The following is a 57,671-nucleotide window of genomic DNA, read 5'->3' on the forward strand; positions in this document are numbered from 1 at the left end:
CATCAATCACGTTACCGGTCACTTCGGGGCTGTCTTCAACAATGCTGCGCACTTCGTTGGCGTCGGTGAAGTCATCGTTCACTGGGGTGACGGTGATGGTCAGAGTTGCAGTTGAGCCAGTGTTTGTTGTGTAAGTTATAACGGGGACTTGGCCATTCCAGTTTTCATTAGGGGTAAAGCTGTAAGAACCATCGGCATTAAGAATTAAGCTGCCGCCCTCGAGTTCAACTGTGGTGCCTGCGGTAAAGGTATTGCCATTCACGGTGAAGCTGGCAACGGAAAGGTCGCTGTCGATATCGCTGTCATTATCGAGCACGTTACCAGTGGCAACGGTATCTTCTTCCACGGTATTGGTGTCGTTAACCAATACAGACGGAGCATCCACTGGCGTGACATTGATAGTTAACGTGGCCGTTGATCCTGTGTTTGTCGTGTAGGTGACGACAGGGACTTGACCATTCCAATTTTCATTAGGGGTGAAGGTGTAAGAACCATCGGCATTGAGGACTAAAATACCGCCGTCTAAGGTTACTTGAGTGCCTGCGGTAAAGGAGGTGCCATCGATCTCAAAGCTTACAACCGTCAGTAGAGTATCGATATCGCTGTCGTTAGCGAGCACATTACCAGTGGCAATGGTATCTTCCGCAACAGTGTTTGTGTCATTAACTAATAGAGAAGGTGAGTCTGTTGCAATTGTTTGTTCTGGTGTCGGAGTGGCTGCATCTGTCAACGGTTGACCTGCGGTTGAATAACCAGAGGTAGCGAGTGCTTCTGAACCATCACGGGCCAGTGACACGTAACCGGAATTACCATCACTAGCTGGGGCATTACCCGCTGCGGTCTCTGGTAAGTTCTGGGTTGGATCTTCACCAGATGCTATAAGATCTTGTAATGCTTGGATTTCATCTAAGGCTGCTTCACTTGCCGTGTTGGGGACGGCTGCGGCTGTAGCGTTCGGAGCAACCTCATTAGATAGCTTAGTGCCATCATCGAAGGTTATCTCGTATGTCGCGTTTTCCCCTATATGGAGAACTGCACCTTTCGGGAGTAGCTCGCCATCCTTAGCGGGTTGATTTGTACCATTAACTTCGACGCTGATTTGCCCTTTAACAAGCTTGAGCATACCGTTTTTTGATGTAATGACCGATCCCATAATAAGCTCCCAACAGCCCAACTGTGTTAATCCGAAGACGCACAAATTCAACAAATATGTTGAATCGTGATACAAGTGGTGAAATTTTAGCTGGGGAAACGTGTTAAGTCAATTTTTTGACGCGGCTGTATTGCTTGCTATGACTGGATTTTATCGGGTGCGGAACGTAAAACTGACATTTTTTAGGGAGCTAACTAGATGTAGTGCCTTAATTGATAAAATTAACGCTATTTAGTGTATACGATCTCTATATGTAAACATATTTATAACAAAACAATCTTGGCGTGTGGGTGAAAATTTTATTAAGGAGTAAAAATTTGTAGGCAGGGAGTGTCCCGTGATGGGGAAACAGATCACTTTGTAGTGATGTTATTATGGTGAAACGCCGTAATCTGCTTGCACACATCACGGCGTCTATTTATTGAGTTTATAGAGCTACAAATTAACCGCTTGACGATAACTTTGATTGGCGTGACCTTGCTCGCCTAATTGTTCTTGGATCCGGGCTAATGCCAACCAAGAATCCTTAGTAGGTTGAAGTCTGCACACATTTTGCCAACAGCTTTTGGCTTCTTTCATATCCCGCGTTTGCTGATATAGTTTGGCGAGACACATCTGGTAGTCGGCATTACTCTCATGGGTCACTTCATGTTTCAGTAACTGTTTGCGAATTTCAGTATCTTGGGCAGTGGCAATTTCAGGAATTGTCACTAAAAGTGCTGACTCGGGGGACGTTCGTAACTTTTTAGATAACAGTTTCAGCGCTTGATCTTTGCGATTAAAGCGGCACAAACCCATGGCATAAATAGCTAGAAACTCAGATTGATTGCGTTCACTACGAGATAACCACTGCCAGCATTGTTCTAAGGCTTCTTCACCTTTAATCGTTGCGGCCTTGAGTAAGGCACAGTGGGTTGCTAACTCGAGTTCATTTAATTGACTATCCTCTAGGATCTGGCGTTTCCTTAAAATAGGTAGCAATAGCTTGAGTGCCTCCCAATCCTCTTGGGCCCGGTATAACTCAAAGGCGAGTTTAAGCAATGGCGCTTTACTCTTACTGGTCGGGGCTAATTTATCCAGCTCGACGCGGGCTAAGGCCAATTCCCCTTGTTTTAAGAGGTATCGAGTGCGAGTGGTTGCGACGGCATTCGCGGCAAGGGGTTGCGCTGCTGCACGATCAAGATATTGATCTCGCTCGGCTATTTTTTGTTGATACTGAGCCGCACGGGCCGCTGCCAGTAAGTTAAGCGCAGGAAGTTCGCCGTTGTCGGCGCCTTTGATCATGGCGCGTTCGGCCGCTGGCCAATCTTCTTCAGCCAGAGCCAGAGCCCCCATTAAGGTATGCTTCTTGGCAGAGCGGCGGCGCCAGTGGTAAGGAATAAAACGACTGCGTAGCACCAGATTGATGGCGCTAATCACTAGCCACTCGAATACTTGGAATACGGCATAAAATACAATTAAGGCAATGATCCCAAAGATTAAGCTGGTCTCAATCTGGTAGTCACCCGCTGCTATATAGACGTAACCTGTATTACCAACCAACCAAGGGCTGATACAGAGCCCTATTAGCACAATCCCTAAGTAAATTAATATTTTGATCATAGTGACGCATCCTCTGATGAGGTCAGCTCACCATAGCTAGTCAGCTGTAATAACAGAGGTTTAGCTGTAAAGGATTTCAGGGTAATAGGATCAAGTTCTAAGGTCGCTAATTTATCGATTTCGGCGATGGCCTCAGCTGTCTTGTGATCTTGCATATCAAAGTAGGTTTGGATCCATTTTCGCGCCATCATCAATGATTGGTGATAAGCCGCTCTGTCATAGCGATATAACGCAAGTTGCGATTGCAGCAGTTTATGGCGAATATTTTCAACCAGATACCATTGCTGTTCCGGTGCGAGTAAAGCGGGCGCATCGGCGGTTTTGTGGCGTATGGTAATAAAGTCTTGGGTTAATGCTTTCCACGTTTTACCCAGATTGCTCTGCCAATCATTCAAATCCCCAGTAATAGTTGTATCTTCTGGGGTATCGGCTTCTGCATCGGTGCGATTCAGCGGCAGTTTATCGAGTTGTTCAATTAAGGCATCGAGGGCCAATACATTGCCATCAATATCTGTGGTTTTAATGCTGGCCGTGGCGGCGATATCTTTCGCCAGTGCTTTCCGAATCGGCAGTAACGCTGGATTGTTCATGGCGGCGATGGTTTCATCCGCCGACTTTAATAGATCGGTGGCGGTGCGGGGATCTTTTTCTAACCAAAGTTTACGGCCCGCCATATTTACTAAATATTCGGCTTCAGAGGCCATCCAATGCGTTGGGCTGCGCTGGGCAAGTTTATTGACCCTGTCCTGCAGTTGATTTTGATCTTCTGCTAATTTTGTCAATTCTTGGTAAGTCTTAGCATCATTCAGTTGCTGCTGCTCAAGCTGGCCAATACGTTGATTTGGCTGCAATAGCGCTTGCTGTAATTGGTCCTGAAGGGCGATATTTTTTGCATCCTGCGCTAGCAGTTGTTGTTGCATTTGTTGGTACAGCATAAAACCGCCACCAAGGGTACAAGCGGTTAAACCCAGCGCTAATAACACCCCAAAGCGAATCGCCCACGAGCTTCTATTGGAGGCTGGCGTTTGGCTCGGCGTGCTTGAAGCTGTGGCTTTGGCTGTTTGGGATTCAGTGGATGACGCTGATGTTGCGGACATGTCATCGGTCGTTTCCGGTGACACAATAATAGCGGTAGCCTCGGATTCCGGGCTCTTTGCGTCGTGCTTGTTGTTATCCATTTAACAGTCCTTGAAAACATGCTACTGCCGAAATTCGAGTAAAATCGGGCTAAATAGCGCTTAGAGTTTAAGGGCGTTTAGCACGGCTTTGCTGTTGGCGGCATTGGCATTGGTGACTTGGGTTATACCAAAGGCGTGAGCTTGAGCTTCTACTCGGTTACTTGGGACTATGATATGACATGAGCGCAGCCATGCAAATAGCTCTTTTGGCACTAAATTAATCAGATTATCCAGTACTTCACCGCTGGTCACTACAATAGTATCTATCCCGAAGGCTTGCCATTGTAGTGCTAACTGTCGCCCATCGAGTGGCGGGCAGGCCCGTTGATACACTTCCCAATAGTGTACAGTTGCGCCGCGCTCAGTCAGTTGTTCGGCTAAGGCTTCGCGGCCACCTACGCCACGTATAATAGTGATATTTTTCCCTCGGATTTGTTGCAGCCCAGGCAGAGTCAGTAATCCTTCTGTTTGCTGACAATCATCTGGGGCTTCGAGTGCCGAAATGCCGAGCTGATCTAATGCTTCCCAAGTCGCATGTCCTACGGCGAAGTATTGAGCTTGAGGCCAAGCTTTGGTGTGTGGATCCGCAGTAGTTAAGGCGTTATCCGCAAAAGTCACTGCATTGGCGCTGATGCAGATAATCATATCGGCGTGTGCCAAGGGGTGCGGAGTATTTAGTGCAATAGGGGGCGTTGCTTCGACACACAGCAGAGGTGTGACCCAATGGGCAATGCCTAGTTCATTCAAGGCATCGACCATGGACTGATTGCGCCCCTCGGGGCGCGTCAGTAAGACTTTCATTGACTTAGGCTTTAGCGTAAACGGCGTCGAGAATGCTTTTTGCACCTTTGCTCAGTAACTCTTCGGCAAGGGCAACACCTAATTGCGTGGCTTCGGTTTTTGGGCCTGTGATCACGCCTTCGATGATTTCACTGCCATCGGGATTACCGACTAGGCCGCGTAGGGTCATCTCGTCACCATCTATTTCAGCAAATGCGCCAATCGGCACTTGGCATCCACCTTCGAGGCGAGTGTTCATCGCGCGCTCGGCAATAACACGGTAGCGCGTTTCTAAATGTTCTAATGGTGCCAGTAGCGCTTTAACACGCTCATCATTGGTGCGGCATTCGATACCCACGGCGCCTTGGCCATTGGCGGGTAAGGATTCTTCGGCCGAAATAAAGCTGGCAATACGCTCAGATAGTTTCAGGCGAATTAAGCCCGCAGCGGCAAGGATAATGGCATCGTATTCGCCGTTATCTAGCTTAGCTAAACGTGTTCCCACGTTACCGCGTAAATCTTTGATGATGAGGTCGGGACGTGATGCGCGCAGTTGGCATTGGCGGCGTAGGCTCGAGGTGCCCACGGTTGCGCCTAGTGGTAATTCGCTGATCGATTTATATAAATTCGACACGAAGGCATCGCGGGGATCTTCACGCTCGCAAATTACCTCAAGACCGAGTCCTTCAGGAAAATCGACGGGCACGTCTTTCATGGAGTGCACTGCGATATCGGCTTGGTCTTCTAGCATGGCGACTTCGAGTTCTTTGACGAACAAACCTTTACCACCTACTTTTGCTAGCGGCGTATCTAAAATCACGTCGCCCTTAGTGCTCATTGGCAGCAACTCCACCACAATACCGAGGTGAATGCGTTCTAATTCGGCTTTAACAAATTCAGCTTGCCACATGGCCAGCGGACTCTTGCGGGTTGCGATACGTATGCGGTTCTCAGACATGCCTAGCTTCCATCAAAGATCTTAGTTGCGCCAATGCTAACATTGGCTATTAGTTTATGTAAGGAAGTGATATCGATTCTTTGAAGTTGGCTGTATTCTAAATAGCCGTAAAATGTGACGAGCTTCACATTTAGTTAGTTGCTCGGATTTGCAAAAGTGTTAACATGAGCACACTTCTCATAAGTATTTAAGCGTTGTGTTCTAGGATGGATCAGCAAGGCCTATTTCCTGATATTGCAGAAAGACTTAATAAGGTTCGCATCGCGCGGGCTTTGGCTTTATTGTCACCGCTACAAAAGCATTTATTCCAGTTAATTCCTTTTTTTATTCACCAGAACAGCGTTCAGTATCCAGGGTGTCATGCTCCCGATACTCCCTGTGGCATTAAGGAGTATTCAGCGGGTGTGCTCGAGTCGCAGGCCTGTGATGTTGTCAAGCTACCATTTATAGCCCAAGAGCCTGATGTGTGTGCCTTCGAAGGCGTTTATGCCATGGGCAGTACCGCCAGCTTTGGCCAAAATACCAAGAGCGATGTCGATGTTTGGTTGGTATATAGTGCCGATTTGTGCGACAGGGACTTAGCCTTAATTCACACTAAAGCCAATAGATTAACCGCCTGGTTTGCCGAATATCAATTTGAGGTGAATTTTTACTTAGTGCATTCGCAACAGTTTAGTGGTGGTCTGGGGCGTAATGGATGCCAATCTTCCATGGCACACGAGCACAGTGGTAGCGCGCAGCATTGGCTGCTGCTGGAGGAGTTTTACCGTAGTCAAATTCGCTTGGCGGGTAAAACTATTGCATGGTGGCCAGATGCTAAATTAAACCCTGACCTCCTGTATCTTGGAAATGTGCATGAATTACCCGCGAGTGAGTATTTTGGCGCCTCGCTGTGGCAACTCTATAAAGGCCTAAATAAGCCACACAAAGCCTTGATCAAAGTACTGTTACTCGAGGCGTACGCCAGTGAATATCCCCATTCTCAATTGCTCTGCGATCGTCTGTGGCAAAAAACGCTCGCTGGGGATTTTTCAACCGCTAATGATGCTTACTACTCAATCTATCAAGTGATTGAGGCCTACTTGTTGCAGCAAAAGGATACCCGTCGTCTCGAGATTGCGCGCCGCTGTTTTTATTTAAAATGCGGGGTATTTTTAAGCCGGCCAGATCAGGGGAAAGATTGGCGCTACGCCAAATTACAAAAGCTAGTGCAGGATTGGCAATGGCCCGACAGTTTGATCCGCACCTTAGACGACTGTGAACAGTGGCATAGCGGTCAACTCAATTGGTTTAATGATCAATTGAATGAGTTGTTATTGGCGAGCTATCAAACCCTATTGCGATTTGCATCGACCCACGAGCTAAATGAGGGGCTGCGTGTCGAAGAACTGGGTATGCTCACCCGCAAATTGCACACCTATTTTACCCAAGATGAAGATCAAATCTCTAAGCTAAATTTACTCTGGAGTCGTTCCGTTGCCGAATCGGAACTCACTATGGTCTCAAGTAGTCGTGAGAACCGCTATTACCTTTACAGGCAAGGGCCCAAGCCACAGAATTTGTTGGGCGAATCTGCCATATGCAAAGGTAAAACACCCTCGGCGTTAATGATTTGGGCTTGCTTAAATGGGGTTTCTACCCCGGATACGAAATGGTATGAATTAGGCCGGAGCAAGGTGCACTCGAAACGGCTTACCGAGGCCTCTAAGCGACTATTGAATTTTGTCGACCATGATTGGCGAGTGTCCAAACGGGACTTATGCCAGCCTTGGCATTTCAGGAAGCTGATCTTCGTACTGAACCTAGACAGTGATCCCACCACTGAATGGCGCGGGCAGGAGATGGTGGTCGATATGATGAACGCTAACGTATTTTCCCTTGGACGCAAGAAGGAGAATATGCTCGGGGCCTTAGATGCGATATGTCTGAATAGTTGGGGTGAGTGGCAATGCCATCGCTTTGAAGGCGAAACCGCGATATTACAAGCCTTAGCTTTTGTCACGCCAGGGTTAAGGCGTGCTACTTTGCCTGTCGATATGGATGTGATTAGCTGCTCGCAAAAGCTGCGGTCACAACTTAAATTAGCGGTAAAAAACCTGCTCATGCAAACGATGCGTTTATGTCAGCAGGCACAGCAGTCCAGTACCTTAGTGCAGCCGCTGCAGATTAGTCATACTCGTTATGGAATTTTCTTCAACTCTCTAGGGATGGCGTATCAAGATTTAAGCGATGCTAAGTCTTTTTATCAACAGCTATCCCGCAGCCATTTAGTGCAATTACCACGACCAGAACTGGGGAATGATCCTTTTTCGAGTATGCCTAAAGTGGTTCAGAATTATGCCGCTAAGGGAGCTATCCAATATTTTCTACGTCAAAGGGTGGATAACTTAGATGTATTTATTCTCGATGAAGAAAATCAGCTGAGCCATTATGTCCAGGCGGGATCGAACATGGCTGAGTTAGTAAATAAAGTCAGCCATCATTATGTGTTTAGTGAACATTATGCCTCCAGAGCGGGGTTTAACATTCCGCAGTTTTTCCATCTGGTACGGGTGGCGGGTGAGTTAACAGTGACACCCTTCGGTATCAATGTGAGCGACCAAGACACTGAGTTTTAAGCTGGGTTTTGAACATAAATAATGGGAGCCAAGGCTCCCATTATTGTTTTGCACTATTATGACTTTGCGCTACGACTGGCTTAGATTAGAAGCTAAGTTTAATGCCGCCTTGACGTTGGATAGACTCTTGCACAAATGGCATAAACTCACCGCCGTTGCGCCCATCTAGCCATTTCCCATCGACAAAACCGAAGTGATATCCACCAAAACGGGTAGCTACCCAGATCTCATGCAAAGGTTCTTGTTTATTGATCACAATCTTAGAACCATCCACAAATTCTAATTGCAGTACATTGCCGCTGGCATCGATGTCGACGTCGGCATCTTGCTCATCAATCGCGGTTTCAATGGCATTCTCTATGGCTTGGAACATGTCATCGGCGAGCTGGTGAAATTCTGTATCTGTCATGGCCATGCATTTCTGTCCTTTGCTTTCGTCAAGATGGGTGCGATTATAAGGCCATTAGTCACCAGATGCACAGATGTTGAGAAAAATGAGACTGTTTTTATTGTTAATGCTTGGTAGCCTATTCATTACGGCATGCGGCCAAAAAGGGCCCCTGTATAAATCACCTGCCGTTGAGGCGAGTCAAGCGCCAAAAGCTGAAGTGCCTAAGACAGTGCCTGAGGCCGAAAAGATCAACACTGAAATTAACGCCATCGAAGCGGAAAAAACACAATAATCACCGCTCATTAGAATAATCAACACGATAACAAAGCGCAGTAAGGAACCGGACATTGGATCACTTTCTCTACCACAATAATACCCTGCATGCTGAAGGCTGTAGAGTGAACGATTTGGCCCAGACCTATGGTACGCCACTGTATGTCTATTCCCGTGCGACGCTTGAGCGTCATTGGCATGCCTTCGACAATGCCGTTGCTGATCACCCACATTTGATTTGTTATGCGGTTAAAGCCAATTCGAATTTGGCCGTACTGAATGTGTTAGCCCGCTTAGGCAGTGGGTTTGATATCGTTTCCGGTGGTGAATTAGCGCGAGTGATTGAAGCGGGTGGCTCCCCGGATAAAGTGGTGTTCTCTGGCGTAGGTAAAACCGTTGCCGAAATGGAACAGGCGCTCAACCTAGGGATTTACTGCTTTAACGTCGAATCGAGTGCCGAGCTTGAGCTGTTAAACCAGGTTGCTGGCCGTTTAGGTAAAGTGGCGCCCGTGTCACTGCGAGTCAATCCCGATGTGGATGCGGGAACTCACCCCTATATTTCGACCGGCCTTAAAGAGAACAAATTCGGTATTGCTATGGATGAGGCCGAAGCCGTATTCGCCCGCGCCCATGGGTTGCCACATTTACAGGTGAAGGGGGTCGATTGCCATATCGGCTCGCAACTGACTGAAATTCAACCTTTCCTCGATGCTATGGACCGCATGTTAGCCCTGATCGACCGTTTAGCCGAGCAAGGCATAGTGATTGAGCATTTCGATGTCGGTGGTGGTTTGGGGGTGACCTATGATGCTGAAACGCCGCCGCACCCCGATGTGTATGCCGCCGCGCTACTGGAGCGTTTAGGGGACCGTCAACTTAAACTGATCTTCGAACCTGGCCGTGCGATTGCGGCCAACGCGGGGATTTTTGTTACCCAGGTGCTCTATCTTAAAGAGAACAGCGACAAGCGTTTTGCGATTGTCGATGGCGCGATGAATGACTTAATCCGCCCTGCACTCTACAGCGCATGGCAAAATATTATTCCCGTTAATCCAAGGAATGAGCAAACCTATGCCTTTGATATTGTTGGGCCAGTGTGTGAGACTGGTGACTTCCTCGGCAAAGACCGCCAGTTAGCGGTAGCGGCGGGGGATTTGCTGGCGGTGCGTTCGAGTGGCGCCTACGGTTTTGCGATGGCCTCTAACTACAATACCCGTCCACGGGCCGCCGAAGTGATGGTCGATGGCGATAAGGCTTATCTAGTACGTGAGCGAGAAAAACTGTCTCAGCTCTGGCAAGGTGAGCAACTCCTGCCGTAAACTAGAAAATTATATTGATTCAGGTGCTTGGCTACTTATGGCAGCGCCTAGGCTTAAAGGATAAGTATCTTGATCCAATTCACTAAGATGCACGGACTGGGCAACGATTTTATGGTGGTCGATGGGATCACCCAGAATGTGTTCTTTTCGCCTGAGCAGATCCGCCGCTTAGCCGATCGTAACTTTGGTATCGGTTTTGACCAGTTGCTCTTGGTCGAACCGCCCTATGATCCCGATTTAGATTTTCACTATCGCATCTTCAATGCCGATGGCGGGGAAGTGGAAAATTGCGGTAATGGCGCCCGTTGTTTCGCCCGTTTTGTACGTAATAAGGGGCTGACAAATAAGAATAAAATTCGTGTTAGTACCTCATCGGGTAAAATGACGCTGCGTTTGGAACGTGATGGCACTGTAACCGTCAATATGGGCGTGCCTATTCTCGAACCTAGTCAAATTCCTTTTAAGGCCAAGAAAGCCGAGAAAACCTACCTGCTGCAAACGCCCCAACAAACCTTTTTATGTGGCGCGGCTTCCATGGGCAACCCCCACTGTGTACTCGATGTGGAAGATGTTGCCAATGCTAACGTTGCCGAAATTGGCGCTCTGCTGACCAAGCATGAGCGTTTTCCGCGCGGAGTGAACGTCGGGTTTATGCAAGTGGTGAACTCAGGGCATATCAAGCTGAGAGTCTATGAACGTGGCGCGGCCGAAACCTTAGCCTGTGGCACGGGCGCCTGTGCCGCCGTGGTGGTGGGGCAAGTTCAAGGGAAACTGGATCAACAAGTGCGAGTGGATTTACCCGGTGGTACCTTAACCATCAATTGGGAAGGCGAAGGCAAACCCCTGTGGATGACCGGACCCGCGCAACACGTTTACGACGGACAAATTCAGTTATGACAGAGCCCCTCATGCCACAGACAGATGTGCCCTTCGATGAACTCATCATTCGTGAGTATCTGCTCGATAATCCCGACTTTTTTAATCGTTATCCCGAGCTGTTGTTAGCGATGCGTTTGCCCCATATGGAACGTGGCGCTATTTCTTTGGTTGAGAGGCGGCAGGAATTGTTGCGCCAGCGAGTGAGCCAGCTCGAGGAAGAAATCACTAGCCTGTTGGCGATGGCGGCGCGTAACGAGAAAATTTATCTGTTTAACTCTGAGCTGTCGTTTAAGTTGCTCAATTGTGCCGATCTAGTGTCGCTTAAAGAGATGTTAGCCGACAGTTTGAAGGACCAGTTTCATTTTACCCATGTGCGTCTTATTAGTGTGCTCGATGTAGACCTTGATATGAAGGCGATTTGGGAGCAACGCTTGCGTAAAGGTCACTATTTTGGCCGCGTGACGCAACAGGAAGCTAAACGCTTATTTGGCGCAGAAGTGGGATCAGTTGCCTTAGTCAAGTTAGCCGAAGAGATCCCCGTTATCTTTGCCATCGCCAGCCAAGATGCGACCCATTTTCACCCCGATATGGATAACATGCTGCTGGAACAGCTACGACGTTTGCTGGCGTATATGTTAGCTAAGCTTTGATTATTATCGAGATAATGTTTAATCCCCACCGATAAGGAGCCCGATATGAGTGCACCAGCGAGCGATATATCGGATCCCTGTGTGGCGGATCTCTGTGCCAACTACCTGCAATCCTTTGAGCGTTACTTACATTCGGAGCGGCAGTTATCCGATCATACCGTGCGCAATTATCTCTACGAGTTACACCGCGCCAATGGATTACTGCCGGATGGTATTGATCTGCTCAATGTCGCGCGTGAACACTGGCAACAAGTGCTCGCCAAGTTGCACCGCAAGGGGTTAAGCCCGCGTTCTCTCTCATTGTGTTTATCCGCGATTAAGCAATGGGGAGAGTTTCTGCTGCGCGAAGGTGTGATCGAACTTAATCCCGCCAAAGGCTTAAGTGCGCCCAAACAGGCTAAACCGCTGCCGAAGAATATCGATGTCGATTCCCTAACCCATTTACTGGAAATTGAAGGCACAGATCCCTTGAGCCTGCGGGACAAGGCCATAATGGAGCTATTTTATTCCAGTGGCCTGCGTTTGGCTGAGTTAGCTGCACTCGATTTAACCAGTGTGCATTATGAGTTAAGGGAAGTTAGGGTATTAGGGAAAGGTAATAAAGAGCGAATTGTGCCAGTCGGCAGCTATGCCATAAAGGCGTTGGAAGCTTGGCTCACCTGTAGAAGGCAAATCCCCTGTGAAGATAACGCCCTGTTTGTGACCGAAAAAGGCCGGCGTTTATCCCATCGCAGTATTCAGGCGCGGATGACAAAATGGGGCCAAGAGCAGGCACTGTCGGTGCGAGTGCATCCCCATAAACTACGCCATTCCTTCGCCACTCATATGTTAGAAGCAAGCGCCGATTTGCGGGCGGTACAGGAATTATTGGGTCATGCAAACCTTGCGACCACGCAAATTTATACCAGTTTAGATTTCCAACACTTAGCTAAGGTGTATGATAGCGCCCATCCTAGAGCGAAAAAACCACAGGATAAATAATGCGTTGTTACCTTAGACCCCAAAATATTCACGCGATCAGTTTCGATCTCGACGATACCTTGTACAACAACCAGCCCTATATTTTGAATGCAGAAGCCGAGTTAACTCAGTTTTTACATCGGTCCTTTCCACTCACTGCGGCATGGCAACCTCAGGATTGGCGACGGCTAAAACTGCTGCTTTTACAGCAAATGCCCGAATTAGCCCATGATACAACGGCGGCAAGGATAGCGACGTTACGCCAAGGGTTACTGCAACTTGGTTATAGTGCGGCTGAGGCCGAGCGTGGCGCTGCAGAAGGGTTAGCGTGTTTTTATTTTCATCGTAGCCATTTTCAAGTATCAAGCGAAGTGCTCTCGTTACTTAGGCACTTGTCGCAGCGTTTTAGACTGGTCGGTATTACCAACGGCAATGTGGATGCCGAGCGTATTGGTCTCGGTGATGCGTTCGAATTTGTTTTGCACCCTGGAAACGGTGTGCGCATGAAACCTGCTAAGGATATGTTTGATCTCGCCTGTGCTCGCCTAGACATCCGTTCGGAACAACTGTTGCACGTTGGCGATAGTCTAAATGCCGATGTGCGGGGGGCGCGTTTGGCTGGCTGTCAGTCGGTGTGGCTGAATCCCAGTTTTGGTCAACTTGAGTCATTACCAATAGCGGCACTTTTGCCCCATATGGAGATCGCAGCCCTAGGATCGCTTAGCAATATTTTGTGAACTTGAACTATTTTGTGAATTTAAACTAGGGATTTGTTTGCGCGTGTTTTTACTGAGTATCTTAAATCAGTCTTCGACAATCTAAGGGTGATAAAGATCACCGTTTATCGCCCGGATATGCAGTAGAGTCTTATATGGTTCAATTGCTTATCAAGGATCTCGCTATGGTGCGCTTAAGTTTATTTGCTCTACTCACCTTCCTGTTTATCGCGCCGGCTTCGGCCCATGAGATCCATTCAGGCGGTGGCTTTATGTCGGGCTTTAACCACCCAGTGCTAGGGTTTGACCATCTACTCGCTATGCTAAGTGTGGGGATGCTCAGTACCCAACTCGGCGGTCGTGCTATCTGGACGGTTCCCTTAGCATTTGTCGCCTTTATGTTGCTTGGCGGGATTCTAGGTTTATACGCCATTGCCGTTCCTTTCGTAGAAATTGGCATCACCCTCTCTGTGTTGTTGCTCGGGCTTGCCATCGCCTTTGACCGCCAGCTTCCCCTGTTATTTGCCATGGCATTTGTTGGCGTGTTTGCCATATTCCACGGCCATGCCCACGGTGCAGAAATGCCGGAATTAGCGAGCCCTGTATTATACGCGCTGGGATTTTTATGCGGGACAGCGGTCATCCATCTAGGAGGGGTAATGATTGGCCTTGGTATGCAGCGTGTAACGGGGCAACGCAAGCTGATGCGCATCTCAGGTGCGGCAATTGCGGCTATGGGCGGTTATTTATTAGCAGGATTTTAATTCATAAAAATAAAGGGTTAGCGCGTCTTGAGCTGTTTATTGCAGTAACGGGCGCGGCGCAGTAATTGACTCACTTGTCGACGGCTTGCATGCATGTCGGCATCCCCCAATCGAAAATAAGTGCCGGTGTAGGCATTACCCCCAATAAAGATGGGCTTTAGGTGTTCCGGTGCGAGTGGTACACGGATCCTGATCAGCTTTTTATTCATAATTTGAATCAGTTGCACGTCCGAAATGGCGAGAATATTGTGGCTAATCCGGAATGGGTCATCGAGTATCTCCCAAAATTCTTGCAAAACTGGTAGGGGATTTGGAATACCTTCGATGGTGAAACGTCCGCGCATTTCCCGTATACCGAGAATGATCTCGCCGCCTAAGGTATTGGCAAAAGAGCTATAAGTAGCCCAAATATCTTCGGGTAATTGGCCTTGACCATCTCGGCCGCCAGCGAGCTTAAATTCCACCTGGGCCGACTCATGTAAATCGGTAATATCATCGAGTGCAAAGGATTGAAATGTCATGGCTGCATACCCGTCAGTGACACATGACTTTTTTGTAGCATGCAATAGAAACAAAGGCCAGATTTTGCCTTTGTTTCTATGACTAGATAAGCGCTTAACCCTAGGCGAGATTGAGCGCTTTAGGGAAGAGGATGTTGTTCTCTAGATGGATATGCCTATGCAGGTCTGCTTCAAATTCCGCTAGGGTGGCATAACAGACGCGCCATGTGGTGCAGGCATATTCTGGCGGGATAAAATCATTCGTTAATTCATGCAGTTTTTGCAGGATTTGCCCCGCTTCCTCATGTTCATGCTGCATAGCGTTAATGGGATTACCTATATGGCCAAAACAGCCTTCAATCTGCTCACCTTGACTGAGTGCGCGGATCGCCGGGAAGAGAATTTTTTCTTCCTTCATTAGGTGTGGCATTAGCTCTTCGATTAGGGCTCTAACCCAACCTGCAAAGGGAATGATTTCGGCATAGTGCTCACCGTGTGCACGCACCATTTTTTCAGAATATTCAATCAGTAATGGTGCTTTTGCCCGTACATATTGGTGGTGGGTGGTTTCGATATAATCAATCAGTTGTCCCAGAGGCAATTGATTCAACTCATCTTCTCTGCTACCCACCAGTGCGGCCTCTTCTAATGCAGCTATGACCTTAGTAGGATTGACCTCGGCGCGCTCGCAGGCAACGGATAGTGGTTTGCCACCACCACAACAAAAATCAATACCAAATTGGCTAAATATATGGGCACGGCGGAAATCCTCGGCGACGAGTTCTCCTACTTTCCTATCTAACCATAGTGGTAATACCGATGACCCTTCCTGCAAGTTTAGCTCCGATGACAGATTGGCAGACGACATAGCAATACTCCAAAGCAGACAATAAATTTACATTCATATTATTTGCATCTTTAATGTGGGGCAACTAATCCTGACTAAAATAGTCAGGTTTTGCAGGCGAAGTCACAATTCATTGGATGAAATATCCCTTAGGGAGTAGGACGGATAGGAATTATCAACAATGTCAAAAAAGCAGCAGTACAGGGCTTAAGGCGCGGTCATTGTGGTGCGCGATTAAGCATGCCACCCTAACAATAGGGGAAGTCGTTTAGTGTTTCCTTTTTTGGATGTTATGTTGCAAGACGGCCAACATACAAGCGCCTGATAAGCCAATCATTAGTGCACCATTGACGGCTTCTAACGGGCCAAGCATCTTCCATTGCGTACTCATGACCACATCGCCGTAGCCTAATGTGGCGAAGTTAACACCCGAGTGATAAATGGCATCCCTTAGTGTTTCAAATTCACCGAGTAGTAAAAATAAGGCTCCCCAAACAACGATTTGCGCGAAATTGCCCAGCATAACTATCGTGATAATGCCAAATAGGCTCAGTACGCCAGCGGTTATGCTATCGCGATCAGAGAAGTTTTTACTGTAAAAGCGAATACACCAGATGGAGACTAGGGATTGCAGTAACATGTTTATCAAAATGACGGGTAAACCGACCAACATAATTGTCAGCATTTTATGCTCCTATATTGGATTCTGGTGCCGGCCGACCAGCTGGCCACCAATGTTCAAGCATGATCACGCATAGCCAGCCGTAGCCCGCGACCATTAAATAGAGGCCAGTGCGTATCGCACCTGCCAACCAAACATCCTTACCTGTAGCGCTGTCAGCAATTGCTGGGCCAAACAGAATCAGGGCAGTGATCCAAGCATTGCTCCAAAAGGAGGGCGGGAAACGTCCTGGAGCGAGTTGAACTAAGCGCCTCGTTAACCAAAGTGTCATTAGGCAGAGCATCAATACCAACATCAATAATGACGGCCAGATACTCAGCCCCATCCAGAGTGCAAAGGCGAGTAAGGCGCCCATTAAGGTTGATAGCACCAGCTCCTTACCCACATGTTTAGCGTCGAGTGACGTACTTTGTTGCGCCAGCATTACCGTTTTCATAACTGCCGGAATATAAAATGCCGGATTGCTCAGCGCGAGTAACCACACTGGCAACACAATAATCGCTGCGCGTAAGGCCAGTCTTTTGGAGTGCTCGGGTGGCAGAGCCGCTTGTTGAGTCTTGACTGCCACAGTGTTCGGGGGAAATAGAGCGTGGGCTATCCCATTGACTAAGGTTCCAATGAGGATCCCTACGGCCATCATCTGGGCAATCGCAATAGCCAATGCCTGCTCAATAAGGCCCGCGACCGGGATAACAGTGATCGCCATAATGAGCAGCATGGCTATTGCCCCCATGCCAGTGATCGATTTTTGCATCAGCAGATAGAGAAGTAGCATGACTAAGAGCACGGCCGCTAAGGCATAGTGTTCCAGCAAGGGCACTAACAGCACCCCGCCAACCATCATGCCCAGCAGGAGCGTGGCGCCGACCAAGCCTTGCTTGAAACTCAGTGCTGCGCCAGGACGACATAGGACTATCCAAGCCATAATGCAACCAAGGTGGGGCATAGGCAGGGCTAATCCGTAGCAAATCAGCACACTCATCGTGACACCAGCACTAATTCTCATTACCGCACTGTCGGCGTTATGCATATGGCATCTCAATAGAGGAATGAGAAGAGGCTCATCAGACGGATATACAAGGCTCCGAGCAGGTTCATCAGCCCATCCTCATCGGTATAAACCAGCACATCGGCTTGACCACCGACACGCAGCCCCGCTGCGGGAGGAGGATCGGCACTAAAGGCAATTTTAACGGGGAAACGCTGGGCTTGGCGCAACCAATCTCGGTTGTTATCTACCGTCGGTAGTGAACCTGCCTGCTGGTTTTTGCCATCGTCTATACCATAGCCAATGCTGCGAACCTCCCCTTGGAACAGCTGCCCCGGTAGGCTATCGAGCAAGATACTGACCTTGTCACCAATTTGGATATTACCGAGGTTATTCTCAGTCATGTCAGCCGAGATCCAAACATCATGGATGGCGACCAGTGTCATGGCCGGTGCGCCCGCACTCATAAACTGGCCCGCGTCTGTGTTGAGATCGGTAATGAGGCCACGGCTTGGTGCCAGTGCTCGGGTATTGAGTCTGTCCAACTCCGCCTTGTTTACCGCCGAGCGGGCGCTGAGAAGTTGGGAGTTATTCTCACCTGCGATCCCCGCCGACTCTATGGCCCGGCGCACATCGGCTTCGGCCGCCGTGACTTGGCTTTTGGCTGTTTCGCGTGTCGCTTGGGCGATTTCAAGGCGGCGTACTGATATCGCTCCTGGATCTTCACGGTAGAGGCGTTCCTGGCGTTCGGCATCTTTGGCTGCATTATCATAGGCTGCTCGCATCGCTTGTAGCGTTGCTTCGGCGGCCCTGACTCCTTCGCTGCTCGCTTTGACGCCACTGAGTACAGTTTCATAATCAGAGCGCGCCTTAGCCAGCGCTATGTCATAGGGCTCAGGATCGATTTCGAATAGCGGTTCACCTATGTCAACATCTTGATTATCATTGACATATACTTTGAGGATCTGCCCCGACACTTCGGCTGCGATAGGAACAACGAAGGCTTGTACCCGCGCCTGAGAGCTATAAGGTGTTAGCCTATCGGCAATCAGATACCAAATAAGTAACAGAAGGATTAATCCCAACAATCCTAATGTAGCGCGGCGGCTGGTTTGACCGGGAGAAGACGTGCTATCAGTCATTAAGGATCCCCTTCTGAGTATTGGGTTGGAACTGACTATCTGGTTGGGACTGAGTATTGGGTTGTGGCTGAGTCGCATCGAGTAGCGGTGCCCATTCAGAACGCGTTCGCAGTTGAGCTTCGACTTCTGGGGTGACTAAGGCGCGTTGGCGGCCTTGTTCCCAACCTCCACCTAACGCTTTGTAAAGCAAGATAAGATTACGGATTTGGGCGCCACGACTATTGACTAAGCGTTCTTGTTGGTTAAATAGCGCGCGTTGGGAGTCGAGTACCCGCTGAAAATCGGCCATTCCTTCACGGTATTGGGTATTGGCTATTTCGAGGGAGCGGCGTGCCGCTGCGCCCGTTTGAGTCAATAACTGGATTTCGTTCTGATCGTTAGCATAGGCGATGGCGGCATCGTCAACCTCCCGAGCAGCTTTAAATACAGTGTCACGGTAACGCTCGTGTAATTGCTGGAAGCGGGCGTCCTGGATCAGGATTTGATTGGTTAAGGTGCCTCTATCGAGTAAATTCCAACTGATAGAGGGGCCCGCAGCCCAGGAAAATGCTTCGTTACCCATCCCTGTGGCATTAATGCCTAGGGTGCCTAACAGTGTGATTGATGGATAGAGTTCACTTTCGGCAATACCAATAAGACCCGATTGAGCAGCCAGTTGCCGTTCGGCGACTCGTACATCGGGGCGGCGGCGTAATAAATCTGCGGGCATTTCGGCGACCAGTGCGAGCTTACCCTGTGGAATATAGCCTGTATTTGACTCCATTTCCGCTAGCGGCCCCGGCGCCCTTGCCAGTAAAGTGCTTAGGGCGTTCTGGCTTTGGCGCAGGTTGGTTTCGAGTTGTGGAATACCTGAGAGGGTGCCCAGATATTGAGTCTTGGCCTGCTGCACATCTAGCTCGGCACTGTTGCCACTTTGAAATAGTCGCTCAGTAATTTCCAAACTGCGTTTTTGAATGCGCGCATTCTCTTGGGCTATCTGGAGTCTGGCCTCAATGGTGCGGATATTCACATAATATTGAGCGACTTGCGCGATCATCAACACCTGAACATCATCGTATTGAGCGAGGCTGGCAAAGTAGTTAGCGTCAGCGGATTCAATACCGCGTTGGAATTTGCCCCAAAAGTCTAGCTCCCAACCCAGATTAAAGGTGGCGCCATAACTGCTACCCGATGCGCTATGGCCATTTTGTGTTTGGCCTACCCTTAGCCACTCACCAGTTGCCTGCGTGACCTGTGGGCCAAGCAAGCTTTCGGCGATGCCGAGTTGTGCTTGCGCCTCGAGGATGCGCAGACCGGCAATGCGTACATCTGGGTTTTTGACTAAGGATTCTTTGACTAAGACGCTTAATACAGGATCGTCTAAGCGTGCCCACCATTGATGATAATCAGCGGCAGGGGCCTCATTTTTAAAGAGGCTCTGGCTCATATTCTGCCAACTCTGTATTTCTTTGACCTCGGGCCTTTGATAGTCGGGGCCGAGCACGCTACAACTGCTGAGCAGCACACAGGCCCCACCGAGCAGAGTCCGAGTAAAAGGGTTATTGATGGTCATTGGTCTCGCTCGTCTCCGCGAGACCGTCGTCAACCCAGGCCATAAAAATGCGGTAGCCGATAGAAAGTAAGGTTGCCCCAACAAACATACCAAGAATACCGCTAGCCGCCATACCCCCTAAAGCACCGATCAGTACCACAGGCATAGGCGCATCGACACCGCGGCCAAGGAGTAATGGCTTAAGTACGTTATCAGCCATACCCGCCACAATCAGCAAAATAGTGAAGACGATATTAAGGGCTGTGCCGTGATCGCCAATCATCCAAATATAGGCGATGGCGGGGATGGTGACGAGAATCACTGGGATTTGCGCTATGCCTAAAATCAGCGCAATGACAAAGAAAATACCGACCGCAGGAATACCCGCGAAGGTCATGATGATGCCGACTAACAGGGCTTGAATAAAGGCAACCCCTATTACACCTAAGGCCACGGCGCGGATAGTTGCAGTGCACAGGGCGGTGAGCTTTAAACCGCGCTCTGAGCCAATAATGCGGGTAGCGATACGGTCGGCACTATTGGCTCCTGCGCGGCCATAGGCCATGATGATCCCCGCCACGATAAAGGAAAAAATGCTCATCAGTAAGCTACCGCTCATACTGGCCAGCGTACCTATAATTTTTTTAGTCGCTTCGCCTAGCTGTGGTTGCAGGCTCTTGATCAAGGAAGGTAGATCGGTGGACGCTTTTAGCCATACAGTGTTGAGCTTCTCACCTACCAGAGGAATAGTAGCTATATTGGCCGAAGGAGCGGGAATATCCAGCGTATTGTTATTGACGCGTTCAATCAGATTGCTGATGCTGTCCCCCATGGAGCTAACCATAGCTATGGTCGGGACGACCAACAAGAGTAAACCGAGCAGCACCAGCAAGGTCGCTGTTTTGCCCTGTTTATCATTCAGGCGTTTGGCGAAACGTTGATGTAAGGGATAAAGGGTCACCGCTAAGATCAGCGCCCACAACATCAGGTTCATAAAGGGCGCAAACACGGTAAGGCAGAATGAGGCAAGTCCCAAGATCAGACTAAACTTAATAAACATATCCAAAAATCTGGCGACGATTCGTTTTTCAACTGCAATTAATTCATTGTTTTCCATTTTGATGTTGCCTCAATGAGTGATAGCACATTCCTAACAAAAATCCGTGATATGGTTAAATCAGCGGACAGCTAGTCGAACATTAACTAAAACAGAAAATAAATAAGATGTTTAACTGCATCACCTTGTTATTTAGTCAACAAGTCAGATTTTATTAACTTTTGATTTTAAAGTGTAAATTATCAGGGTTTTATTTTTTACTTATACTTCTATAGTGGAGACAGCGATAACCTAAGATATTTGCCTATGCAGTATAGATACGAGTCAAAGGCCATTCAAATAACCCATATTTATTTTTAATCTTAGAAATAGTGGTTTCATCGATAGAAATTAGCTTAGGAATTCTCTCTAGGTAGATATGGGAGGCATATAATGCGAAAAGGGGCTAACCCTTGCAGGTTAACCCCTTTTCTAACAATCACTTAATCGAAATGATTAGTTCATGCCGTATTTTTTCAATTTTTTACGCAGGGTACCACGGTTGATACCTAGCATGTTTGCTGCGCGGGTTTGGTTGCCACGAGTGTGTTGCATGATGATGTCAAGCAGAGGCGCTTCAACTTCGCTTAGCACCATTTCATAAACTTCTTGTGCTTCCTGACCGTCCAACTGTGCGAAGAAGTTAGTTACGGCACGCTTGACGGCGTCACGTAATAACTGGGGCTTGATAGTGCCGTTTGCTGTTTCGATTTTGCCAACGGTAAGCTGGTGAACTTCTGTGTTAGTTGTCTGATCAAACATTCTATTCTGCTCTTTATTAATTCTGTACTAATTCATCAAAATAACATTCCACGAGGGAATACTGTTCTGCAGCGGTTTCCAGCAGATTAAAGTCAGCCCTAAATTGGCGCTGAGCTTCTTGGTCTAGGTACCATCCCATATGTTTTCTGGCGAAGCGGATACCCTTGTATTCACCATATAAGTCATACAGTTTGGTGAGGTGTTCCAGCATCACTTCACGCTGCTGGGCAACCTCAATGGGCGCTAGCTTATTACCCGTGTCCAAGTAGTGCTGGATTTCTCTGAAAATCCAAGGCCGTCCTTGAGCACCCCGTCCTATCATCAAGGCATCGGCACCGGTGTATTCCAGCACAAAGCGGGCTTTCTCCGGACTGTCGATGTCCCCATTGGCGACGACAGGAATCGAGACATTCTGTTTGATTGCTTTGATCGTGTCGTACTCGGCGTTGCCTCTGTACATACATTGTCTCGTGCGGCCGTGAACGGCGAGCGAGGCGATGCCACAATCCTCTGCAATCTGGGCGATTTGAACACCATTCCTGTGTTCTGGCTCCCAGCCGGTGCGAATCTTTAACGTGACAGGCACATTCACTGCGGCGACCACGGCTCGTAAAATCTCTTTTACCAGCGGTGGATTTTGCATCAGCGCTGAGCCAGCCAGCTTTTTATTCACTTTTTTCGCGGGGCAACCCATATTGATATCAATGATGTGAGCGCCTTGTTCGACATTGAACAGGGCGGCTTGCGCCATTAAATCAGGATCGGCTCCTGCAATTTGCACTGAGCGGATGCCTTCCTCGCCAGAATGCGTCATGCGCTGGCGGCTTTTATCTGTATCCCAAACCTCGGGATTGGATGAAAGCATCTCGGAAACCGCTAGGGCTGCGCCATAACGAAGACAAAGATTACGGAAAGCTTGATCGGTGACACCTGCCATTGGTGCCACGATCAGCTGATTGTTCAGTTGATAGGGTCCAATCTGCATTTACTGTTTCACCTTAGCTCTTCAAAGGGGCGCTATAGTAGCCCTTTTTGTTGGCCGTGAAAAGGTCAATAAATGACCTAGAGGTAATTTTTTTTCTTGACTTTTAATCGGCGAGAAGTCAGAGGCTAAATAGTGGGAAGCCAGCGGTGGCGCATGTTGCGCCACCCTTTAGCGCTATTTACGCTTGCCTGTCAAGCGGCTCCAATCTTCTTTGTGAGCCGCTGCGTCCATATCGAACCATTGGCTATAAAAGTCAGAGATTTCTTGGGCTTGTTCTTTGAGGAGACCGGAAAGGGCAAGTTTGCCGCCGGTTTTTACGCGTTCTGCGATCAAAGGTGCTAATTCACGCAGTGGGCCAGCAAGAATGTTGGCGACCAGTACGTCGGCCTTGAGATCGGCGGGTTGGTCTTCTGGTAAGTACAAGGCTAGCTTGTCGGCGACATCATTGCGCTCGGCGTTAGCCCGCGAGGCGTCGATGGCTTGATAGTCGATATCGATACCTGTGACCTTTTTCGCGCCCAGTTTCAGTGCGGCCACGGCTAAGATGCCAGAGCCACAGCCAAAGTCGATCACTTCTGCATCGCTTAAATCTAAGCTGTCTAGCCACTCTAAACACAGTGCAGTTGTAGGGTGAGTGCCTGTGCCGAAGGCAAGACCGGGATCGAGGATCACATTGACTGCGGTTGGATCGGGGATCTCGCGCCAGCTTGGGCAGATCCACAGACGCGTGCCGAATTGGATGGGGTGGAAGTTATCCATCCATTCGCGCACCCAGTCTTTATCTTCAATTTGTTCGACCTTATGGCTGAAGTTCTCGCCGAGGAAGGGCAAGGTTTTCAACATGGCGATGGTCGGTGTCAGATCGGTTTCTGCATCGAATAAGGCAACGACAACGGTATCGCGCCACAGTGGGGTTTCGCCCAGTTTAGGTTCAAAAATAGGGGTGTCTTTACCGTCTTCGAAGGTGATAGAGACTGAGCCTTCTTCCATGAGCAAGTCGCTGATGGTTTCAGCGTCGTCGCTATTGGTGTTGATACGGAGTTGGATCCAAGGCATGGGGGCATCCTGTGGCTGAGTGTGCAAACGCTAAGGGTTCAAAATATCGCGGTATTGTATACCCAAACTATTTCAAAATGCAGGATTTGGCGGGAATTTAACGCGTTTTAGGTAAGGTCGTTTGGTTATCACTAGGGTTTAGGTTCTATGACTGACTATCGTGGTATTGCACTTTTGTCTATACGACAAGGTGTTAGCTGGTGAGTACGGATTGGTGTTAAAAAACGAATTGTCAGTTTTATTGTTTAATATAACACTATGAAAATATTGGCTAATTGGTTTTACCTTTGTTTGGTTTTGACTCGTTTTTTGTGATCGTCTTCTAAGAGTTCCACTCTGCATAGTGAGTTGGCTCACGCTTTAAATCTGTGACACTGAACGATGATTTTTGTTACTGCTATGGTGTAGTTTGCCAAGAGGTGCCAACGATAAACCACAAAGGTAGATGCAAGATGACAAGCGTAACGCGCGTTCACACTAGGGTGAGCACAACCTCGCTAGGCCACCCTTGGTCGGCGAAGGCGGATAGACTGCAGAGTGCAACGGGTATTTTACTCGGTTGTTTCCTGTTGCTGCATATGCATTTTGAGTCGAGTATTTTGCTGGGTAAAGAGGTGTTTTACCATGTCGTTCAGTTGCTCGAAGGCGGTATGTTTAGCAGCACGGGCCACGGCTTTCCCATTGTTACTAAAATGTTCTCCGTATTGATCTTGTTAGTGGTGATAGTGCATGCCGCCGTAGCGCTAAGGCGCTTTCCGGCACAACTCGGGCAATGGCGGGCGCTGCGCTCACACCTTGGGGGCATTAAGCATAAAGATACCCATGCGTGGTTTTGGCAACTGATCACTGGCTTTATTCTATTTTTCCTCGTGCCAGTGCATCTCTTTACCATGATTTTAAATCCCGAAATTGGCCCGCATTTATCGGCCGAGCGGGTTTATCACGATAACGCTTGGTTGTTATACGCGCTATTGCTGCCTGCTGTGGTGATACACGCCATGATTGGTTTGTACCGCGTGGCGGTCAAGTGGGGCCTGATCTTAAACCGCTCTGGTCTACGTAAACTCGCTAAGGTGTTGATCATTTACTTATTGTGCCTAGGTGCTGCTAGCCTTGTTTCTTATATCTTCATTGGTAGCGAGCTGAGCATCCCGGTACAACCCTTTGTACCCCACTAATTAGAAACCCGATACTGCTGCATCTGGAGTGAGTTGTTTCAACTCTCGGCAGCAGTATTTTGTTTCGCTGCTAATATTTAAGCATTCGATTAATTATTCGTCTCCTATTTGATCTAACTCAGGTTTTGGGGTGGATTTGTGAGCGATATTAATTTTGAGTAATGGGACTTATGGGATTGGCTCGATAGAGCTAACGGCGCGAGGCAAGAACGATGGCGATTAAACTAAATATAAAAAAATGGAGTGCGTGGCTGGATCTAAGCCAGAGTTTATCGGGAGTCATTCTCGCGGTGTTTTTATGGACTCACTTAGTGCTTGTGTCATCGATCTTATTGGGAAGCGATGCTATGAGTTGGGTGGCACGCACTATGGAGCTGAGTTTTCTCTCCGCCGATGGTCATGGTTATCCCTGGGTCGTCACTTGTATTGCCGTAGGTATTGCGGCTTTGGCCTTAGTGCATGTGCTGGTAGCACTACAAAAATTGCCGATGAGTCTGCGTCAGCAAAGGGCCCTGCAGCAACAAATGCAAGTGATCAACCATGGCGATACACGTCTGTGGCGCTGGCAGGCCATCACTGGGGTAGTGATTTTACTGCTACTGCCAGTGCATTTATGGCTCATCGGCTCAGCGCCCGAAACCATAGGTCCGCAGGGCAGCGCCGATCGTATTTGGAACCAAGGCGTGTGGATGGTGTATCTACCGCTATTACTCACTGTGGAGTTACATGCGGCCATTGGCATTTACCGTGTGGCGTTAAAGTGGGGGGCTGCGCGGGATCTCAATAGCCGTAGCCGGCTGAGAAAAATTAAGACCATTGTCAGCGTACTATTTATCACTGTGGGGATTGCTTCACTGTTGGCATTTCTACCCCATGCAAGTTAAAAATTAATAAAACCAACTAGTAATGAAGCACTGTGCAGCAAAAATAATATGAGAATAAACCCGACAATAACAGCAGATCCCATTAAGGAGCAGGCGTGAAACTGATTTATACCGATTCATTAGTGGTTGGTGCGGGGCTAGCAGGCTTAAGGGTGGCGATTGCCTCCAAAGAGCGTGGGCTCGATACCTTAGTTTTATCGCTTATCCCTGCCAAACGTTCACATTCGGCAGCCGCACAAGGGGGAATGCAGGCGAGCTTAGGTAATGCAGTTAAGGGAATGGGTGACGATGAAGATGTGCATTTTCAAGACACTGTGAAAGGTTCCGACTGGGGATGCGACCAAGAGGTCGCGCGTATGTTTGCCCACTGCGCACCTAAGGCGGTGCGTGAGCTAGCCAACTGGGGGGTGCCTTGGTCGAGGGTGACGGCTGGCCCAAGGGACGTGATAGTCAACGCGCAAAAGGTGACGCTGCATGAGGCACAGGAGGCGCACGGACTAATCAATGCCCGTGACTTTGGTGGCACAAAAAAATGGCGCACTTGTTATACCGCCGACGGCACGGGTCACTCGCTATTATATGCTATGGATAACAAAGCGATTTCCATGGACATCCCTGTGCATGAGCGTATCGAAGCCCTGGCACTTATTCACGATGGTAAACGCTGCCATGGGGTGATTGCCCGTTGCCTTATCAGCGGTGAGTTACGCGCCTATGTGGCTAAGTCAACCACGATTGCGACTGGCGGCTATGGTCGTATTTATGAAGTGTCGACCAATGCGATTATCTGTGAAGGGATAGGCCAAGCCTTAGCGCTAGAAACGGGTGTCGCCACCCTAGGCAATATGGAAGCGGTGCAATTCCATCCTACCGCCATCGTGCCCGTGGGGATTTTAACCACTGAAGGTTGCCGGGGTGATGGCGGATTATTGCGTGATAAAGACGGTTATCGCTTTATGCCGGATTATGAACCGGATAAGAAAGAGTTGGCGTCCCGAGATGTGGTATCGCGCCGTATGACGGAACATATACGTAAAGGTAAGGGGGTCGATAGCCCCTATGGGCCGCATCTATGGCTGGATATTACCCTGCTGGGCCGTAAACACATTGAAACTAACCTGCGTGAAGTGCAGGAAATTTGTGAAAACTTCCTCGGTATCGATCCCGCTAAAGACTGGATCCCGGTGCGCCCAACCCAGCATTACTCCATGGGCGGTATTCGCACTAATGCCACGGGTGAAAGTCCACAGCTTAAAGGTTTGTTCAGTGTCGGTGAGGCGGCCTGCTGGGATATGCATGGCTTTAACCGTTTAGGGGGGAATTCGCTGGCCGAAACTGTGGTCGGTGGTATGATTATTGGTAAGTATGTGGCTGATTTTTGTGAGAATAATAGCCTTGAAATCAACACCAAACTTGCCGAACAGTTTATGCATCAGGTTCAAGGTGAAATCGACACCTTAGTCGAGGGCGATGGTCACGAAAACCCCTTCGAGCTTAAGCGCGAAATGCAGCGCATTATGATGAATTATGTGGGGATCTTCCGTAATGGCCTCGAGCTTGATAAAGCCGTTGCTGAACTTAAAGTGTTGCTGGAGCGTTCGCGCAAGCTCGGGCTCAAGTGTAAAAAACGTCACGCCAATCCCGAATTAGTCGAAGCCCTGCGGGTTAAGCGTATGCTCAAAGTCGCGCTGACCGTGGCCTGTGGCGCTGCCGCGCGTACCGAGAGCCGCGGCGCCCATGCCCGTGAGGATTTTCCGCAGCGCAATGACCGCGATTGGTTAAATCGCACCCTAGCGAGTTGGCCCGATACCGATGCCCTCGAACCCGTGCTGAATTACGAAGCGCTCGATGTGATGAAGATGGAGCTACCGCCGGGTTATCGTGGCTATGGTATCAACAACGCCATAGTGCATCCCGATACCGAAAAGCGCGAGCAGCAAATTGTCGAAATTCTGGCAGAGCTAGGTGAGGATGTGGACCGTTATCAGCGGCAACGGGCCCTAATGCCCTTTGAGTTACCACCGAGTCTGCAACCTAAGAACGAACGATTAAGTGATACTTTAAAAAGTCCATCTGCCAATGCGTTAGGAGAAAAATCATAATGAGCCAAGGTCGAACGCTCACCTTTAATATCTTTCGTTATGATCCGCAGGAGTCAAACGATAAACCTAAAATGGTGCGTTATCAGTTAACTGAAACCCCTGGAATGACGGTATTTATCGCCCTGAATAAACTCAGGGAAGAGCAAGACACTTCACTGCAATTTGATTTTGTCTGCCGCGCCGGTATTTGCGGTAGCTGCGCTATGGTGATCAACGGTTTCCCGACGCTAGCTTGCCGCACTTTAACTGCCAAATATCCTAAGGGTGAAATTACCCTTATGCCGCTACCAGGCTTTGAGTTGATTGGCGATTTATCGGTTAACACGGGTAAATTTATGCGTGAACTCGCCGAACGCTTAAAGCTGTGGTTGCATCCAAAATCTAACGATATCAATGTGCATCGCCTCGAAGATCCTATGGATCCTGATGAAGCCGCACGTTTATATGAATTAGAGCGCTGCGTCGAATGTGGGGTGTGCGTTTCAGCCTGTGCGACTAAGCAAATGCGTGAAACCTTTGTTGGCGCCGTAGGCATGATGAAAATCGCCCGTTTTGAGATGGACAGCCGCGATGCTCGCACCGCGGAGGATTTTTACCATGTGATCGGTAATCAGGATGGGGTATTTGGTTGTATGACCTTACTCGGCTGCCAAGATAACTGCCCTAAGGATTTACCGCATATGCAACAAATCGCCTATCTGCGCCGTAAAATGGCGATGACATTGGTGTAAAAACAGCCCATAGGAACTAGAACGCTTCGCTGAAAGCTAAGAAGGATGCTTCGCTGTAGGATGTCGCTCGATAACTGCTCCAGCGTTATTCTACCTCCTGCATCTGACCACCATGGAGGGTGGAAATGTCATATTTTGTATGGAACAAAATTGACCATGCAGTCGTACGCTCCTTCTAGATTCTAGAGCCTTCGTTTATCTACTGGGCACAAAAAAGCCGCAATATTCACTGCGGCTTTTTGGTGAGATCGACGTTGAGACTAAGACTAAGACTAAGACTGAGACTAGGACTTAGCGCGTTTCATCGCAGTAAAGAACTCTTCATTGGTTTTGGTCATCGCCAATTTATCAATTAAGAATTCCATTGCGCTGACTTCATCCATAGGATTTAAGATCTTACGCAGGATCCACATTTTTTGTAGCTCATCTGGATTAGTGAGCTTTTCTTCACGACGTGTACCGCTGCGGTTGAAGTCAATGGCTGGGAACACACGCTTTTCTGCCGCTTTACGTGACAGATGCAGTTCTTGGTTACCTGTGCCTTTGAATTCTTCGTAGATCACTTCGTCCATCTTAGAACCTGTATCGACCAATGCGGTGGCGATAATGGTTAAGCTGCCGCCGTGTTCGATGTTACGTGCTGCGCCGAAGAAGCGTTTTGGACGGTGCAGGGCGTTAGCATCCACACCACCGGTTAACACTTTGCCCGATGAAGGAATCACAGTGTTATAGGCGCGGGCTAGACGAGTGATAGAGTCGAGCAGGATCACCACATCTTTCTTGTGTTCTACGAGGCGTTTAGCCTTTTCAATCACCATTTCGGCCACTTGTACGTGACGGCTCGCTGGCTCATCGAAGGTTGATGCGATAACTTCACCTTTCACAAGGCGTTGCATCTCGGTCACTTCTTCAGGGCGTTCATCGATCAGCAATACCATCAACACCACTTCAGGGTTGTTATAGGTAATGGATTGAGCAATGTTTTGCAGTAATAAGGTTTTACCCGCTTTAGGTGGTGCAACGATCAAACCACGTTGACCCTTACCGATTGGCGAGCATAAATCCAGAATACGGGCAGTGATGTCTTCAGTTGAGCCGTTGCCGCGCTCCATCCGCATACGTTCTTCTGCGTGGAGTGGGGTTAAGTTTTCAAAGAGGATTTTATTGCGAGAGTTTTCTGGTTTATCGAAGTTAACTTCATTGACTTTCAATAGGGCAAAATAACGTTCACCTTCTTTGGGTGGACGGATTTTACCAAAAATGGTGTCACCCGTTCGCATGTTGAAGCGGCGAATTTGGCTTGGTGAGACGTAAATGTCGTCTGGTCCGGCCAAATAAGAACCGTCTGAGCTGCGCAAGAAGCCGAAACCGTCTTGGAGTATTTCTAATACGCCACCACCGAAAATGTCTTCTCCACTTTTGGCGTGGGCTTTAAGGATTGAGAAAATAATGTCCTGCTTACGAGCGCGGGCCATATTTTCGAGTTTCATATTTTCGGCTAGCGAGACTAGGTCGGATATCGGCGTGTCTTTTAATTCAGTTAAGTTCATTTTGGGGGTCTTGTGTTACGCGACAAAGCTTACCGCGATCAATCAGTAAAGTTTGTGATTCAGGATAGTGATTGACGAGCGAGAAGTGGTTTAGTTAGAAAGAATCTGGTTATTAAAGTAGCACTAACAAAGCAGGGCGTCCAGAAATTTAGGGGGATTCCGGCACAATTAATTTATAGCCTGTGCCGGAGGTCACTCAATACGACAACAAATTAGATTTGTGCGTCGATAAACTCTTTTAATTGAGTTTTAGATAATGCGCCAACTTTAGTGGCCGCCAATTCACCGTTCTTGAATAACAGTAAAGTTGGGATACCACGAACACCGTATTTCGCAGGAGAAACATTGTTTTGATCAACGTTTAATTTAGCGATAGTGACACGACCTGCGTACTCTTCAGCTACGTCATCTAGGATTGGCGCGATCATTTTACAAGGACCACACCACTCTGCCCAGAAGTCTACCAATACTGGTAAATCAGACTTTAATACGTCGTTTTCGAAGCTGTCGTCACTCAGGTATATAATTTTATCGCTCATGATGTTCTCCAGTTTGGTTGCCATTGCTGGTTTGTTAATGGCTTACCATGTATATTGGGGTTGAAAAATAGCTTTTCAAGTTACCTTTTTACAATGTGGCTATTTCAAACGATCGAGTATCTTATTGCAACCCCAAATGGTATGCTTGCGCTATGAGCGAAACACATTTATCTACCCAAAAATTTGCCGACCTTCCTCTACATCCAGAGGTAAAACAGGCTCTTGCAGAAAACGGCTTTGAATTTTGTACGCCAATCCAGGCGTTATCATTACCCGTATTACTTCAATCAAAAGATATCGCTGGTCAGGCCCAAACGGGTACTGGCAAGACAATGGCGTTTTTGGTTGCCACATTTAACCATTTATTATCGACGCCTATTCCTGAAGGCCGTCAGCTAAATCAACCCCGTGCCATTATCATGGCACCGACCCGTGAGCTGGCTATTCAAATCGCCAAAGACGCGATTTTACTGGCTAAGCATACCCATTTGAAGGTGGGTATTGTTTACGGTGGTGAGAGTTATGACGTGCAGCGTAAGGTGCTCGATCAAGGCGTGGATATCCTGATTGGTACCACTGGCCGTATTATTGACTACGTTCGCCAAGGGATTATCGGTCTCAATTCGATTCAGGCTGTGGTATTAGATGAAGCGGATCGGATGTTCGATTTAGGCTTTATCAAAGATATACGTTTTCTCTTTAGGCGTATGCCCGAGTCGAATAAGCGCCTGAATATGTTGTTCTCGGCGACCTTATCGATGAAGGTGCAGGAACTGGCCTACGATCATATGAATGATCCGGTTAAGGTTGAGATTGCCCCCGAAGAAAAAACCTCCAAGAACATCAAAGAAGAAATCTTCTATCCTTCCCAAGAAGAGAAGATGCGTTTGCTATTGACCTTGATTGAAGAGGATTGGCCCGAAAAAGCCATCGTTTTTTCAAACACTAAGCACAGCTGTGAAAATTTATGGTCTTGGCTTGAGGGCGATGGTCACCGCGTAGGATTGTTAACGGGTGATGTGCCGCAGAAGAAACGCATTCGTATTCTTGAGCAATTTACCAGTGGCCAATTAGATATCTTAGTGGCGACCGATGTTGCAGCCCGCGGCTTGCATATTTCTGATGTGTCCCATGTTTATAACTATGATTTACCTGATGATTGTGAGGATTATGTACACCGTATCGGTCGTACTGGCCGCGCGGGTAACAAAGGGGTATCCATCAGTTTTGCCTGTGAAGAATATGCACTGAACTTGCCAGCGATTGAAAGCTATATTAATCATTCTATTCCTGTGAGTAATTACGATAGCGCAGCGCTGCTCGACGATATTCCACAACCCGTCAAGATCCATCGTAAGCACCCGAGTGGTACCCGTAATTTACGTGAGCGTTCTGGCACGGGTCGTCCTCAAGGGGCCCATCGTAGTGGTGGACGTCCACCTCGCCATGACAGGACGCGTAGACATTCGTAAATGCCAACACCCGCTTATGCCGCCATTACACTAGGCTCTAATAGCTTTAATATGCTGATCGCCAAAACAAAAGGTGGTCAGCCGCATATTATTGCTAAGTATAAGCGTAAGGTGAGATTAGCCGAAGGTATTGACGAGGACGGCACGCTAAATCAAGAGGTTATGCAACGTGGCCTCGATTGTCTTAGCATGTTTGCGCAGATGTTAGCCCAACATAAAATTCATCAAGATCACGTCGCTGTGATTGCCACTGCGACCCTTCGCTGCATCAATAATGCCGATGAGTTTAATCGGCGAGCATTGCCTCTGCTGGGTCATTCTATCGATATCATTTCGGGTATGCGTGAAGCCGAGCTTATCTATCAAGGTATGGTGGCAACCACTTGTGGGCAAGGGCGTCGCTTAGTGATTGATATTGGCGGTGCGAGTACTGAGTTTATTATTGGTGACGGCCATCAAGTCCTGTTCAAAACCAGTTTGCCTATGGGAAGCGTTACCTATAATCGGCAATTTTTCAGCAATATGCCGCTGCAACAATTGGACTTTGATGACGCTAAACAGCAGGTTCTAGCCACATTGGCCGAGCATAGAAAGACACTGCGTGACCTTGGTTGGCATTGTGTTGTCGGCGCCTCTGGTGCGGTGCAATCTGTGGTCGAAGTGCTAATGCATCGTAAACTGTCAGAAACTATCACGCTCAATGTGCTGAACCAACTTAAGGCTGAAATACTGGCTCAAGAAGATGAGCTGCTTTCCGGGCTCCTCGGATTAAGTCTCGAGCGCGCCCCGACCTTCGCGGCGGGTGTTGCTATCCTATTAGCTCTGTTTGAATTACTAAGCATAGAACAGTTGAGTTTATCGGGTGGTGCACTGCGTGAGGGTGTATTGGTGATGCTAGCCCAGCGGATAATTGAAAGCAGAATCTAGGACGTTGCTGCGCAACTGCTAGGACTCTCGCAAGCTCGCTCTAGAATCTAGACACTATCCGCTGCACTTTTTACTGCACTATCATGGTTGTCATTCCCGCGTCGATAACTGCTCCTGCACTCTTTCTAATTAAAGAGTTCTATCTCCTGCATCTGACCACCATGGAGGGTGGAAATGTCATATTTTGTATGGAACAAAATTGACCATGCAGTCGTACGTGAGGATGACGGCTTAAAAGCTAAAAGCTAAAAGCTAAAAGCTAAAAGCTAAGCGTTCTAGCATGGCTATGCCCGCCCTGCTTTATTTTAAGATATCTGCTAAATCTTGTTCGAGTGATACCGTTGGGCGTTCAACAATGCGGCCAATTTCTTTACCCTGTTGCTGAATAATAAAAGTTGGGATCCGAGTAAACGCATATTTTGCCGCCAGACCTTCGGGATCTTGCTTGCTGCGATCGACGCCGATATAGGTAACGTTAATATTGAGGTTGGCCACTTGTTCCATAATACGGATAAAGCGCGGGGTTTCACGGTGGCAATCTGGGCACCAAGTGCCGATGATTACTATAATTTCCGTTGGTTCTGTGATGTTTTTGAGGGGCGTTATCGCCGCAGTGTCTACCTGATAGCTTTTATAACCTTCAGCAAATTCATTGAGTTCTGTGACTAAATGCTGCGCTTCAACTATGCCTGTTAAAATCACTTCTTGTTTCTCCTCACTGCAGGTGGCAATCAAGCCCTGTTGTTGTTCTTCAAATCCACAGCCACCGTTGGCAAATAGCTGACAACTAAAAAATAAGGCTGTAGTGGCGAGTAATGCTCTAACATTATTGTGCATGATATGCCCTCGAAATCGAAGAAAAAGAATGGTGAGCCCGCATTCAAGCATCAATCTCGATTTTCTAAAAGACCATTGTTAATTTGCTGCAAGCGGGATCACGTAAGTGCTAGAAGCTAGGACGCTGCGCTTTGCTAAGGGTTATATACTCTTTCTCGTCATTCCCGCGTGCGCGAGGAAGACGACTTAAAAGATAGGGCGAAGCCCGTCCTGCTTTTAATTTAAGCCAGTTCGGCTTTTTCTAAAATTTTGTCTAATATCGGTTTATTCGCATCGGGGAAATCGTAGCCGGTAAGATCGTGTTGGTTTACCCACGCAATTTGTTGCCCCTCCAATCCCTGCGCTTCCCCCGAAAAATCGCTGACAGTGTGGATATCGAGCAATACTTGTTTATCGGGATAGTCATAGCTTAATGCCATAAAGGGCTCGCTTGAGGTGACATCGAGTGCCACTTCTTCTTTTAACTCGCGAATTAGGGCCTGAGTGACCGTTTCTCCTGACTCGACTTTACCTCCGGGAAACTCCCACTTTCCCCCTTGATGCAGGTGGTCTGGCCGTTTGGCCAGTAAAATCTGCTGGGCTGAATTGAGGATAATGCCGACGGCAACATGGATACGCTTAGTCATAATAAACTTCTACTGTTAGAGGGGCTTAACCTTGGTTATTCTTTAAAAAAGGTATCGTCATCGAAGCCAAATTCGTCCAAGGCCTCGGGATCGAATTCCGCCTTAACGGGGATGGCATGCTTTTCAGATGCCCAATCTCCGAGGTCGATAAGTTTACAGCGTTCACTACAGAAAGGTTTAAATTCGGATTCTGGCTTCCATTCGACAGGCGTTTTGCAAATCGGGCAGTTTACGGTTAAAGGCATAATGTGGATCTCGTGACTTACTACTGGATAACGGATCAATGCGGTTAGTGTAAAGGCTTCAGGCGCAGGTCGCTAGTAAGAAATCGATGGATCTATCGGAGTGGCGTTGCTGATCGAATTGGACAAAGTGAATCGCATAGCGGTTTTTATGTCCGCTAATGGTAGGGTAGCAACCTTGGGTGGCGTCAATTTTAACCCGAACTAGGGATAAAGCTTGAGCGCTATCACCTTGGTAAAAACCGGCATGGGCGACGGCGTTATCGTAATGTGCGGTACTGCGGGTCAGTTGCAGTAGTAAGGTAATAGGAGTGAGTAGTGGCTCAAAGTGGGCAATCCAAGTGAGATAATCCTGCTGCCTTTCTTCCCATGGTTTAGACAGCCAATAATGCAATTGGGGGAGATCGAAGTTACAACAGGCGCCGGGCATGCCAAATCGCTGCCTGAGCGCGGATAAAAATCTGTCTTGTTTGAGTTGGCTACCACAGCGCTCGGGTCTTTGCAGTGGCTCACGAGCTTGCATGAGGGCATTGATATAAAAGGCTATCTGTTCATTGTCTACATGGTCGAGCTCTTGCCATTTGTAGAGTTGCAGTAGATTTCGTTCAATATCTTTTAAGACTTCATTGCGATAATCGCAGCGTTCCGATAACTCGCACAGGGAAAACAGAGGGTAAAAACATCTATGCTGGTGGTCGTGACTTAGATTGTTACGCAGCTGCTTATCGAGGTATTCGAGCCGCAAATAGCTGCGAATTTTCTCGTTTAGTGGCTGTTCGTAAACTAAGTCAGTCATGGGCGTTATCTGTACCGGATAAGTGTAAATAGCGTTGGTGCAATGCTAGCACCTCTCGTTTTAAGGTTGATATCTCTCCCTGATTATCAATAATGTCGTCGGCTCTTGCGAGTTTTTCGCTGCGACTACATTGGCTATTAATGATGTTATTTACTTGAGTTGCATCTACATTGTCCCGTTTTACGGTACGGCTAATTTGCAAATCCGCTGAAATATCCACCACTAAAGTCCGATTGACTAACCTATCTAACCCATTCTCAAATAGCAAGGGTACGACCATAATTACGTATGGTGAGGTCGCATTTTCTACCTGTTTTTGCATTTCTTGGCGGATCATAGGATGTAAGAGTTGATTCAGCCATTCCCGTTCTTCATCATGGCTAAATATTCGTTGCCGCAGTTTGGCACGATCGAGACTGCCCTCTGGAGTTAAAATATCCGCCCCAAAATGCGCCACAATAGCCTTAAGCCCATCCGAACCTGGGGCAACGACTTCCCTGGCAACCACATCGGCGTCGACCAGGGTAATACCTTCGGCGGCAAATAAATTGGCAACGGTGGTTTTTCCACTACCAATACCCCCCGTCAGGCCAACAACAAATTTAGACATAACTCTCTCTTAAAAGTTAAGAAGGACGCTTTGCTTACAGAACGGCCTATGGCCTAACCGTGTACGGAACGGGCTTCGCCCTTACGGTGAGCGAAGCGTTCAGTGAGTGAGCTTGTGAACGTTCCGTAATCTGCAAGTTCAACCTGTTTTATAGCGTACTTAAATACCAATCTACTATCGGTTGCCCCCATATCACAGCTATCCAGCCGGCGGCGGCGATATAGGGGCCGAAGGGGATCGGGTTGCCCAGTTGATTGCGTTTAGTGACTATCATAGTGATCCCCACAACGGCGCCAACCAAGGATGAAAGCAGGATCACAAGGGGGAGCATTTGCCAGCCAAGCCAAGCACCAAATACCGCCAGCAGTTTAAAGTCCCCATAACCCATGCCTTCCTTGCCTGTGAGTAACTTAAATAGCCAGAAAATAGACCATAAACTTAAATAGCCCGCCACCGCGCCGATGATTGCATCGGTTGGGCTGGCGAAGGTGTGGTTTATATTGATGATCAAGCCGAGCCAAAGTAATGGTAACGTCATTTGGTCTGGCAGTAACATTTCATCCAAATCGATACCCGTGAGGGCGATAAGCACAAAGGTTAATACTGTAGCAAACACAAATTGCCAACTCGGGCCAAAATGCCAGGCTAAGGTGGCCACCAAAAGACCCGTGATTAATTCAACAATAGGGTAACGGCTTGAGATGGGGGCATTGCAAGCGGCGCATTTACCCTTAAGCATTAACCAGCCGAATATGGGCAAATTATGCCAAGGTTTTATCGCGGTTTTACACTTAGGGCAGGCAGAGCCCGGCACAATCAGGTTATATTTTTCGGGGTAGTTATCTATGGGTTTGTTGAGCTTCTCGATACCGATTTGTGTAACTATATCGGCATGGTATTCCTGTAAATATTGATTACATTCCTGCTGCCATTCGCGCTTCATCATCACCGGCAGTCGATGGATAACCACATTTAAAAAGCTGCCAATAGTCGCCGCAAAAATAAAGCTTAAGGTGATGAAAAGCCAAGGGCTCTGGCCAAAAGATTGGCCTAATAAAGTGATAAATTCAGTCATACTCTTACTTATAAGAAGTTATTTATGAGAAGTTACAAAAAATACGAAAAAAGAAAATGCTATGCGTACGGAACACTGAGTTCACGGATAACGGAACGCTGCGCTTACCGTAAGGGCGAAGCCCGTTCCGTCAACGGTGAGCCACGCAGTGGCATTCTAAAATCGCGAAGCTCTAGCCTACGATATTTCCCATTTGGAAGATAGGCAGATACATACCCACAATCAGGCCACCTACGAGTGTGCCAATCACCACCATCATAATGGGCTCAATTAGGCTCGATAGGCCATCGACCGCATCATCCACCTGCATCTCATAAATATTGGCGACCTTATTGAGCATATTATCTAGGGAGCCCGATTCTTCGCCTATCATCACCATTTGGATCAACATATCGGGGAAGAGCCCCGTAGTGCGCATGGCAACGTTCATTTGCATCCCCGCCATCACTTCTTGGCGCACCTTAAGCAGAGCCTTACGGTAGACCGCATTGCCGGATGCACCTGCGGCGGATTCCATGCCATCGATAAGCGGCACCCCAGCCGCAAAAGTAGTGGCTAAGGTACGGGAAAATCGTGCCATAGCCGCTTTATGCAATATCTCGCCGATAACGGGGATTTTAAGCACTAGCTCATCGACGCGATCGCGAACGGCCTGAGAGTTACGGTGGGCGCGCACAAATAACCAGATACTTATGGCAATAATAGCGAAGAAGATATACCAAGAGCTCTGTAAAAAACGCGAGATACCAATAATTAGTTGGGTAAAGGCGGGTAATTCGGCGCCAAAACCGTTAAAAATTTCTTCAAATTGCGGTACTACAAAGAGTAATAGTAAGGTCGTGACTAAGACGGCAACTACGACAACGGCGGCTGGGTAGAACATGGCTTTTTTAATTTTCGATTTTAACTGCTCGGCCTTTTCCCTATAGGTGGCAATACGATCGAATACCGCATCGAGTGAGCCCGAGTGCTCACCCGCTGCGACTAAGTCGACGTATAAATCATCGAAATAACGCCTATGGGGGCGCAGCGAATCCGATAGGGGAATACCCGATTGGATTTCCGACAGGATAGTGCCTAGGAGTTCACGCATCTTTAGTTTTTCATGGCCGCGGCCTAACATTTCTATGGTGGTCACTAGGGGAACGCCCGCCGCCAACATAGTGGCAATTTGGCGAGTCACCATGGCAATATCCATAGGTTTAATATCGGGATTACGGGCAAATAATGGTGAGGCTTTTTTACGCACTACCTTAGGGTTGACGCCCTGGGATTTAAGCTGGCTTTTTATTTCGGCAACTGTGGCACCCTTGAGTTCACCTCCGGTTTTTGCACCATCGCGATTTACCCCTTTCCATTCAAAGGTATAAATTTTCGGTTGGCCTTTTTGCTCCGTCTTTTTGGCGCGGGGCTTTTTTAATGTCGTTGCCGTAGCCATAAATAATCCTGTTAGGTTGAAAAACGAAGAAGAGCGCTGCGCTGAAAGCTAAGAAGGACGCTTCGCTGTTAGGGCGACGCTTCGCTCCTTCTAGAGTCTAGGATGCTACGCTTAAAGCTAAGAAGGACGCTGCGCTGCTAGGGCGTCGCTTCGCTCCTTCTAGAGTCTAGGACGCTTCGCTGCTAGAGTCTAGAATCACTGCCGTCATTCCCGCGAACGCGGGAATCCATAGTGACTTCTTTCATTTTTAAAAATACAAAAAATAAGTGCGTTAAAAGCTGGATCCCCGCATCGATAACTGCTCCTGCACTATTTCTAATTAAAGAGTACTACCTCCTGCATCTGACCACCATGGAAGGTGGAAATGTCATATTTTGTATGGAACAAAATTGACCATGCAGTCGTACGCGAGGATGACAGCCTAAAATCTAGGATGCTTCGCTGCTAGAGTCTAGAATCTATCCGCTGCGTTCTTTGCAGCGTCTAGAAGGGCGAAGTCCGCTCTGCTTTTTCTAGCAGCTGCGCTTTTTGCTGTGTTCTAGCAGGGCGAAGCCCGTCCAGCTGTTAAAAACTCGTCACCCGATTGACTTCGGCAATACTGGTTACACCCTGTATCACTTTTAATAAGCCAGATTGGCGCAGATCGCGCATGCCTTGGGCCTTAGCTTGGGTGGCAATTTGCAGCGAGTTGCCGCCCTCCATAATAGTGCGGGCAATTTCATCGGACATTTTCATCACCTCATAAATCCCCACTCGGCCCTTATATCCACCGGAGCAATGCTCGCAGCCAACGGGTTTAAAGCTGGTAAAGCCTTGGGTAATTTGCGCCTCGCTAAAGCCTAAGCGTTGCAATTCATGTTCGGGAACAGTTTCGGGTTGTTTACACTCGGGGCAGAGTCTACGGGCTAAGCGCTGGGCGATAATCAGGTTGACTGAGCTGGCGATATTATAGCCCGGCACGCCCATATTGATTAAACGGGTTAAGGTTTCCGCGGCGGAGTTAGTATGTAGGGTCGATAACACTAAGTGCCCCGTTTGCGCCGCTTTAATGGCAATCTCGGCGGTTTCTAAGTCGCGAATTTCCCCCACCATAACTACATCAGGGTCTTGGCGTAAAAATGAGCGCAGGGCCGAGGCAAAGGTCAGCCCCGCCTTTAGGTTAATATGTACTTGGTTAACGCCTTCGAGGTTAATTTCCACCGGATCTTCGGCGGTGGAAATATTACGCTCTTCGGTATTAAGGATATTTAATCCAGTATAGAGGGAGACGGTTTTACCCGAACCCGTGGGGCCAGTGACTAAAATCATCCCCTGGGGTTTAGCCAGCATTTCTAGATAGAGTTTCTCTTGATCCGGCTCATAACCAAGCTTCTCAATCCCCAATTGAGCGGAGGAGGAGTCCAAGATCCGCATTACAATTTTTTCACCCCAGAGGGTGGGCAGGGTGCTCACCCGAAAGTCGATAGACTTAGTGCGGGAGAGTTTCATCTTAATCCGGCCATCTTGGGGCACCCGGCGCTCGGCAATATCGAGTTTTGACATCACCTTTAACCGCGCCGACAATCTGCCCGCTAGGCTAATGGGCGGCTCTGAGACCTCATGCAAAATCCCATCGATACGAAAACGAATGCGGTAGCGCTTTTCATAGGGCTCAAAGTGCAAGTCAGATGCCCCCTTACGAATGGCATCGGTGAGGATTTTATTAATATAAATAACGATAGGGGCATCGTCACTGCTATCCCCCGTGGGTTCGTCATTGCGCCTATCGGTATCGGTGATTTCAATCCCCGCCAGGGCCGCCTCATCCATACCACCTAAATCGAGGCCGGTAATATCTTCTTCGAGGATTTTTTCCAGCGCCTTGGCGAGTTTATCTTCCTCCACCAAAATGGCTTCGGCATGTAGGCCTGCGCTAAATTGAAAATCCTCCAGCGCGGCAATATTGGTGGGGTCTGAGGTGCCGATATACAGTCGATTACCCCGTTTAAACAGCGGCAGGCAGCGGTGCTTTTCAATCAGTTTTTTATTGATAAATTCTTCGGGGATGGCACTAATATCAAATTCAGCTAAATCCAGTAGCGGTGTGCCATATTCCTCATAGCACAATTCGGCAATGGCACGGGCCGAGACCAGTTGGCCTTGCACTAAGGTGCTGACTAGGGCTTGTTTGGTTTGGCGGGATTTGGTGATGGCATTGGCCATCTGCTCTTCATTTAGCAGGCCCTTACGGATAAAGAGGGTTGATAAACCTAAATGAAGACCGGATGTTGGCATCTGTAACTCAATTTAATGTTTAAGGGGAGCGTTTATAACGTTCCCCCTTGAGAATTTTAGCAAAACTCTGTAGATGAGTTACCACATGTTGCAACCCAATTAACCTTTCCGTTGGCGAAGCTACCTGTTAACACATAGGTGTCAGCTGCCGCTAGTTTACTATCAGTAGGAGGAGTTACTGTTATTTTTCCAGCTGCGGTTGCAATGCCTACAATTCCAGCTCCTGCAGTTACATCGTCAGGTATACCGTTAGAACCACCAGTACAAGCGGTTACAGCTCCGAGTGTTTGCCCGCAGATTTCTACAGCAGTTTTGACTGCTGCGCTAGCATTTGTTATTTCAGTAAAACGAGCTTTTAACGTATAGTTTTGATACGCAGGTAGTGCGATTGCGGCCAAAATACCGATAATGGCGACTACAATCATTAATTCGATTAAGGTAAAACCTTGAGCTTGCTTATTTAGCCCTTTATTTAAACGAAGACCTTTCATTTTATCTCTCCAGCTTACGCAGTAAGTTACTAATTTGTTTGATATATAACATCGCACTGCTGATGCTTTGCGCTTTGTCATCTATCTGTCTTGTAGCTATCTTATATCGCCACGTTTTTATGGTTTAACCTAAGCTTTTTTACATTTATTTTACAAGTCAACTCTAGGCGACCGCTAGTTAATGTAAGTTTAAGCGCTTAGGGCTAATTAGCATGGTTAAAAGATACACCTTTCGGCAACCGTACCTTAAGTTGATCTATCGTTAGGGAAAGCTTACTGCTTTAGCTTAGCTTCACCTACGATGAACCTTTACCTCCCCCTAAAGCCATTGCTGGACACGTTATCAGTCAATACCTTTAGGGTGACGCATCAAGCATATTTGAGGTCTCATTGCTATGCCTACTTTAGGTTGACACATTTTTGACACCCTCTTTACTCCATCCTTTGTATCATCCCCTAGAACAGCAGGCTTATACAAACTTGCAGATGGCATATGCTTGCCTTTAGTGAGGTTGGCCTATGGCCATCTCGCCTCTGTAAAAGTTAGTACAAAGTTAAATAAAATGAAACAACAATTTTATCGAAAACATTAATAAAATGATTATTTTGTCTAAAAAACTGGCAGCATACCGCATTCTGTTCTAACAAAAATTTGACATAGTCAATATAAGTGCTGCAAGTATGACTAATGCCAATATTTAGTCATTAATTTGTATGAGGAGAAGGATGTTAACGATAACGGATAACGGAACGTTCGCAGGCTCACTCACGGAACGCTGCGCTTACGGAATAAGGTTTACGGATGACGGAACACTGCGCTTACCGTAAGGGCGAAGCCCGTTCCGTTATCGGTGAGTCGCATAGCGACGTTCTGTAGCCGCAAAGCGGCGTTCCGAATTCCGTAATCGCAGCGTCCTTTTTAGCTTTTTAGCCGCATTGATAGATCGAGTGCGCGCACATGCTTAGTGAGTGCGCCTACTGAGATATAATCGACGCCCGTTTTGGCAAACTCGGCTAAGGTGTCTAGGGTGACATTGCCCGAGACTTCGAGCTTAGCTCCCGCACCTTTGGCCTTGTATTGGTTATTGAGTTCGACAGCCTCGACCATCATAGTGATATCAAAGTTATCTAACATGATGATATCTGTGCCAGAATCCAGCGCTAATGCCAGTTCGCTTAAGGATTCAACCTCAACCTCGACGGGCTTATTCGGGTGCAGACTGCGGGCGGCATCGACGGCTTGGCGGATCCCGCAGCAGGCCATGATATGGTTTTCTTTAATCAAAAAGGCATCATAGAGGCCAATGCGATGGTTTTTGCCGCCGCCACAGGTCACGGCATATTTTTGTGCCGTGCGTAGGCCGGGAATGGTTTTGCGGGTGTCGAGTAGGCGGGTATGGGTGCCTGCCAGTTTATCGACATAGTGCTTGGTTAATGTGGCCACGCCCGAAAGGGTTTGGATAAAGTTCATGGCGGTGCGCTCGCCGGTGAGTATGGTGCGGGCGGGGCCCGATAATTCACACAATACTTGGTTGGGTAGCACGAGATCGCCATCATCGACATGCCAATGCAGCGCGACGTCACCGCCAAGTTGATTAAAGACCTGTTCCGCCCAGGCTTTGCCGCAGAAAACGCCTTCTTCACGGGTGATAAGGGTGGCCTCGGCATATTTATCGGCGGGGATCAGCATGGCGGTGATATCGCCATAGGCTATGGCTTTGGTATGCTCGTTAATCTCGGTACCACCTAGGTCTTCGGCGAGGGCGGTTTTTACGGCGTGGCGAATATCGTTTTCTAACATGATTGGGATCCTTGCGCTTGTACGTCGGGCGAGTGGGCATGGCTGAGACTGCCTGCTTGCGTATGAAGTAAGGTTATCAAAAAGCTAAGAAGGACGCTACGTTGCAAGCCAAGAAGGACGCTACGCTGCTAGGACGGACTTCGTCCTGCTAGGGCGTCACTTCGTTCCTTCTAGAGTCTAGAGCTTAGAGTCTAGAAGGGCGAAGCCCGCTCTGCTTTTCCTAGCAGTCGCGTAGCGACGTTCTGTTTTTAAGGAGTAAACATGAGTTTTGATTTTGGCTGGTACAGTGGTGCCAGGCGTAGTGAGTCGCCACACTTTAATCAGCGTCCTTTGGGTGAAGTGAGTTTGTTGGTGATCCACAATATCAGCCTACCAGCGGGATGTTTTGGTTTACCTTATATTGATCAATTGTTTAAAGGGTGTTTAGATATCCAAGCCGATGACAGTTTTGTCGATTTAGTGGGGTTGCAGGTGTCGGCGCACTTTTTGATCCGCCGTGATGGGGAATGTGTGCAATATGTGAGTTGTGGTGATAGGGCTTGGCATGCTGGGGTTTCCCGCTATGGTGAACGGGAAAATTGCAACGATTTCTCTATTGGCATTGAGCTGGAAGGCACAGATACTGACGCCTACACTGATGCTCAATATCAGAAACTGACGGAGCTAACCCAAGCCTTAATGGCACAATATCCATCATTAAGTGCAGAGCGGATTGTAGGGCATTGTGATATCGCACCAATGCGTAAGACGGATCCAGGACAAAGCTTTGATTGGGAACGGTATTTAGAAACGCTGCGCGGCTTTTAGAATCTAGGACGTTGCTGCGCAACTGCTAGGACGCTCGCAAGCTCGCTCTAGGATCTAGAGCGTAAGTACATAAAGCTGGATCCCCGCGTTCGCGAGGATGACGTTAAGGTGTACGTTTCTGCCGATGGAGTTAACGCTGGATCCCCGCGTTCGCGAGGATGACGTTAAGGTGTACGTTTCTGCCGATGGAGTTAACGCTGGATCCCCGCGTCGATAACTGCTCCTGCACTCTTGCTAATTAAAGAGTTCTACCTCCTGCATCTGACTACCATGGAGGGTGGAAATGTCATATTTTGTATGGAACAAAATTGACCATGCAGTCGTTCGCGAGGATGACGGCTTAATAACGAAGGACGCTAGCGCTAGGGCAGAATCTAGAAGGGCGAAGCCCGCTCTGCTTTTTCTAGCAGCTGCGCTCTTTGCAGCGTCCTAGCAGGGCGAAGCCCGTCCTGTTTTTTTTACAAGGAGTACGAACGATGGCATTGTTTTCATTGTTAATTGCTATTTTAGTGGAGCGACTTAAGCTGCTGCCGGCATCGTGGCAATGTGACCGATTATTGCAGTCCTATCAGTCGACCTTTTTCGGTGATAAGGCCTCTTTAACCGCGCCTATGACGGCTCTCGCCTTAATCTTGCCCGCCTTGGTGGTGTATGTTTTATGTTGGTTAGCCTCGGGCATGTTATGGGGATTGCTGAGTTTAGCCCTGTGGCTGTTAGTCGCTATCATTTGTTTTAATCACCAAAATCAGCGGGATATTTTTAAAAAATATATGCAGGCGGCGTGTCGCTCCGATGTGCAAGCCTGCTATCACTTTGCGGCGGAACTCGATTGCAGTGAGTGTTTAGATGCGGTATCGGAGCGGGATTTAGGCGCTAAGGTGGGCCAGAGTGTGGCTTGGATTAACTACCGCTACTACGGCGCCGTGGCGCTGTTTTTGATTTTCTTAGGCCCTGTGGGGGCTATGCTCTATTGCACAGCACGTTTTTATGCCGAAGAGAATGCGCGCAAGTCTTTGAATTTACCGTTGGTGAGTGATGTTGTTGCCGTTTTAGATTGGTTGCCTAGCCGAGTATTCGCCTTTGGTTATGCCCTAAGTGGGCAGTTTAGTGAAGGACTGACTGCCTGGTGCAGTAGTGCGTTAAGTTTCAATACCAGCGCCAGAACTATTGTGGTTGAAACGGCATTGGCGGCGCAGCCTTTACCCGAGGAATCAACTGCGCCTATTTGTGTACAATCGACTTTGGCATTATTAGTGTTAAGTAAACGCAACTTTACATTGATGGTGGCGATACTTTCACTACTGACTATCTTTGGGTTGGTGAGTTAAAAGAAGGACGCTGCGCTGCTAGGGCGTCGCTTCGCTCCTGCTAGAATCTAGGGTCTAGAACCTAGAGCGTAAGTACATAAAGCTGGATCCCCGCGTTCGCGAGGATGACGGCTTAAGTGCTCCTTCTAAAACCTAGAACCTAGAACCTAGAGCGTAAGTACATAAAGCTGGATCCCCGCGTTCGCGAGGATGACGGCTTAAGTGCTCCTTCTAAAACCTAGAACCTAGAGCGTAAGTACATAAAACTGGATCCCCGCGTTCGCGAGGATGACAGCCTAGAATCTATCCGCTGCGCTTTTTGCAGCGCCTAGTAGGGCGAAGCCCGCTCTGCTTCTCCTAGCAGCTGCGTTGTTTGCAACGTTCTAGCAGGGCTAAGCCCGTGCTTTTGTTAAATGGTCTGACCCCGCGGGCATTTTTTTCGGCTATGCTCTCTCAGCGTGGGCGCGGTTGGAAAAGATTGCTGCTTTTGAGACGGATCACCTTTTTAGGTTGATTTTCAATCTGGACATCAAAAGTCTGATTTGATAAAGTGCGCTCACTCATAAAAATTGGTAAGACCAATTTACAACGGAGCTGAGTGCCTAATGGCCTATAGTAAAATTAATCAGCCAAAAATTTCTGATGTGATCATGGCGCAATTAGAGCGGATGATCCTAGAGGGCAGTTTACAGCCCGGGCAGAAGTTGCCGCCTGAACGCGAGCTGGCTATCCAGTTTGAAGTGTCTCGTCCTTCTTTGCGCGAAGCGATTCAAAAGCTTGAGGCGAAAGGGTTATTAATGCGCCGCCAGGGCGGTGGCACCTATGTCAAAGAGCAACTCTGGCAAACCCTTGCCGATCCTATCGTTGAGTTAATGAATGCCGATCCGGAGAGTCAATATGACTTGCTGGAGTTTCGTCATGCCACCGAAGGTATGATGGCCTATTTTGCCGCGCTACGTGGCACAGACGCCGATATGCAAAATATCAAGCGGATGATCCTCGAGGTGGAAGCTGCCACCAGTATCGAACAGAAAGCCGCCGCCATTGTGCGTTTTTACCGTGCCGTTGCCGAGGCGTCACATAACGTGGCTATGTTGCACCTCGTACTCAGTTTAACCCCTGTGCTGCATCAAAATGTGGCGCAAAACCTGGAGCTTTTAAGCCGCCGCGAAGAAGCCTCCACTATGGCGAACGATCACAGACGCGCCTTGCTCGCTGCTATCGTTCGCCGTGATCCCGACGCCGCCAGAGAAGCCTCGAATGAACATTTAAGTTACATCGAAGAGGTGATGTTATCTGTGCGGGAAGAAGATAGCCGGTTGCAGCGAAGCTTGCGCCGATTAAAGAGTGGCGCTTAAGTTTCCGTATTTAGCCTTAGCTAAGCCGAGATTTGCCGCAAACACCATTCATTATCATGTATATAGAGAAGGACAGTGTCATGTCTGAAGATATGCTACAAGACGTAGATCCGTTAGAGACTCAGGAATGGGTTGATGCCCTGCAAGCTGTGTTGGAACAGGAAGGCCCAGAACGCGCTCATTTTTTATTAGAGAAGCTGATCGATAAAGCGCGTCGCAATGGCACACACTTGCCTTACACTGCGACTACCGCTTATTTGAACACTATTCCTGCGGGTCAAGAGCCGCACATGCCTGGCAATCAAGAGATGGAACGTCGCATTCGCGCCATCATCCGTTGGAACGCCTTAGCTATGGTGCTGCGCGGTTCTAAGAAAGACTTAGAACTTGGCGGCCATATCTCCAGTTTCGCCTCAAGCGCGACTATCTATGACGTGTGTTTTAACCATTTCTTCCGCGCACCGAATGAAAAAGACGGTGGCGATCTCGTGTATTTCCAAGGCCATATCGCCCCAGGTATTTATGCGCGCTCATTCCTAGAAGGTCGTTTAAGCGAAGAGCAACTGGCTAACTTCCGTCAAGAAGTGGATGGCAAGGGGCTGTCTTCATACCCGCATCCAAAACTGATGCCGGATTACTGGCAATTCCCAACGGTTTCTATGGGCTTAGGTCCAATTCAAGCCATCTATCAGGCGCGTTTCCTTAAGTATCTGACTGATCGTGGTCTGAAGGATTGTTCGGCGCAAACTGTTTACTGTTTCTTAGGTGACGGTGAGTGTGATGAGCCAGAAGCCTTAGGTGCCATTGGTTTAGCGGCCCGTGAAGAATTAGATAACTTAGTCTTTATTGTTAACTGTAACCTACAGCGCCTCGATGGCCCGGTACGTGGTAACGGTAAGATCATCCAAGAACTTGAAGGCGAATTCCGCGGCGCAGGCTGGGAAGTTGTGAAAGTGATTTGGGGTCGTTACTGGGATCCATTATTGGCCCGTGACACTAGCGGTAAACTGCTGCAGTTAATGGAAGAAACCGTTGACGGTGAATACCAAAACTGTAAAGCCAAGGGTGGCGCTTATACTCGCGAGCACTTCTTCGGTAAGTACCCTGAAACCGCCGAAATGGTGGTGAATATGTCAGACGATGACATTTGGCGCTTAAACCGTGGCGGCCATGACCCTGTTAAAGTGTACGCAGCCTTAGATCACGCCCAAAAAACCAAGGGTCGCCCAACGGTAATTCTAGCTAAAACCGTAAAAGGTTACGGCTTAGGTGATGCCGGTGAAGGTAAAAACATCGCCCACAACGTGAAGAAAATGGGTATCGAGTCTATCCGTTACTTCCGCGACCGCTTCAATATCCCAATTCCTGATGACCAGTTAGAAGATTTACCTTTCTATCATCCAGGCCCAGATTCGGAAGAAGTGAAGTACATGATGAGCCGTCGTGAGGCGCTGCATGGTAGCGTGCCACAACGTCGTCAAAAGTTCAGCGAAGAGCTGGAAATCCCGTCACTGAAGATTTTCGATTCGATTCTTGCTGGCTCTAATGGCCGTGAAATTTCATCGACCATGGCGTTTGTTCGCGTGCTGACTGCGCTGCTAAAAGACAAGAAAATTGGCAAAAATATTGTGCCAATTATTCCCGACGAAGCTCGTACTTTCGGTATGGAAGGTCTGTTCCGTCAAGTGGGTATTTATGCCCATGAAGGCCAAAAATACGTACCGCAGGATTCTGACCAAGTCGCTTACTACCGTGAAGATAAAACCGGCCAGGTATTGCAGGAAGGGATTAACGAACTCGGTGCTATGTCATCATGGGTTTCGGCAGCGACCAGTTATTCAGTTAACAACGTGCCAATGATCCCCTTCTACATCTACTACTCAATGTTCGGTTTCCAACGTATTGGTGACATGGCTTGGGCAGCGGGTGATATGCGTGCGCGCGGCTTCTTAGTTGGTGGTACTTCGGGCCGTACAACGCTTAACGGCGAAGGTCTGCAGCATCAGGATGGTCACAGTCATGTATTGGCGAACACGATTCCTAACTGTATTACCTATGATCCTACTTTCGGTTATGAAATCGCCGTTGTGGTACAAGATGGTATTCGTCGCATGTACGGTGAGAATCAAGAAGATATCTTCTACTACTTGACCACGATGAACGAAAACTATGAGCAGCCAGCGATGCCAGAAGGTGCCGAGGAAGGCATTGTTAAAGGTATCTACAAGTTAGAAACCGTTGCAGGCTCAGGTAAAGGTAAGGTTCAGTTAATGAGCTGTGGCACTATTCTTGAGCAAACCCGTAAAGCGGCGCAGGCACTGGCGAAGGACTTCGGTATTACTGCCGACGTATTTAGCGTCACTAGCTTCAACGAACTGACCCGCGATGGTCAAGCTGCCGAGCGTTGGAACATGCTGCACCCAACCGAAACGCCAAAACAAGCCTATATCAGCCAAGTGATCTCAAGTGATGCACCCGCAATTGCGGCCACTGACTATATGAAGATTTACGGCGAACAGTTACGTGCTTATATGCCAACCGATTACAAAGTGTTAGGTACTGACGGTTTCGGTCGCTCAGACAGCCGCGATAATCTACGTCACCACTTCGAAGTGGACGCTAAGTTTATCGTGATCGCGGCACTGAAATCTCTGGTTGATCGCAAAGAGCTGCCTGTCGATGTGTTAGCAAAAGCCATTAAAGAGTATGGTATCGACGCTGACAAGATCAATCCACAGTACGCGTAAGAGGCAATAAAAATGGCTGAATTAAAAGAAGTTTTTGTTCCTGATATCGGCGGCGATGAAGTGCAAGTGATCGAAATTTGTGCCGCTGTGGGCGATACCCTCGCGGCCGATGACTCGATTATTACCGTCGAAAGCGACAAGGCGACTATGGATATTCCAGCGCCTTTTGCCGGTGTGTTAGCCGAATTGAAAGTGGCTGTGGGCGATAAAGTCTCCGAAGGGACTTTGATTGCTATGATGCAGGCAGCGGGCGCGGCAGCCGCGGTTGCCGCTCCTGCGGTTGCACCTGCCAAAGCGGCTGAACCAGCGCCAGTTCAGGCGGCTCCAGTTGCGCCAGCTTCTGCTCCAGTAGCGGCGGCATCGTCTGTTATTGAAGTGACTGTACCCGATATCGGTGGTGATACCGATGTATCGGTTATCGAAGTCTTAGTTGCCGTTGGCGATAAGATTGAGGTTGATAGCGGTTTAATTACCCTAGAAACCGATAAAGCGACCATGGACGTACCATCGCCATTCGCCGGTGTGGTAAAAGAAGTGAAAGTGGCTGTGGGTGACAAGGTTTCCCAAGGCTCATTAGTGGTTATGCTCGAAGTGGGCGGCGCAGCACCTGCTGTGGCAGCTCCACAAGCAAGCACACCAGCTCCTGTGGCTCAAGCCGCTCCAGCAGCGCCAGTTGCACCAGTAGCAACTGCGGCTCCTGTTGTTGCCGTAAAAGAAATCCAAGTGCCGGATATTGGCGATGCCAGCAATGTCGATGTGATCGAAGTTCTAGTGTCAGTCGGTGATATGATCACCGCCGATCAAGGTTTGATCACCCTTGAAACCGACAAAGCGACTATGGAAGTGCCAGCGCCATTCGCCGGTAAACTGCTGTCTTTGACTGTTAAAGTGGGTGACAAGGTTTCTCAAGGTAGTGTGATTGCCACCGTTGAAACGACGTCTACAGCAACAGCAAGTGCGCCAGCACCAGTTGCTCAAGCGGCGGCTCCTGCTCCAGTGAGCGCGGCGCCCGTTGCGGCCTCAACACCTGCAAGCCGTCCTCCTGTGCCACATCACCCAAGCGCAGGTACGCCTGTGTCTACCGGTGCGGTACATGCATCCCCTGCGGTACGTCGCTTAGCCCGTGAATTTGGGGTCGATTTGACCCAAGTGACAGGTTCAGGCCGTAAGGGTCGCATCATGAAGGAAGATGTGCAGGCGTATGTGAAATACGAACTGTCGCGTCCGAAAGCGACTGCGGCAACCTCAGTTGCAGCGGGTAATGGCGGCGGTCTGCAAGTTATTGCTGCGCCTAAAGTGGACTTCAGCAAGTTTGGTGAAGTGGAAGAAATTCCATTAAGCCGCATCCAGAAGATCTCTGGTCCTAACCTGCACCGTAACTGGGTAACCATTCCCCATGTGACTCAGTTCGATGAAGCTGATATCACTGAGATGGAAGAGTTCCGTAAGCAGCAAAACGATGCGGCGGCGAAGAAGAAGGCCGATTATAAGATCACGCCTCTCGTCTTTATGATGAAAGCGGTCGCTAAGACGCTGCAACAGTTCCCGGTGTTTAACTCGAGCTTAAGCTCTGATGGCGAATCACTGATCCAGAAGAAGTATTTCCATATCGGTGTAGCGGTTGATACGCCAAACGGTTTGGTTGTGCCAGTGGTGCGTGATGTGGATAAGAAGGGCATTATCGAGTTATCCCGTGAACTGGCCGATATCTCTATCCGTGCCCGTGACGGTAAGCTGAAATCCGCCGATATGCAGGGTAGCTGTTTCACTATTTCAAGTTTAGGTGGCATCGGCGGTACGGCGTTTACGCCTATCGTGAACTACCCAGACGTGGCGATTTTAGGTGTGTCTAAATCTGAAATTAAGCCTAAGTGGAATGGTAAAGAGTTCGAACCTAAATTGATGTTGCCACTGTCGCTGTCATACGATCACCGGGTGATCGATGGTGCTATGGCTGCACGCTTTAGTGTGACGCTGTCAGGAATTCTGTCCGATATTCGTACTTTGATTCTGTAAACAATTAAGGCTGCTCAATTTGAGTGGCCTTTTGTTTATTGTGATCGGTATCAAACACAGGTTAAAATGCGCCCACCTTACGCGCTGGCGCATTTTCGGTTGGCAGGATTGGTCTCCTCCAACGGATTGAATGAGAATTAGAGGAAAACATGAGTAACGAAATCAAAACTCAGGTAGTGGTTTTAGGTGCAGGTCCTGCTGGATATTCTGCGGCCTTCCGTGCGGCAGACTTAGGTCTACAAACCGTTATCGTTGAACGTTTTAGCACTTTAGGTGGTGTGTGTCTGAATGTGGGTTGTATCCCATCTAAAGCACTGTTACACGTCGCTAAAGTGATCGAAGAAGCCAAAGCCGTTGCCGCCCATGGTGTGGTGTTCGGTGAGCCAACTATCGATTTAGATAAGTTACGTGGCTTTAAAGAAAAAGTGATCAGCCAATTGACTGGCGGCTTGGGCGGCATGTCCAAGATGCGTAAAGTGAATGTGGTTAACGGTTTCGGTAAATTCACTGGCCCTAACACACTGGAAGTGACCGCTGAAGATGGCACTGTGACTGTTGTTCAGTTCGAGCAAGCGATCATCGCTGCGGGTTCTCGCCCAATCAAACTGCCATTTATTCCCCATGAAGACCCACGTATTTGGGATTCGACCGACGCATTAGAACTGAAAGAAGTTCCTGGCAAACTGCTGGTGATGGGCGGCGGTATTATCGGTCTAGAAATGGGTACTGTGTATTCATCTTTAGGCAGTGAAATCGACGTGGTTGAAATGTTCGACCAAGTGATCCCAGCGGCCGACAAAGACGTGGTTCGCGTATTCACTAAGCAAATCAAGAAGAAATTCAACCTGATCCTCGAAACTAAAGTGACAGCGGTCGAAGCCCGTGAAGACGGTATCTACGTTTCTATGGAAGGTAAGAGCGCACCAGCAGAGCCAGTACGTTACGATGCAGTGTTAGTCGCTATCGGCCGTACGCCAAATGGCAAGCTGATCGACGCTGATAAAGCTGGCGTTAAGATTGACGAGCGTGGTTTCATCAACGTAGACAAGCAATTACGTACAAACGTACCGCATATCTACGCCATCGGTGACATCGTTGGTCAACCCATGCTCGCTCACAAAGGTGTGCATGAAGGCCACGTAGCGGCCGAAGTGATCGCTGGCATGAAGCACTACTTCGATCCAAAAGTGATCCCATCAATTGCATACACTGACCCTGAAGTGGCCTGGGTTGGTCTGACTGAGAAAGAAGCTAAAGAGCAAGGTATTGCTTACGAAACAGCGACTTTCCCATGGGCTGCAAGTGGTCGTGCTATTGCGTCAGATTGCTCTGAAGGTATGACTAAGCTGATTTTCGATAAAGACACTCACCGCGTGATCGGTGGGGCTATCGTTGGTGTTAACGGTGGCGAGCTGTTAGGCGAAATCGGCTTAGCGATTGAAATGGGTTGTGATGCCGAAGATTTAGCATTAACCATTCACGCGCACCCAACACTGCATGAATCAGTGGGCTTAGCCGCTGAAATGTACGAAGGTTCTATTACTGATTTGCCAAACCCAAAGGCAAAGAAAAAGTAATTTAGCTGTCGATTAAAAAAGCGCTCATTTGAGCGCTTTTTTATTGCCTGTATTTTTTTGTAACTTTTATGTAAACAAGCGGATGAATTGATAGAGTTGAACTGCTAGAGTAAGAATACGGTACGAAGTAAGTCGTCAAATGAAAATAATAATAACTAGAACACTTCTGACATGTTTCATCCTTTTGTTTACTAGCCTAAATACAGTTTGGGCCAGTGGCTTAGTGCAGCGTGTCTTTACTGATAGGGACGGGCTCGAGGCGACCAGCATTCGGGCGTTAGCCCTCGATGATTATGGATTTGTTTGGGCGGCAACTGAACAAGGTTTGTATCGGGTCAGTAATTCGAAGGTGCGACGCATCGATAAAATTGGTACCGAATTACGTCTTACGGATGATTTTATTACCTCTGTGGTTAATATCGATCGCGATCAATTATTGGTTAGTACCAATGCAGCGGTTTACCTTTACGATATCGTTGACAACCAATTTATGGCCTTTGGCTCGTCTAATTTGTTTCCACATTTTCCGGGGGGAGCACTGGTATCTGCGGCCAGAAAGGATGGCCAAACATGGCGGTTGTTGATTGATAACGGTCAGCTTTATGAGTTTTCTCCTTCGGATTCAACACTGCAACTTATCACCCAGTTGCCCGTTAATCGCGACCTTCCTTGGCGTAAATTACTGGTGATGCCCAATGGGCAAATGCTGGTCGCTGGGCAGTTGCAACTCGTACTCCTCGGTAACAAGGGGGAGCGGTTGTTCCAATATCCTTGGACCGAATCTATGGGCAGCATTTTCGATATGCTAGCGGATTCAAAACAGCGCATTTGGGTTGCGACTGGACGTGGTGTCTATCAACTTGACCCCCTAGCCCGGCAAATTACCTCCGTTGCTGAATTACCCGATTGGGGTACTGCCATCATTGAAGATCCGCAGGGAGATCTTTGGGTTACCAGTCGGGTAGGCCTATTAAAGTGGTCACCCAAGACGCGACAGATTGAAAATTATCAATCTGAGATAAAGGCTGAGGCCAATATGGAAATCCTTAAGGCCATGTTGTTTGATGACTCTGGCCTAATGTGGGTTGGAGGCTCGGGTGATGGATTGGCACTCTTAGCCTCAAAGCCGGAATTTATTCTCGATACTTTTACTGAGGATCAGCCCTATGCATTGAGCGATGCGATGACCTGGTCTGTGCATGCGGCCGATGAAGGTCTTTGGCTCGGTTCCTCAAACTTAACATTGATTGCTAAGGGAAGTGATAAAGCGATCGAGGTCCCGATTGAAGGCTTAAGTTCCCATGAAAGTATTTATAGTATCAATGAGTTAGGTGATAGATATTTGCTTGTGTCGACCACGAATGGGCTCTTTGTGGTCGATAAACAAACCCTGTCAGGGGACAGTTTTGCCGAGTGGGCTGGTGGCAAGGATGAACTCAAAAATAAAGTTATTTATAAAACCTATAACGATCCTCTACTTAAGGGGCGTGTTTGGATTGCAACATCGACGGGGCTCTATTTTTGGGAATTAGGCTTAAGGGAGCCACAACCTTTTAATATTGATAAATCTGTCAGTGATGGCCCCAAACGGCCAACCATTCGCACCCTTTACCGTGCATCTGATGGCAAATTATGGGTCGGCGGTAAAAAAGTCTTTGGCTATATCGATGGTCAAAATGAGTTCCATAATCAAATGGGCTTATTTAGTGCCTTAGCTTCAGCGCCGACTGTGAGTCATTTGGAGGAAATGTCACCCGGGGTGATGTGGTTTGGTACCTATGAAAAAGGCTTATTTGAATACCAGCAACTGACGGGGAAGCTAACTTCGTTAACCTCCCTGTGGCAAGTTAATTGTAGTTCAGTGTTTTTTATCCAAAAAACACCTAAGTCTAACCTCGTAGGCTGTGCCGATGCTTTGGTGCGACAGGATATCCAAACTGGCGACATTGCCATGTTTAATCAGCTCGACGGTTTGATTTCCGACGAGTTAAATGAAGGAACTTATTTCTACTCACCAAAAACAGGCTTTTATGTAGGTACGCCCGAAGGGGTTATGCACTTGGATGTGGATAAGCTGGCTAACCGTATTACCGACGACCATATGATGCTCGAGTCTGTTTCCGTTTATTACGATAACGCCACCGAAGTGTCATTACTGCCAAAGCCTATGATGACCATCAAGCCCGATGCCAATATGGTGAGCTTGCAGATCACCAATTTAGATTATCTTGATGATTCTCCAATTAAATTTAAGTATCGTTTACGCTATCAAGGTGAAGAGAGCAATTATGTTTTGCTGCAAGGCGAGTCGCAGATCAACCTCGCGGGTTTGGCCGCAGGGAAATATGTTTTAGACATATTGAGCCAAACCAATGGAGTGTGGTCCGATAAACCCTTTTCCTATCCTTTCTCTGTCGAGCAGCATTGGTGGTTAACGAAAGAATTTAAAGGTGTGTTGCTGCTACTCTTTTCTATTATTGTGCTGAGCTTAGCTTGGTACCGGCAACGGCAAGTCCGCACTTTTATGAATATGAACCAAGCGCTCACCGAGAGCGATGACCGCCTTAGGCAGTCTTTGCGCGGCAGTGATTCCGATCTGTGGGAGTGGCATAAAGATACTCAGTGTTTTTATCTGGATAATCGGGGAGCGGTGCTGGGCAGCCATGCCAATGAAATTGTGGTTCCGCTCGAGGAGCTACCCATGCATCCACAGGATAAAGAGCAGACCCTCGCGCAGTGGAATAGCATGTTAGCGGGGGAACAGGACCGTTTCGAGGCCGAATATCGTTACCAGCGTAAAGATGGGGGTTGGGGTTGGTTAAGGGTCAGGGGACGTCCTGTGGCTCGTAATAAGCAAACCAATGAGATTGAACGAGTTGCCGGTATTTATAGTGATATCACAGTGCAGCGTCAGCTTGAAGATGAAGTGAATTTACTTGCTCAAGCCTTTGAAAATACGTCGGAAGGCGTGTTGATTTTAGATGCCGATGAAAATATTCGAGTTGCGAACCATGCTGCGCAGCATATTATCGGCACTGAACAAACGGATTTAGTCGGACAGTCATTTTCCCAATTTGTGCAAATGAAGGATGGTCTCTCTACCGAAGTGGCTCAACTCCTTGGGCAAGATACCTCTTGGACGGGAGAGCGGGAGTTAATGGGGCAGAATGGATTGCTGTACCCCGTATGGCTCAATGTGTCGGTGATGCGCTCGGCCCATGAAAATGTAGTTCACTATGTGGTGGTATTTTCTGATATTACAGAGCGAAAACGCACCGAAGCCGATTTGCGACGATTGGCAAATTATGATGTGCTGACGGGATTATCCAATCGATCTTTGTTTTCGAGCCGTTTGTTACAGTCGATACAGGTGGCACAGGAAACGGGCGATAAGCTCGCATTATTATTCCTCGACCTCGATAGATTTAAGCATGTTAATGATTCCTATGGGCATAGCATGGGGGATGCCTTGTTGGTGGAGGCCTCTAATCGTCTTCAATCATGCATAGGGAGTGAGCATTTACTTTGTCGGTTTGGCGGCGATGAGTTTGTTATCCTATTGAAAAACGCTGATAGTTTAGATGAGATCAATCATTTAGCCGAACGGCTGTTAGACCAAATAAAGGCTCCCTTTAAACTGTTTGGCCGTGAGTTTTATATTTCGACTAGTATAGGGATCAGTATATGGCCCGACGATGCGGTGCAGCCCGAGGCCTTTATCAAGAACGCCGACCTTGCCATGTACCACGCCAAGGAGGAAGGACGGGGTAATTTTAAATACTATTCATCGGAGCGTAATACCCAGGCGCTATATCATTTACGCCTAGAGGCCGATCTACGCAAGGCCATAGAGCGGGAAGAGTTTGAACTCTATTATCAACCGCAAATTGATATTCTACGCGGTGATAGGTTTATCGGAATGGAGGCCTTGATCCGTTGGCGGCATCCGAAGGAAGGATTTATTCGCCCTGATATTTTTATTAAGGTGGCGGAAGCCTGTGGTTTGATTGTGGAGATCGATCGTTGGGTGTTACGCCAAGCCTGTGTGCATGGGGCTAAATGGGCGAAAACTTATGCTGAACCATTTAAATTATCGGTCAATATATCGGCGATTCATTTCCGTCAACCCGATTTTATCGAGGGTGTAAAACAGATACTTACAGAAACTCAGATGCCAACCTCATACCTAGGGCTTGAAATTACCGAAGGGGTATTGATGAAAGAGTTGCAGGTGGCAAAGAGCCATTTAACGCAATTAAAATCCCTCGGTATCGAAGTCGCTATCGATGATTTTGGCACTGGTTATTCTTCTCTGGCCTATTTGCGCCATTTTGACGTGAATACCTTAAAAATTGACCGTTCATTTTTGATTGATATTGCGACTAACTCCGCCGATCAGGCCATTGTCAGCAGTATTATTGAATTAGCACGTAACCTAAAACTGAATGTGGTTGCC

Annotated in this window: 49 protein-coding genes (1 of these 49 running past the window's edge); 21 read left to right on the forward strand and 28 right to left on the reverse strand. The window is 48.2% G+C overall.

Going from position 1 to position 57,671, the window contains the following annotated elements:
- From COW15_RS04185 to hemC, 5 genes are all read right to left on the reverse strand, one after another.
- A partial coding sequence (locus COW15_RS04185) for a retention module-containing protein (RefSeq protein ID WP_293630267.1) occupies nt 1–1,153 on the reverse strand: 1,153 nt, incomplete at its 3' end.
- A 435-nt stretch (nt 1,154–1,588) separates the two neighbouring features.
- Complete coding sequence (locus COW15_RS04190; protein ID WP_293630268.1) at nt 1,589–2,755, reverse strand: heme biosynthesis HemY N-terminal domain-containing protein; 1,167 nt, start codon at nt 2,753–2,755, stop codon at nt 1,589–1,591.
- Nucleotides 2,752–3,933: a uroporphyrinogen-III C-methyltransferase gene (locus COW15_RS04195; RefSeq protein ID WP_293630269.1), complete on the reverse strand. Its 1,182-nt coding sequence runs from the start codon at nt 3,931–3,933 to the stop codon at nt 2,752–2,754. The genes COW15_RS04190 and COW15_RS04195 overlap by 4 nt, the downstream gene beginning before the upstream one ends.
- A 60-nt stretch (nt 3,934–3,993) precedes the next feature.
- On the reverse strand, nt 3,994–4,734 hold the full coding sequence (locus COW15_RS04200) for a uroporphyrinogen-III synthase (RefSeq protein ID WP_293630271.1): 741 nt from the start codon (nt 4,732–4,734) through the stop codon (nt 3,994–3,996).
- A 4-nt stretch (nt 4,735–4,738) separates the two neighbouring features.
- Nucleotides 4,739–5,671, reverse strand: coding sequence for a hydroxymethylbilane synthase (gene hemC, locus COW15_RS04205; protein ID WP_293630273.1), 933 nt, complete (start codon nt 5,669–5,671; stop codon nt 4,739–4,741).
- 206 nt (nt 5,672–5,877) lie between these two features.
- Between hemC and COW15_RS04210 the strand changes: the two genes are divergently transcribed.
- Nucleotides 5,878–8,289, forward strand: a complete 2,412-nt coding sequence (locus COW15_RS04210) for a class I adenylate cyclase (protein WP_293630275.1) — start codon at nt 5,878–5,880, stop codon at nt 8,287–8,289.
- Nucleotides 8,290–8,374: 85 nt separating this feature from the next.
- Here COW15_RS04210 and cyaY read toward each other — a convergent pair whose 3' ends face one another.
- Complete coding sequence (gene cyaY / locus COW15_RS04215) at nt 8,375–8,704, reverse strand: iron donor protein CyaY (protein ID WP_007644520.1); 330 nt, start codon at nt 8,702–8,704, stop codon at nt 8,375–8,377.
- 79 nt (nt 8,705–8,783) lie between these two features.
- Here cyaY and COW15_RS04220 point away from each other — a divergent pair, with 79 nt between their 5' ends.
- The 7 genes from COW15_RS04220 to COW15_RS04250 all read left to right on the forward strand — a co-directional run bounded on the left by COW15_RS04220 (nt 8,784) and on the right by COW15_RS04250 (nt 14,241).
- Complete coding sequence (locus tag COW15_RS04220) at nt 8,784–8,972, forward strand: lipoprotein (protein WP_293630280.1); 189 nt, start codon at nt 8,784–8,786, stop codon at nt 8,970–8,972.
- Between the two features lie 55 nt (nt 8,973–9,027).
- On the forward strand, nt 9,028–10,272 hold the full coding sequence (lysA, locus tag COW15_RS04225) for a diaminopimelate decarboxylase (protein ID WP_293630282.1): 1,245 nt from the start codon (nt 9,028–9,030) through the stop codon (nt 10,270–10,272).
- Nucleotides 10,273–10,341: 69 nt separating this feature from the next.
- Nucleotides 10,342–11,169, forward strand: coding sequence for a diaminopimelate epimerase (dapF, locus tag COW15_RS04230; protein ID WP_293630283.1), 828 nt, complete (start codon nt 10,342–10,344; stop codon nt 11,167–11,169).
- Nucleotides 11,166–11,801 (forward strand): DUF484 family protein, encoded by a 636-nt coding sequence (locus tag COW15_RS04235; protein WP_293630284.1) that lies wholly within the window; start codon nt 11,166–11,168, stop codon nt 11,799–11,801. The genes dapF and COW15_RS04235 overlap by 4 nt, the downstream gene beginning before the upstream one ends.
- Nucleotides 11,802–11,846: 45 nt before the next feature.
- Nucleotides 11,847–12,782 carry a tyrosine recombinase XerC gene (gene xerC, locus COW15_RS04240; protein ID WP_293630285.1) on the forward strand — a complete coding sequence of 312 codons (936 nt, stop codon included), beginning with the start codon at nt 11,847–11,849 and terminating at the stop codon, nt 12,780–12,782.
- Nucleotides 12,782–13,498 (forward strand): HAD-IA family hydrolase, encoded by a 717-nt coding sequence (locus COW15_RS04245; protein ID WP_293630286.1) that lies wholly within the window; start codon nt 12,782–12,784, stop codon nt 13,496–13,498. Before xerC ends, COW15_RS04245 begins: the two co-directional genes overlap by 1 nt.
- A 164-nt stretch (nt 13,499–13,662) precedes the next feature.
- Nucleotides 13,663–14,241 carry a HupE/UreJ family protein gene (locus tag COW15_RS04250; protein WP_293630460.1) on the forward strand — a complete coding sequence of 193 codons (579 nt, stop codon included), beginning with the start codon at nt 13,663–13,665 and terminating at the stop codon, nt 14,239–14,241.
- A gap of 17 nt (nt 14,242–14,258) precedes the next feature.
- Here COW15_RS04250 and COW15_RS04255 read toward each other — a convergent pair whose 3' ends face one another.
- The 10 genes from COW15_RS04255 to prmA all read right to left on the reverse strand — a co-directional run bounded on the left by COW15_RS04255 (nt 14,259) and on the right by prmA (nt 23,830).
- On the reverse strand, nt 14,259–14,762 hold the full coding sequence (locus tag COW15_RS04255; RefSeq protein WP_293630287.1) for an ATP-binding protein: 504 nt from the start codon (nt 14,760–14,762) through the stop codon (nt 14,259–14,261).
- Between the two features lie 100 nt (nt 14,763–14,862).
- The gene (gene ric / locus COW15_RS04260) at nt 14,863–15,609 is read right to left on the reverse strand and encodes an iron-sulfur cluster repair di-iron protein (protein ID WP_293630288.1); all 747 of its coding nucleotides are present in this window, start codon (nt 15,607–15,609) and stop codon (nt 14,863–14,865) included.
- Nucleotides 15,610–15,856: 247 nt separating this feature from the next.
- Nucleotides 15,857–16,273, reverse strand: a complete 417-nt coding sequence (locus COW15_RS04265) for an ion channel (RefSeq protein ID WP_293630290.1) — start codon at nt 16,271–16,273, stop codon at nt 15,857–15,859.
- Between the two features lies 1 nt (nt 16,274).
- Nucleotides 16,275–17,300 (reverse strand): hypothetical protein, encoded by a 1,026-nt coding sequence (locus tag COW15_RS04270; RefSeq protein WP_293630292.1) that lies wholly within the window; start codon nt 17,298–17,300, stop codon nt 16,275–16,277.
- Nucleotides 17,301–17,308: 8 nt separating this feature from the next.
- Nucleotides 17,309–18,400: an HlyD family secretion protein gene (locus tag COW15_RS04275; RefSeq protein WP_293630294.1), complete on the reverse strand. Its 1,092-nt coding sequence runs from the start codon at nt 18,398–18,400 to the stop codon at nt 17,309–17,311.
- Nucleotides 18,393–19,952, reverse strand: a complete 1,560-nt coding sequence (locus COW15_RS04280) for an efflux transporter outer membrane subunit (protein ID WP_293630295.1) — start codon at nt 19,950–19,952, stop codon at nt 18,393–18,395. The genes COW15_RS04275 and COW15_RS04280 overlap by 8 nt, the downstream gene beginning before the upstream one ends.
- Entirely contained in the window at nt 19,939–21,048 is a 1,110-nt protein-coding gene (locus COW15_RS04285; protein ID WP_293630297.1) for an AI-2E family transporter, read from the reverse strand. Before COW15_RS04285 ends, COW15_RS04280 begins: the two co-directional genes overlap by 14 nt.
- A gap of 435 nt (nt 21,049–21,483) precedes the next feature.
- A complete protein-coding gene (fis, locus tag COW15_RS04290; protein WP_006083371.1) occupies nt 21,484–21,789 on the reverse strand; it encodes a DNA-binding transcriptional regulator Fis in 306 nt (101 codons plus the stop codon).
- 16 nt (nt 21,790–21,805) lie between these two features.
- Nucleotides 21,806–22,774 carry a tRNA dihydrouridine synthase DusB gene (dusB, locus tag COW15_RS04295; RefSeq protein ID WP_293630376.1) on the reverse strand — a complete coding sequence of 323 codons (969 nt, stop codon included), beginning with the start codon at nt 22,772–22,774 and terminating at the stop codon, nt 21,806–21,808.
- Between the two features lie 174 nt (nt 22,775–22,948).
- A complete protein-coding gene (gene prmA, locus COW15_RS04300; RefSeq protein WP_293630377.1) occupies nt 22,949–23,830 on the reverse strand; it encodes a 50S ribosomal protein L11 methyltransferase in 882 nt (293 codons plus the stop codon).
- Nucleotides 23,831–24,282: 452 nt separating this feature from the next.
- On the opposite strand from prmA, the gene COW15_RS04305 reads away from it, so the two are divergent.
- The 4 genes from COW15_RS04305 to COW15_RS04320 all read left to right on the forward strand — a co-directional run bounded on the left by COW15_RS04305 (nt 24,283) and on the right by COW15_RS04320 (nt 28,725).
- A complete protein-coding gene (locus COW15_RS04305) occupies nt 24,283–25,008 on the forward strand; it encodes a fumarate reductase cytochrome b subunit (protein WP_293630378.1) in 726 nt (241 codons plus the stop codon).
- A 212-nt stretch (nt 25,009–25,220) separates the two neighbouring features.
- Nucleotides 25,221–25,892, forward strand: a complete 672-nt coding sequence (locus COW15_RS04310; protein ID WP_293630379.1) for a fumarate reductase cytochrome b subunit — start codon at nt 25,221–25,223, stop codon at nt 25,890–25,892.
- 95 nt (nt 25,893–25,987) lie between these two features.
- Nucleotides 25,988–27,994, forward strand: a complete 2,007-nt coding sequence (locus COW15_RS04315; protein WP_293630380.1) for a fumarate reductase flavoprotein subunit — start codon at nt 25,988–25,990, stop codon at nt 27,992–27,994.
- The gene (locus COW15_RS04320; RefSeq protein WP_293630381.1) at nt 27,994–28,725 is read left to right on the forward strand and encodes a fumarate reductase iron-sulfur subunit; all 732 of its coding nucleotides are present in this window, start codon (nt 27,994–27,996) and stop codon (nt 28,723–28,725) included. Before COW15_RS04315 ends, COW15_RS04320 begins: the two co-directional genes overlap by 1 nt.
- A 284-nt stretch (nt 28,726–29,009) precedes the next feature.
- Here the strand turns inward: COW15_RS04320 and rho are convergent, their stop codons facing one another.
- Nucleotides 29,010–30,275 carry a transcription termination factor Rho gene (gene rho / locus COW15_RS04325; protein ID WP_293630382.1) on the reverse strand — a complete coding sequence of 422 codons (1,266 nt, stop codon included), beginning with the start codon at nt 30,273–30,275 and terminating at the stop codon, nt 29,010–29,012.
- A 212-nt stretch (nt 30,276–30,487) separates the two neighbouring features.
- Nucleotides 30,488–30,814 (reverse strand): thioredoxin TrxA, encoded by a 327-nt coding sequence (gene trxA / locus COW15_RS04330; RefSeq protein ID WP_037459347.1) that lies wholly within the window; start codon nt 30,812–30,814, stop codon nt 30,488–30,490.
- 152 nt (nt 30,815–30,966) lie between these two features.
- Between trxA and rhlB the strand changes: the two genes are divergently transcribed.
- Both rhlB and COW15_RS04340 read left to right on the forward strand, forming a co-directional pair.
- A complete protein-coding gene (gene rhlB / locus COW15_RS04335) occupies nt 30,967–32,286 on the forward strand; it encodes an ATP-dependent RNA helicase RhlB (protein ID WP_293630383.1) in 1,320 nt (439 codons plus the stop codon).
- A complete protein-coding gene (locus tag COW15_RS04340; protein ID WP_293630384.1) occupies nt 32,287–33,213 on the forward strand; it encodes an exopolyphosphatase in 927 nt (308 codons plus the stop codon).
- A 300-nt stretch (nt 33,214–33,513) separates the two neighbouring features.
- Here COW15_RS04340 and COW15_RS04345 read toward each other — a convergent pair whose 3' ends face one another.
- The 10 genes from COW15_RS04345 to nadC all read right to left on the reverse strand — a co-directional run bounded on the left by COW15_RS04345 (nt 33,514) and on the right by nadC (nt 43,403).
- The gene (locus tag COW15_RS04345; RefSeq protein ID WP_293630385.1) at nt 33,514–34,050 is read right to left on the reverse strand and encodes a thioredoxin family protein; all 537 of its coding nucleotides are present in this window, start codon (nt 34,048–34,050) and stop codon (nt 33,514–33,516) included.
- Between the two features lie 221 nt (nt 34,051–34,271).
- A complete protein-coding gene (gene mutT, locus COW15_RS04350) occupies nt 34,272–34,676 on the reverse strand; it encodes an 8-oxo-dGTP diphosphatase MutT (RefSeq protein ID WP_293630386.1) in 405 nt (134 codons plus the stop codon).
- A 35-nt stretch (nt 34,677–34,711) separates the two neighbouring features.
- Nucleotides 34,712–34,921 (reverse strand): DNA gyrase inhibitor YacG, encoded by a 210-nt coding sequence (gene yacG, locus COW15_RS04355; RefSeq protein ID WP_293630387.1) that lies wholly within the window; start codon nt 34,919–34,921, stop codon nt 34,712–34,714.
- Nucleotides 34,922–34,979: 58 nt separating this feature from the next.
- Complete coding sequence (gene zapD / locus COW15_RS04360; protein WP_293630388.1) at nt 34,980–35,714, reverse strand: cell division protein ZapD; 735 nt, start codon at nt 35,712–35,714, stop codon at nt 34,980–34,982.
- Nucleotides 35,707–36,324, reverse strand: coding sequence for a dephospho-CoA kinase (gene coaE, locus COW15_RS04365; RefSeq protein ID WP_293630389.1), 618 nt, complete (start codon nt 36,322–36,324; stop codon nt 35,707–35,709). The genes zapD and coaE overlap by 8 nt, the downstream gene beginning before the upstream one ends.
- Before the next feature lie 148 nt (nt 36,325–36,472).
- Nucleotides 36,473–37,399: an A24 family peptidase gene (locus COW15_RS04370; RefSeq protein ID WP_293630390.1), complete on the reverse strand. Its 927-nt coding sequence runs from the start codon at nt 37,397–37,399 to the stop codon at nt 36,473–36,475.
- Between the two features lie 172 nt (nt 37,400–37,571).
- Complete coding sequence (locus tag COW15_RS04375) at nt 37,572–38,837, reverse strand: type II secretion system F family protein (RefSeq protein ID WP_293630391.1); 1,266 nt, start codon at nt 38,835–38,837, stop codon at nt 37,572–37,574.
- A 564-nt stretch (nt 38,838–39,401) separates the two neighbouring features.
- A complete protein-coding gene (gene pilB / locus COW15_RS04380) occupies nt 39,402–41,111 on the reverse strand; it encodes a type IV-A pilus assembly ATPase PilB (protein ID WP_293630392.1) in 1,710 nt (569 codons plus the stop codon).
- A gap of 56 nt (nt 41,112–41,167) precedes the next feature.
- A complete protein-coding gene (locus COW15_RS04385; protein WP_293630393.1) occupies nt 41,168–41,602 on the reverse strand; it encodes a prepilin-type N-terminal cleavage/methylation domain-containing protein in 435 nt (144 codons plus the stop codon).
- A 919-nt stretch (nt 41,603–42,521) separates the two neighbouring features.
- Nucleotides 42,522–43,403: a carboxylating nicotinate-nucleotide diphosphorylase gene (gene nadC, locus COW15_RS04390; RefSeq protein WP_293630394.1), complete on the reverse strand. Its 882-nt coding sequence runs from the start codon at nt 43,401–43,403 to the stop codon at nt 42,522–42,524.
- 261 nt (nt 43,404–43,664) lie between these two features.
- Between nadC and ampD the strand changes: the two genes are divergently transcribed.
- From ampD to COW15_RS04425, 7 genes are all read left to right on the forward strand, one after another.
- Nucleotides 43,665–44,210 (forward strand): 1,6-anhydro-N-acetylmuramyl-L-alanine amidase AmpD, encoded by a 546-nt coding sequence (gene ampD, locus COW15_RS04395; protein ID WP_293630395.1) that lies wholly within the window; start codon nt 43,665–43,667, stop codon nt 44,208–44,210.
- A gap of 476 nt (nt 44,211–44,686) precedes the next feature.
- Nucleotides 44,687–45,538 carry a beta-lactamase regulator AmpE gene (ampE, locus tag COW15_RS04400; RefSeq protein WP_293630396.1) on the forward strand — a complete coding sequence of 284 codons (852 nt, stop codon included), beginning with the start codon at nt 44,687–44,689 and terminating at the stop codon, nt 45,536–45,538.
- A gap of 584 nt (nt 45,539–46,122) precedes the next feature.
- A complete protein-coding gene (gene pdhR, locus COW15_RS04405) occupies nt 46,123–46,875 on the forward strand; it encodes a pyruvate dehydrogenase complex transcriptional repressor PdhR (protein ID WP_253990021.1) in 753 nt (250 codons plus the stop codon).
- 80 nt (nt 46,876–46,955) lie between these two features.
- Complete coding sequence (aceE, locus tag COW15_RS04410) at nt 46,956–49,622, forward strand: pyruvate dehydrogenase (acetyl-transferring), homodimeric type (RefSeq protein ID WP_293630397.1); 2,667 nt, start codon at nt 46,956–46,958, stop codon at nt 49,620–49,622.
- Between the two features lie 12 nt (nt 49,623–49,634).
- A complete protein-coding gene (gene aceF, locus COW15_RS04415) occupies nt 49,635–51,638 on the forward strand; it encodes a dihydrolipoyllysine-residue acetyltransferase (protein ID WP_293630398.1) in 2,004 nt (667 codons plus the stop codon).
- Between the two features lie 149 nt (nt 51,639–51,787).
- The gene (lpdA, locus tag COW15_RS04420) at nt 51,788–53,215 is read left to right on the forward strand and encodes a dihydrolipoyl dehydrogenase (protein WP_198781247.1); all 1,428 of its coding nucleotides are present in this window, start codon (nt 51,788–51,790) and stop codon (nt 53,213–53,215) included.
- A 139-nt stretch (nt 53,216–53,354) separates the two neighbouring features.
- On the forward strand, nt 53,355–57,671 hold the 5' portion of the coding sequence (locus COW15_RS04425; protein WP_293630399.1) for an EAL domain-containing protein. The gene runs 144 nt beyond the window's last position; only the first 4,317 of its 4,461 coding nucleotides appear in the window; it begins with the start codon at nt 53,355–53,357; its stop codon lies beyond the right edge, outside the window.

Origin of the sequence: Shewanella sp. CG12_big_fil_rev_8_21_14_0_65_47_15, assembly GCF_002783505.1 — a bacterium.
In the GTDB taxonomy this organism is placed as follows: domain Bacteria; phylum Pseudomonadota; class Gammaproteobacteria; order Enterobacterales; family Shewanellaceae; genus Shewanella.

Excerpts from the sequence above, each read along its gene's own strand:
- nadC (WP_293630394.1), bottom strand. The coding sequence starts at position 43,403 with ATGTTAGAAAACGATATTCGCCACGCCGTAAAAACCGCCCTCGCCGAA.
- COW15_RS04235 (WP_293630284.1), top strand. The coding sequence starts at position 11,166 with ATGACAGAGCCCCTCATGCCACAGACAGATGTGCCCTTCGATGAACTC.
- fis (WP_006083371.1), bottom strand. The coding sequence starts at position 21,789 with ATGTTTGATCAGACAACTAACACAGAAGTTCACCAGCTTACCGTTGGC.
- COW15_RS04255 (WP_293630287.1), bottom strand. The coding sequence starts at position 14,762 with ATGACATTTCAATCCTTTGCACTCGATGATATTACCGATTTACATGAG.
- aceF (WP_293630398.1), top strand. The coding sequence starts at position 49,635 with ATGGCTGAATTAAAAGAAGTTTTTGTTCCTGATATCGGCGGCGATGAA.
- COW15_RS04340 (WP_293630384.1), top strand. The coding sequence starts at position 32,287 with ATGCCAACACCCGCTTATGCCGCCATTACACTAGGCTCTAATAGCTTT.
- ampD (WP_293630395.1), top strand. The coding sequence starts at position 43,665 with ATGAGTTTTGATTTTGGCTGGTACAGTGGTGCCAGGCGTAGTGAGTCG.
- COW15_RS04190 (WP_293630268.1), bottom strand. The coding sequence starts at position 2,755 with ATGATCAAAATATTAATTTACTTAGGGATTGTGCTAATAGGGCTCTGT.
- COW15_RS04220 (WP_293630280.1), top strand. The coding sequence starts at position 8,784 with ATGAGACTGTTTTTATTGTTAATGCTTGGTAGCCTATTCATTACGGCA.
- pilB (WP_293630392.1), bottom strand. The coding sequence starts at position 41,111 with ATGCCAACATCCGGTCTTCATTTAGGTTTATCAACCCTCTTTATCCGT.
- rhlB (WP_293630383.1), top strand. The coding sequence starts at position 30,967 with ATGAGCGAAACACATTTATCTACCCAAAAATTTGCCGACCTTCCTCTA.
- COW15_RS04310 (WP_293630379.1), top strand. The coding sequence starts at position 25,221 with ATGGCGATTAAACTAAATATAAAAAAATGGAGTGCGTGGCTGGATCTA.
- ampE (WP_293630396.1), top strand. The coding sequence starts at position 44,687 with ATGGCATTGTTTTCATTGTTAATTGCTATTTTAGTGGAGCGACTTAAG.
- COW15_RS04275 (WP_293630294.1), bottom strand. The coding sequence starts at position 18,400 with ATGACTGATAGCACGTCTTCTCCCGGTCAAACCAGCCGCCGCGCTACA.
- COW15_RS04200 (WP_293630271.1), bottom strand. The coding sequence starts at position 4,734 with ATGAAAGTCTTACTGACGCGCCCCGAGGGGCGCAATCAGTCCATGGTC.
- COW15_RS04385 (WP_293630393.1), bottom strand. The coding sequence starts at position 41,602 with ATGAAAGGTCTTCGTTTAAATAAAGGGCTAAATAAGCAAGCTCAAGGT.
- zapD (WP_293630388.1), bottom strand. The coding sequence starts at position 35,714 with ATGACTGACTTAGTTTACGAACAGCCACTAAACGAGAAAATTCGCAGC.
- lpdA (WP_198781247.1), top strand. The coding sequence starts at position 51,788 with ATGAGTAACGAAATCAAAACTCAGGTAGTGGTTTTAGGTGCAGGTCCT.
- COW15_RS04250 (WP_293630460.1), top strand. The coding sequence starts at position 13,663 with ATGGTGCGCTTAAGTTTATTTGCTCTACTCACCTTCCTGTTTATCGCG.
- COW15_RS04195 (WP_293630269.1), bottom strand. The coding sequence starts at position 3,933 with ATGGATAACAACAAGCACGACGCAAAGAGCCCGGAATCCGAGGCTACC.
- COW15_RS04265 (WP_293630290.1), bottom strand. The coding sequence starts at position 16,273 with ATGCTGACAATTATGTTGGTCGGTTTACCCGTCATTTTGATAAACATG.
- COW15_RS04245 (WP_293630286.1), top strand. The coding sequence starts at position 12,782 with ATGCGTTGTTACCTTAGACCCCAAAATATTCACGCGATCAGTTTCGAT.
- yacG (WP_293630387.1), bottom strand. The coding sequence starts at position 34,921 with ATGCCTTTAACCGTAAACTGCCCGATTTGCAAAACGCCTGTCGAATGG.
- COW15_RS04305 (WP_293630378.1), top strand. The coding sequence starts at position 24,283 with ATGACAAGCGTAACGCGCGTTCACACTAGGGTGAGCACAACCTCGCTA.
- ric (WP_293630288.1), bottom strand. The coding sequence starts at position 15,609 with ATGTCGTCTGCCAATCTGTCATCGGAGCTAAACTTGCAGGAAGGGTCA.
- COW15_RS04270 (WP_293630292.1), bottom strand. The coding sequence starts at position 17,300 with ATGCATAACGCCGACAGTGCGGTAATGAGAATTAGTGCTGGTGTCACG.
- pdhR (WP_253990021.1), top strand. The coding sequence starts at position 46,123 with ATGGCCTATAGTAAAATTAATCAGCCAAAAATTTCTGATGTGATCATG.
- COW15_RS04375 (WP_293630391.1), bottom strand. The coding sequence starts at position 38,837 with ATGGCTACGGCAACGACATTAAAAAAGCCCCGCGCCAAAAAGACGGAG.
- prmA (WP_293630377.1), bottom strand. The coding sequence starts at position 23,830 with ATGCCTTGGATCCAACTCCGTATCAACACCAATAGCGACGACGCTGAA.
- trxA (WP_037459347.1), bottom strand. The coding sequence starts at position 30,814 with ATGAGCGATAAAATTATATACCTGAGTGACGACAGCTTCGAAAACGAC.
- COW15_RS04345 (WP_293630385.1), bottom strand. The coding sequence starts at position 34,050 with ATGCACAATAATGTTAGAGCATTACTCGCCACTACAGCCTTATTTTTT.
- COW15_RS04285 (WP_293630297.1), bottom strand. The coding sequence starts at position 21,048 with ATGGAAAACAATGAATTAATTGCAGTTGAAAAACGAATCGTCGCCAGA.
- aceE (WP_293630397.1), top strand. The coding sequence starts at position 46,956 with ATGTCTGAAGATATGCTACAAGACGTAGATCCGTTAGAGACTCAGGAA.
- hemC (WP_293630273.1), bottom strand. The coding sequence starts at position 5,671 with ATGTCTGAGAACCGCATACGTATCGCAACCCGCAAGAGTCCGCTGGCC.
- coaE (WP_293630389.1), bottom strand. The coding sequence starts at position 36,324 with ATGTCTAAATTTGTTGTTGGCCTGACGGGGGGTATTGGTAGTGGAAAA.
- COW15_RS04370 (WP_293630390.1), bottom strand. The coding sequence starts at position 37,399 with ATGACTGAATTTATCACTTTATTAGGCCAATCTTTTGGCCAGAGCCCT.
- rho (WP_293630382.1), bottom strand. The coding sequence starts at position 30,275 with ATGAACTTAACTGAATTAAAAGACACGCCGATATCCGACCTAGTCTCG.
- cyaY (WP_007644520.1), bottom strand. The coding sequence starts at position 8,704 with ATGGCCATGACAGATACAGAATTTCACCAGCTCGCCGATGACATGTTC.
- COW15_RS04280 (WP_293630295.1), bottom strand. The coding sequence starts at position 19,952 with ATGACCATCAATAACCCTTTTACTCGGACTCTGCTCGGTGGGGCCTGT.
- dusB (WP_293630376.1), bottom strand. The coding sequence starts at position 22,774 with ATGCAGATTGGACCCTATCAACTGAACAATCAGCTGATCGTGGCACCA.
- xerC (WP_293630285.1), top strand. The coding sequence starts at position 11,847 with ATGAGTGCACCAGCGAGCGATATATCGGATCCCTGTGTGGCGGATCTC.
- COW15_RS04210 (WP_293630275.1), top strand. The coding sequence starts at position 5,878 with ATGGATCAGCAAGGCCTATTTCCTGATATTGCAGAAAGACTTAATAAG.
- COW15_RS04320 (WP_293630381.1), top strand. The coding sequence starts at position 27,994 with ATGAGCCAAGGTCGAACGCTCACCTTTAATATCTTTCGTTATGATCCG.
- mutT (WP_293630386.1), bottom strand. The coding sequence starts at position 34,676 with ATGACTAAGCGTATCCATGTTGCCGTCGGCATTATCCTCAATTCAGCC.